Annotated in this window: 45 protein-coding genes; 21 read left to right on the top strand and 24 right to left on the bottom strand. The window is 70.6% G+C overall.

All coding sequences use genetic code 11. The annotated features are described in order from the left end of the window. Positions 1 to 57: 57 nt before the first annotated feature. From ACFUPX_RS34585 to ACFUPX_RS34570, 4 genes are all read left to right on the top strand, one after another. The gene (locus tag ACFUPX_RS34585; protein WP_383331907.1) at positions 58 to 1,284 is read left to right on the top strand and encodes a hypothetical protein; all 1,227 of its coding nucleotides are present in this window, start codon (positions 58 to 60) and stop codon (positions 1,282 to 1,284) included. 34 nt (positions 1,285 to 1,318) lie between these two features. After that, on the top strand, positions 1,319 to 1,885 hold the full coding sequence (locus tag ACFUPX_RS34580) for a hypothetical protein (protein WP_383331903.1): 567 nt from the start codon (positions 1,319 to 1,321) through the stop codon (positions 1,883 to 1,885). Beyond that, complete coding sequence (locus ACFUPX_RS34575) at positions 1,882 to 3,153, top strand: MFS transporter (protein ID WP_383331901.1); 1,272 nt, start codon at positions 1,882 to 1,884, stop codon at positions 3,151 to 3,153. The genes ACFUPX_RS34580 and ACFUPX_RS34575 overlap by 4 nt, the downstream gene beginning before the upstream one ends. Before the next feature lie 80 nt (positions 3,154 to 3,233). Further along, positions 3,234 to 4,403, top strand: a complete 1,170-nt coding sequence (locus ACFUPX_RS34570) for an acetyl-CoA carboxylase biotin carboxylase subunit family protein (protein WP_383331899.1) — start codon at positions 3,234 to 3,236, stop codon at positions 4,401 to 4,403. Between the two features lie 190 nt (positions 4,404 to 4,593). Here ACFUPX_RS34570 and ACFUPX_RS34565 read toward each other — a convergent pair whose 3' ends face one another. The 4 genes from ACFUPX_RS34565 to ACFUPX_RS34550 all read right to left on the bottom strand — a co-directional run bounded on the left by ACFUPX_RS34565 (position 4,594) and on the right by ACFUPX_RS34550 (position 9,344). Continuing rightward, entirely contained in the window at positions 4,594 to 6,660 is a 2,067-nt protein-coding gene (locus ACFUPX_RS34565; protein WP_383331897.1) for an iron ABC transporter permease, read from the bottom strand. A 6-nt stretch (positions 6,661 to 6,666) separates the two neighbouring features. Continuing rightward, positions 6,667 to 7,647: an ABC transporter substrate-binding protein gene (locus ACFUPX_RS34560; protein ID WP_383331895.1), complete on the bottom strand. Its 981-nt coding sequence runs from the start codon at positions 7,645 to 7,647 to the stop codon at positions 6,667 to 6,669. After that, positions 7,644 to 8,450 carry an ABC transporter ATP-binding protein gene (locus ACFUPX_RS34555; protein WP_383331905.1) on the bottom strand — a complete coding sequence of 269 codons (807 nt, stop codon included), beginning with the start codon at positions 8,448 to 8,450 and terminating at the stop codon, positions 7,644 to 7,646. The genes ACFUPX_RS34560 and ACFUPX_RS34555 overlap by 4 nt, the downstream gene beginning before the upstream one ends. A 300-nt stretch (positions 8,451 to 8,750) precedes the next feature. Further along, positions 8,751 to 9,344: a hypothetical protein gene (locus ACFUPX_RS34550; RefSeq protein ID WP_383331893.1), complete on the bottom strand. Its 594-nt coding sequence runs from the start codon at positions 9,342 to 9,344 to the stop codon at positions 8,751 to 8,753. Positions 9,345 to 9,689: 345 nt separating this feature from the next. On the opposite strand from ACFUPX_RS34550, the gene ACFUPX_RS34545 reads away from it, so the two are divergent. The 3 genes from ACFUPX_RS34545 (at position 9,690) to ACFUPX_RS34535 (ending at position 12,350) form a co-directional block, all read left to right on the top strand. Then, complete coding sequence (locus ACFUPX_RS34545; RefSeq protein ID WP_383331891.1) at positions 9,690 to 10,631, top strand: YihY/virulence factor BrkB family protein; 942 nt, start codon at positions 9,690 to 9,692, stop codon at positions 10,629 to 10,631. 180 nt (positions 10,632 to 10,811) lie between these two features. After that, a complete protein-coding gene (locus ACFUPX_RS34540) occupies positions 10,812 to 11,228 on the top strand; it encodes a hypothetical protein (RefSeq protein WP_383331889.1) in 417 nt (138 codons plus the stop codon). A 225-nt stretch (positions 11,229 to 11,453) separates the two neighbouring features. Further along, positions 11,454 to 12,350 (top strand): DUF2382 domain-containing protein, encoded by an 897-nt coding sequence (locus tag ACFUPX_RS34535; RefSeq protein ID WP_383331887.1) that lies wholly within the window; start codon positions 11,454 to 11,456, stop codon positions 12,348 to 12,350. Positions 12,351 to 12,463: 113 nt separating this feature from the next. Here ACFUPX_RS34535 and ACFUPX_RS34530 read toward each other — a convergent pair whose 3' ends face one another. After that, positions 12,464 to 12,910, bottom strand: a complete 447-nt coding sequence (locus ACFUPX_RS34530; protein WP_383331885.1) for a hypothetical protein — start codon at positions 12,908 to 12,910, stop codon at positions 12,464 to 12,466. A gap of 136 nt (positions 12,911 to 13,046) precedes the next feature. Between ACFUPX_RS34530 and ACFUPX_RS34525 the strand changes: the two genes are divergently transcribed. Next, positions 13,047 to 13,667, top strand: a complete 621-nt coding sequence (locus tag ACFUPX_RS34525) for a dihydrofolate reductase family protein (protein WP_383331884.1) — start codon at positions 13,047 to 13,049, stop codon at positions 13,665 to 13,667. On the opposite strand, the gene ACFUPX_RS34520 is transcribed toward ACFUPX_RS34525, so the two are convergent. The 6 genes from ACFUPX_RS34520 to ACFUPX_RS34495 form a co-directional block, all read right to left on the bottom strand. Then, on the bottom strand, positions 13,649 to 14,089 hold the full coding sequence (locus tag ACFUPX_RS34520; protein ID WP_383331882.1) for a hypothetical protein: 441 nt from the start codon (positions 14,087 to 14,089) through the stop codon (positions 13,649 to 13,651). The two genes, ACFUPX_RS34525 and ACFUPX_RS34520, sit on opposite strands and share 19 nt — an antisense overlap. A 126-nt stretch (positions 14,090 to 14,215) precedes the next feature. Beyond that, entirely contained in the window at positions 14,216 to 15,415 is a 1,200-nt protein-coding gene (locus ACFUPX_RS34515) for a sialidase family protein (protein ID WP_383331880.1), read from the bottom strand. A gap of 54 nt (positions 15,416 to 15,469) precedes the next feature. Next, on the bottom strand, positions 15,470 to 16,990 hold the full coding sequence (locus ACFUPX_RS34510; RefSeq protein WP_383331878.1) for an alpha-N-arabinofuranosidase: 1,521 nt from the start codon (positions 16,988 to 16,990) through the stop codon (positions 15,470 to 15,472). A 74-nt stretch (positions 16,991 to 17,064) separates the two neighbouring features. Beyond that, a complete protein-coding gene (locus tag ACFUPX_RS34505; RefSeq protein WP_383331876.1) occupies positions 17,065 to 17,952 on the bottom strand; it encodes a carbohydrate ABC transporter permease in 888 nt (295 codons plus the stop codon). Positions 17,953 to 17,954: 2 nt separating this feature from the next. Then, positions 17,955 to 18,863, bottom strand: coding sequence for a carbohydrate ABC transporter permease (locus ACFUPX_RS34500; RefSeq protein ID WP_383331874.1), 909 nt, complete (start codon positions 18,861 to 18,863; stop codon positions 17,955 to 17,957). Between the two features lie 94 nt (positions 18,864 to 18,957). Further along, a complete protein-coding gene (locus ACFUPX_RS34495) occupies positions 18,958 to 20,331 on the bottom strand; it encodes an extracellular solute-binding protein (protein ID WP_383331872.1) in 1,374 nt (457 codons plus the stop codon). A gap of 262 nt (positions 20,332 to 20,593) precedes the next feature. Between ACFUPX_RS34495 and ACFUPX_RS34490 the strand changes: the two genes are divergently transcribed. Together ACFUPX_RS34490 and ACFUPX_RS34485 are read left to right on the top strand one after the other, a co-directional pair. Beyond that, positions 20,594 to 21,610 (top strand): LacI family DNA-binding transcriptional regulator, encoded by a 1,017-nt coding sequence (locus ACFUPX_RS34490; protein WP_383331870.1) that lies wholly within the window; start codon positions 20,594 to 20,596, stop codon positions 21,608 to 21,610. Positions 21,611 to 21,876: 266 nt separating this feature from the next. Further along, positions 21,877 to 22,656 (top strand): NAD(P)H-dependent oxidoreductase, encoded by a 780-nt coding sequence (locus ACFUPX_RS34485; RefSeq protein WP_383331868.1) that lies wholly within the window; start codon positions 21,877 to 21,879, stop codon positions 22,654 to 22,656. Here ACFUPX_RS34485 and ACFUPX_RS34480 read toward each other — a convergent pair. Together ACFUPX_RS34480 and ACFUPX_RS34475 are read right to left on the bottom strand one after the other, a co-directional pair. Further along, positions 22,636 to 22,950: a hypothetical protein gene (locus tag ACFUPX_RS34480; protein ID WP_383331866.1), complete on the bottom strand. Its 315-nt coding sequence runs from the start codon at positions 22,948 to 22,950 to the stop codon at positions 22,636 to 22,638. The genes ACFUPX_RS34485 and ACFUPX_RS34480 overlap by 21 nt on opposite strands. Positions 22,951 to 23,023: 73 nt before the next feature. Next, a complete protein-coding gene (locus ACFUPX_RS34475; RefSeq protein ID WP_383331864.1) occupies positions 23,024 to 23,647 on the bottom strand; it encodes a TetR/AcrR family transcriptional regulator in 624 nt (207 codons plus the stop codon). Between the two features lie 94 nt (positions 23,648 to 23,741). Between ACFUPX_RS34475 and ACFUPX_RS34470 the strand changes: the two genes are divergently transcribed. Further along, positions 23,742 to 24,299: a GNAT family N-acetyltransferase gene (locus ACFUPX_RS34470; protein ID WP_383331863.1), complete on the top strand. Its 558-nt coding sequence runs from the start codon at positions 23,742 to 23,744 to the stop codon at positions 24,297 to 24,299. A gap of 36 nt (positions 24,300 to 24,335) precedes the next feature. Here ACFUPX_RS34470 and ACFUPX_RS34465 read toward each other — a convergent pair whose 3' ends face one another. Then, positions 24,336 to 24,956, bottom strand: coding sequence for a LysE family translocator (locus tag ACFUPX_RS34465; protein ID WP_383331861.1), 621 nt, complete (start codon positions 24,954 to 24,956; stop codon positions 24,336 to 24,338). Between the two features lie 111 nt (positions 24,957 to 25,067). On the opposite strand from ACFUPX_RS34465, the gene ACFUPX_RS34460 reads away from it, so the two are divergent. Continuing rightward, the gene (locus tag ACFUPX_RS34460; protein ID WP_383331859.1) at positions 25,068 to 25,520 is read left to right on the top strand and encodes an Lrp/AsnC family transcriptional regulator; all 453 of its coding nucleotides are present in this window, start codon (positions 25,068 to 25,070) and stop codon (positions 25,518 to 25,520) included. Between the two features lie 22 nt (positions 25,521 to 25,542). Here the strand turns inward: ACFUPX_RS34460 and ACFUPX_RS34455 are convergent, their stop codons facing one another. From ACFUPX_RS34455 to ACFUPX_RS34440, 4 genes are all read right to left on the bottom strand, one after another. Next, entirely contained in the window at positions 25,543 to 26,382 is an 840-nt protein-coding gene (locus tag ACFUPX_RS34455; protein WP_383331857.1) for a helix-turn-helix domain-containing protein, read from the bottom strand. A 24-nt stretch (positions 26,383 to 26,406) separates the two neighbouring features. Then, entirely contained in the window at positions 26,407 to 27,552 is a 1,146-nt protein-coding gene (gene dgoD, locus ACFUPX_RS34450; protein ID WP_383331855.1) for a galactonate dehydratase, read from the bottom strand. Between the two features lie 50 nt (positions 27,553 to 27,602). Continuing rightward, entirely contained in the window at positions 27,603 to 28,379 is a 777-nt protein-coding gene (locus tag ACFUPX_RS34445; protein ID WP_383331853.1) for an SDR family NAD(P)-dependent oxidoreductase, read from the bottom strand. A gap of 119 nt (positions 28,380 to 28,498) precedes the next feature. Continuing rightward, positions 28,499 to 29,029 carry a GNAT family N-acetyltransferase gene (locus tag ACFUPX_RS34440; RefSeq protein ID WP_383331851.1) on the bottom strand — a complete coding sequence of 177 codons (531 nt, stop codon included), beginning with the start codon at positions 29,027 to 29,029 and terminating at the stop codon, positions 28,499 to 28,501. A gap of 268 nt (positions 29,030 to 29,297) precedes the next feature. On the opposite strand from ACFUPX_RS34440, the gene ACFUPX_RS34435 reads away from it, so the two are divergent. Then, positions 29,298 to 29,981: a hypothetical protein gene (locus ACFUPX_RS34435; protein ID WP_383331849.1), complete on the top strand. Its 684-nt coding sequence runs from the start codon at positions 29,298 to 29,300 to the stop codon at positions 29,979 to 29,981. Here the strand turns inward: ACFUPX_RS34435 and ACFUPX_RS34430 are convergent. From ACFUPX_RS34430 to ACFUPX_RS34420, 3 genes are all read right to left on the bottom strand, one after another. Beyond that, positions 29,963 to 30,451, bottom strand: a complete 489-nt coding sequence (locus tag ACFUPX_RS34430; protein WP_383331847.1) for an NUDIX hydrolase — start codon at positions 30,449 to 30,451, stop codon at positions 29,963 to 29,965. The genes ACFUPX_RS34435 and ACFUPX_RS34430 overlap by 19 nt on opposite strands. Then, positions 30,444 to 31,652: an MFS transporter gene (locus ACFUPX_RS34425; protein ID WP_383331846.1), complete on the bottom strand. Its 1,209-nt coding sequence runs from the start codon at positions 31,650 to 31,652 to the stop codon at positions 30,444 to 30,446. The genes ACFUPX_RS34430 and ACFUPX_RS34425 overlap by 8 nt, the downstream gene beginning before the upstream one ends. 392 nt (positions 31,653 to 32,044) lie before the next feature. Next, positions 32,045 to 34,054, bottom strand: coding sequence for an RICIN domain-containing protein (locus ACFUPX_RS34420; protein WP_383331844.1), 2,010 nt, complete (start codon positions 34,052 to 34,054; stop codon positions 32,045 to 32,047). 534 nt (positions 34,055 to 34,588) lie between these two features. Between ACFUPX_RS34420 and ACFUPX_RS34415 the strand changes: the two genes are divergently transcribed. Beyond that, entirely contained in the window at positions 34,589 to 37,198 is a 2,610-nt protein-coding gene (locus ACFUPX_RS34415; RefSeq protein WP_383331842.1) for a tetratricopeptide repeat protein, read from the top strand. A gap of 19 nt (positions 37,199 to 37,217) precedes the next feature. On the opposite strand, the gene ACFUPX_RS34410 is transcribed toward ACFUPX_RS34415, so the two are convergent. Together ACFUPX_RS34410 and ACFUPX_RS34405 are read right to left on the bottom strand one after the other, a co-directional pair. Continuing rightward, entirely contained in the window at positions 37,218 to 37,715 is a 498-nt protein-coding gene (locus ACFUPX_RS34410; RefSeq protein WP_383331840.1) for a cupin domain-containing protein, read from the bottom strand. A 132-nt stretch (positions 37,716 to 37,847) separates the two neighbouring features. Next, a complete protein-coding gene (locus tag ACFUPX_RS34405) occupies positions 37,848 to 38,456 on the bottom strand; it encodes a sigma-70 family RNA polymerase sigma factor (RefSeq protein ID WP_383331839.1) in 609 nt (202 codons plus the stop codon). Positions 38,457 to 38,534: 78 nt separating this feature from the next. Between ACFUPX_RS34405 and ACFUPX_RS34400 the strand changes: the two genes are divergently transcribed. From ACFUPX_RS34400 to ACFUPX_RS34385, 4 genes are all read left to right on the top strand, one after another. Further along, on the top strand, positions 38,535 to 39,374 hold the full coding sequence (locus ACFUPX_RS34400; RefSeq protein WP_383331837.1) for an alpha/beta fold hydrolase: 840 nt from the start codon (positions 38,535 to 38,537) through the stop codon (positions 39,372 to 39,374). Positions 39,375 to 39,456: 82 nt separating this feature from the next. Next, positions 39,457 to 41,040: an FMN-binding glutamate synthase family protein gene (locus ACFUPX_RS34395; protein WP_383331835.1), complete on the top strand. Its 1,584-nt coding sequence runs from the start codon at positions 39,457 to 39,459 to the stop codon at positions 41,038 to 41,040. Positions 41,041 to 41,122: 82 nt separating this feature from the next. Beyond that, positions 41,123 to 42,853 (top strand): thiamine pyrophosphate-dependent enzyme, encoded by a 1,731-nt coding sequence (locus ACFUPX_RS34390; RefSeq protein ID WP_383331833.1) that lies wholly within the window; start codon positions 41,123 to 41,125, stop codon positions 42,851 to 42,853. A 255-nt stretch (positions 42,854 to 43,108) separates the two neighbouring features. Further along, a complete protein-coding gene (locus tag ACFUPX_RS34385) occupies positions 43,109 to 44,632 on the top strand; it encodes a catalase (protein ID WP_383331831.1) in 1,524 nt (507 codons plus the stop codon). A 97-nt stretch (positions 44,633 to 44,729) separates the two neighbouring features. Here the strand turns inward: ACFUPX_RS34385 and ACFUPX_RS34380 are convergent, their stop codons facing one another. Further along, positions 44,730 to 46,775 (bottom strand): SpoIIE family protein phosphatase, encoded by a 2,046-nt coding sequence (locus ACFUPX_RS34380; protein ID WP_383331829.1) that lies wholly within the window; start codon positions 46,773 to 46,775, stop codon positions 44,730 to 44,732. A 213-nt stretch (positions 46,776 to 46,988) separates the two neighbouring features. On the opposite strand from ACFUPX_RS34380, the gene ACFUPX_RS34375 reads away from it, so the two are divergent. The 3 genes from ACFUPX_RS34375 (at position 46,989) to ACFUPX_RS34365 (ending at position 49,135) form a co-directional block, all read left to right on the top strand. After that, the gene (locus ACFUPX_RS34375; protein WP_383331827.1) at positions 46,989 to 47,741 is read left to right on the top strand and encodes a hypothetical protein; all 753 of its coding nucleotides are present in this window, start codon (positions 46,989 to 46,991) and stop codon (positions 47,739 to 47,741) included. Positions 47,742 to 47,852: 111 nt separating this feature from the next. Further along, complete coding sequence (locus tag ACFUPX_RS34370) at positions 47,853 to 48,275, top strand: SRPBCC family protein (protein ID WP_383331825.1); 423 nt, start codon at positions 47,853 to 47,855, stop codon at positions 48,273 to 48,275. A 593-nt stretch (positions 48,276 to 48,868) separates the two neighbouring features. Beyond that, positions 48,869 to 49,135, top strand: a complete 267-nt coding sequence (locus ACFUPX_RS34365) for a GlsB/YeaQ/YmgE family stress response membrane protein (RefSeq protein ID WP_383331823.1) — start codon at positions 48,869 to 48,871, stop codon at positions 49,133 to 49,135. Positions 49,136 to 49,193 lie beyond the last annotated feature (58 nt).

Raw genomic sequence — 49,193 nt, 5'->3', positions numbered from 1 at the left:
CCTTCGCGGCGGCGGCCCCGCCCCGCTCCCCCACCCCCCGCCTGCACCGGAGCCGCCTTGAACCCCCATCCGAGCGCCGACGTCCTGGACCGCGTACGCGACATCCCCCTCTACCGCGCCTCCGCCGAGCGCGGCGAGTTCCCGGTCCTGGAGAAGCCGGACATCGCCCGGGGCTTCCCCGACAACTGGATGACTCCCGAGCTGGCCCGCGCCTTGGAGGCGGGTGAGGCCGAGTTCGTGCTGTCGACCGGGACCAATCACGCCCGTATGCAGATCATCCGGCCGCCGTACTTCCTGCTCCGCTCCTACTACCGCCTGTGGAGCGAGCACCCCGACCTCGGCGCCATCTGGCACTGCGGCGCCCGGCGGACCTCACTGACCACCGTCCTCGCCACCGAACACGTGGCGCGCGTCAACACCCGCACACCGGACGCGACTCCGGGCGAACGATGGCTCGACGACCGCACCCTGTACCTCAACCGGCAGCTGGACCCGGCCGATTGGGAGCGTGCGGAGGTCGAGCGGATGCTCGCCGAGATCCGGGAGGTCAGCGCCGCGCACCCGGACGGCTCATACCTCCTGGACTGCTCCGGGTACCACCTGGCACATCTGGTCCGCAAAGTCACCGAGTGGGGCCTGTGGGACGGGTTCCCGCGACCGGCCGGCATCGTGCATGCCTATGAGTACACGCCGTTGAACGTCCGGGCCTACCTGCGCGCCCACTTCGACTGCCCCGTGGTCGACCTCTTCGGCAGCACCGAACTGGGCTACCTCTTCTACAGCGATGCCGAAGGCCGCTATCAGCCCTATCTGCACGACATGAGCGTGGAGTTGATCCCGGTGGAGCCGGGCAGCGGCATCCACAGCCTCATCGTCACCAGCATCCGCAATCCCTACATGCCGCTCGTGCGCTACCGCTCCGGCGACTGCGTCCGCACCCGCGACGGCGGCACGGACCCGAAGGAGATCGTCTCCTTCTGCGGCCGCGAGAAGGAACTGCTGCCCACCCCCGGCGGCCCCGTCGCCCAGGCCGACCTGGACGCCCGCATCGCCGCCGCCTGCCCCCGCGTCTTCCTGCACCAACTGCGCCTGACCGGCGAGGACCGGTGCGGCCTGTGGTGCACGACCTTCGACGACGTGCCGCTGACGCCCGCCGAGGAGAGCGATCTCGCGGCATCCGTCGGCGTCCTGACGGGCCGCTCCTGCCACGTCGAGCACCGCACCCACGTACCGATCGGACGCTCGGGCAAGTACGCCTGGCTGGCCACGCCCGACGCCTCCTGACCACCACCCGGATCGCGCCCGACAGGACAACGCCATGCACACGACTGCCACCCCCACCGCTTCCGAATCCGGCACGGAAACAGTCCCCACCGCCCACGAGCTGCTCGGCAGCGCTCTGCACGACGAGGTGGTGGCCCACTTCGCGGCGAAGCCCGGCGCTCCCGCCGACTCCGTCGTCACCCACCAGGTCCGCGAGTGTCTGCGCCATCTCTACCTGGTCTCGCGCCATCCCGACCTGCTGGGCGGCCTCTTTCTCCCCGTCGAGCAGGACATCGACGAGATCTGGCACTACCTGATCCTGCAGACCCGCGAGTACCACGAGCTGTGCGAACAGCGGCTGCCCGGCGGCCACTTCATCCACCACCGCAGCATCTCGTACGACGCCTACCAAGCCGCCCCGGGGCGCGAGAGCGCCGCCGAGGAGGCCCTGCGGTGGATTCCCCTCTACACCGCGGCCTTCGGGCCGTTCGACGAGGACGCCCTGCCGCACTGGACGGTCGTGCGGTTCCTGCACGAGGAGCTGGACCTGTCCCTGGCGCAGATCTCCGACATCGCCGACACCGCCGTTGACGGGGAAGCGCCGGTGCGGGGCACGGCATGACCGCCACCGTCACCCGAACCGGAGAAGAGGCGGCGCCCCACGTGCTGCGGCGCGTGTTGTCCGTACTCGTCCTCTCGCAGGCACTCGGCGGCGCGGGCATGGCGGCCGGCATCACGGTCGGCGCTCTGCTCGCCGAGGATCTGCTCGGTTCCACGGGCCTAGCCGGGCTGCCGGCCGCCCTGTTCACCGGGGGCGCGGCCCTGGGAGCCGCGCTCATCGGGCGGGTCTCGCAACGCAAGGGGCGGCGCCCCGGCCTGGCGCTCGGGCACGCGATCGCCGCGCTCGGCAGCGCCGGAGTCGTGGCGGCCGCCGCGGGCCAGTGGGCGGGGCTGCTGCTCGTGTCGCTGTTCGTGTACGGAGTGGGTACGGCCACCGGGCTGCTCGCCCGGTACGCGGGCGCCGACCTCGCCCCACCCGAGCGGCGGGGTCGCGCCACGGGCACGGTCCTGCTGGCCACGACGCTGGGCGCGGTCGCGGGACCCAACCTCGTCGGCCCCACCGGCGCCTTCGCACACGCCTGGGGCATCCCGCGCCTTGCCGGGCCCTTCCTTCTTGCGGCGCTCGCCTACACGGCCGCGGGTCTTGTGCTGTGGGTGTGGCTGCGTCCCGACCCGTTGTTCCTGGCCCGCCTCCAGCAGCCGCAGGACACCCCGGACACCCGGCTGCCGGTGCCGGAGGCCGTGGCCCCCTCGACGGAGCCCCGGGCGTCGGAGCGCTTCTCCCCCGGGGTGGTCACCGGCGCCACCGTGATGATCACCGCCCAGCTGGTCATGATCGCCGTGATGACGATGACTCCCCTGCACATGACCGGGCACGGCCACAGCACGCAGGCCGCGGGGTTCGTCATCGCCCTGCACGTGGGCGCGATGTTCCTGCCCTCACCGCTGAGCGGTCTGCTCGCCGACCGGATCGGCAGACTGCCCGTGGCGGCGGCTGCCGGGGCGGTGCTGCTTGGCGCGGGTGTGCTCGCCGGTCTTGCTCCGCCGGACAGCGTGGCGCTGCTCTCCTGTGCGCTGGTCCTGCTCGGCGTGGGCTGGAACCTGGCCCTCGTCAGCGGCACCGCCCTGATCACTGACGCCGCCCCTGCCGACCGCCGGGCCTCGGTACAGGGCCTGGCCGACGTGGGCATGTCCTTGGCGGGCGCGACGGGCGGCATGGCCTCGGGTCTGGTGGTGGCGGGCGGCGGCTATCCGCTCCTCGCGGTCACCGCGGGAACCCTGGCCCTCGCGGTGATCCCCACGGTGGCCCTCCGGGCCGCGTCACGGTGAGGGTCGGTCAAGTCCCCTCGTTCTAAAGGCCGTTGTGCGACCATGCCACCGAGTTGACCTCGATACTCATGGAGACATGAATGCCGACCATGGTTGTCATTGGATACAGGCCGGATCTCGACCAGGCACTGCAACGCCGAGGCATCAGCCCCTACTACATCGTCCAGGCGCCCTCGGTCCCACCGGCGGACCGAAGATCCGCGTACGTCGCCGACATGGAGAACGCCCAGGAGCTGTGCCGCGCCGTACTGGCCGCACGCATCGACGATCTGGCGGGTGTCCTCACCGTCCATGAGATGGGCGTGTTCGGGGCGGCATACCTGCGCCAGCAATGGGACCTGCCCGGCAACAAGGATTCGAGGTCCGCGCTCCACTTCCGGGACAAGTTCCTCCAGAAGAGCCGCCTTCCGCCCCAAGTGAGGCGTGCGCGCTGCCGGTACGCGTCACACGACACCGCCTTCGCGGAACTCACCGCTGATCTGGGCGAGGTCTTCGTCGTCAAGCCGGCGACCGGGGCCGGGTCCCTTCGTACGAACATCGTCCGTTCGGCGCAGGAGTACGCGCGGGCGCTGGACCTGTTCTCCGGCCGGTCGGACGTCGAGGTCGTCGCCGAGTCCTTCGTCGATGCCCCGGAGGTCTACATGGACGGCATCTGGCAGAACGGCTCTCTTCGCTGGTCGTCCATGACCCGCTATCACCTGTCACCGCTCAGCGCCGCGCAAGGCAGCGTCCTGGCGGCGCACTTGCTGGACAGAGGGCGGCATCCTGAGCTGTTCGACCAGATGGAGACACTCGCGGGTCAGGTGCTCGGGACTCTCGCCGCACCCGATTGCGTCTTCCACATGGAGGCCTTCGTGGAAGAAGCGGGGCTGACCTTCGGCGAGTGCGCCATCCGCCTCCCCGGCGCACTGTCCCCACAGATCAACCAACTGTCCTTCGGCGTGGACCTCTTCGACGCCGAGATCAGCCTCGCGCTCGGTGAAGAGCCCACTCAGGCCGTGGGACGCGCCGCACCGGAGCGCCTCCACGGCTACATACTCCTCCGCAGATCCGCCGACGGGAACCTGACGCGAGAAGACTTCGAACGCCGCTTCCGCTTCGACGACATCGAGTACTCGTCGTCTCCCGATACGCCGCTCGGACCGTACGGCAAGGTGGGGCACGCGATCGTCTCCGACCCGGACGAGCTGGAACTGCAGAAGACGATCGAGGAAATCGTGCGCTTCAACGAGGTGGGCGCGGGGGAGTGACGCTCGCGGCATCATCGCGTCTCAGGTCGGACGCGTGACACGCGTTTTCCGGGGCACCCGCCTACCAGGCCCCGCCGCGTCCCCCCGTCGCGGCGGGGCCGCCGTATGCCTCACCGTCTTCCATCTGCCGGGCGGCAAGCCCGACGCGGGCGAGGCGCGGCGGGAGACCCTGGCCGCGGGCCGCCGCCCTCTAGCGGCGGCTGCGCACCAGCAGGTACACGAAGTAGGGCGTTCCGACGACCGCCGTCATGAGGCCCGCGCCCAGCTGGGCCGGGGCGATCACGGTTCGGCCCAGCAGGTCCGCGAGGCAGACGAGGCTCGCGCCGAGCAGCATCGCCACCGGGACGACCCGTACGTGCCGGCGGCCCACGAGGGCGCGTGCCGCGTGCGGTGCCACGAGTCCCACGAAGCCGATCGTGCCGGCGGCGGCCACCGCGGTGGCGGTGAGCAGCACGCTCACGACGAGGAAGCCGAGACGTCCGCGCGCCAGGTCGAGGCCCAGGAGCCGGGGAGTGTCCTCGTCGAGCGAGACGAGGTCGAGTTCCTTGCGGCGGGCGACGGCCACGACGGTCGCGGCCACGAGCACGGCCGCGACCGGCAGCAGGTCGGTGCCGGTCCGTCCGTAGGTGGAGCCCGAGAGCCAGATCAGCGCCTTGGTCGCGCTGAACCGGTCGGTGAGCACGATGAGGAGGCTGATGAGCGCCATCGTTCCCGAGGACACACCGATGCCGACGAGGACGAGCCGGCTGTTCTGGAAGCCGCCCTTGGCCGCGAGCCCGAAGACGACGACGGAACTGACGACGGCGCCTGCGAAGGCCGCGCCCGCGATGCCCCACGATCCGGAGCCCGGCGCCGAGGTGACGAGGACGATGGCGCCGAGCGCCGCGCCTCCGGAGACGCCGAGGACGCCGGGTTCCGCGAGCGGATTGCGGGTCACGGACTGCACGAGGGTGCCGGACAGTGCGAGCGCGGCGCCCGCGAGGAGCGCGGCGAGCACCCGTGGGACTCGGGTGTCGAGGACGAAGGTGATGGCCTGACCGGCTTGGCCGCGGGCCCAGTTGGCCACGTCGCCGAGCAGGAACGTGCTGTCGCCGACGAGCACCGCCGCGATCACGACGCCGACAAGGACGCCCGCGAGCACGACGACGGTGATGATGTAGGCGGTCCGGCTCGGGATGCGCAGCCGGTCCGGCGCCGCCGCGCCGCCGCCGTCGCGGGTGCGCATCGCCATGACGACGAGGAACACGGCGCCGACGACGCTCGTGATGACGCCGGTGGGCACGGTGACCGCGGTCTGGGAGGACGTCACGGTCCGCAGGAGGACGTCGGATCCCAGCACGAGGGCGGCGCCCACGAGACCCGCGGCGGGAATCCGGGTCCGGTGGCGCAGGAGGCCGCGGACCCGGCCGGCGAGCGGTCGCACCAGGGCCGGCGCGCACAGTCCCACGAAGGCGATCGGACCGGCCAGGGTCACGGCGCTTGCCGAGAGCAGCGAGGCGAGGACGACGGCCGTGACACGGGTGCCGCGGACCGGGATGCCCAGGCCGCGCGCGGCGTCGTCGCCCAGGGCCAGGGCGTCGACGCGGCGGGCGATGAGCAGCAGGCCCACCAGCGCGGCGAGCACGACGGGCGCCGTCTCGGCGACTCCGTCGAAGCCGTTCTGGCTGATGCTTCCCTGACCCCACTGGTAGAGGCCCTGGGTCTGTTCGGGGAAGAGCAGGAGGAGCGCCTCGGTGATGGCGTTGAGCCCGAGGGCGAGCGCACTGCCCGCGAGGACGAGGCGCACGGTGCCCGCGCCGCGTCCGGCGAGTGCGAGGACGACGGCGGCGGCGCCGAGGCCGCCGACGAAGGCCACTCCCGATGAGGCGAGCAGCGGCGCCGTCGCACCGCTGGCGACCAGGAGGGTCACCGCGAGGTACGAACCGGCGTTGACGGCGAGGGTGTCCGGTGCGGCGAGCACATTGCGGCTGACCGCCTGAAGTGCGGCGCCCGCCGCGCCGAGGGCGACCCCGACGAGTATCCCGGCGACCATGCGCGGCATGCGCGAGGCGATGACGACGGAGGAGTCGCCCTGCTCGGCCTGACCGGTGAGGGCCTTCCACACCTGGCCGGGGCCGACCGACGCGGTGCCTTGCGTGATGTCGACGACGGCGAGGACGGCGACCAGAAGAACGAGACCGGCCGTCACCGCGACCGCGCCCGAGGGGGATGCGACCGCGCGTTCGGGCGTGGCTGAGGGCGTTGCGGTGACGGCCACGGTCTCCTACTTCTTCAGGCTGTCGACGAGGGCGTCGATGTACGCCTCCATCGCCCCGGGGCCGCCGAACATCCAGAGGCCGTCGGGCAGGCGGTGGACCTCGTCGTCCTTGACGAACGGCAGCGACTTCCAGACGGAGTTGTCGGCGAGTTCGTCGGTGAAGACGTCGGAGCTGTCGTCGGACTTGTTGCCGATGTAGACGAACTTCACGTCGTCGTCGAGCGCCGTGAGGCCCTCGACGTCGGTGGTGGCGAGCCCGTAGTCCTTGTCGCCCTTGATCTTCCAGGCGTTCTTGAGGCCGAGTTCCTCGTTGACGGCGCCGAGCAGGGAGTTGCTCGTGTAGCCGCGCAGGGAGACCTGGTTGGAGGCGGCGTAGCCGTCGGCGAAGGCGACCTTCGCGCCGTCGAGCTTGGCCTCCTTCAGCGCCTTCTTGCCTTCGGCGACCTTCGCCTCGTACGACTCCTTGGCCTTCTTGGCCTCAGCGGTCGTGCCGGTGGCCTTGGCGATGACGTCCAGGGTGTCGAACATCTGGCCCACCTGGTCGGAGCCGTCGGCGGCCTTGACCTGGAGGACGGGGGCGACCTCCTTCATCTGCTTCACCGCGGAGGCCGACATGTCGGTCGTGGTGACGATGAGGTCCGGGGTGAGACCGGCGAGGCTGTCCATGCTGGGCTCGCCGCGGGTGCCGATGTCCTTGGGGGCGTTCTTGAGCGGAACGGCGGAGTCCCACGCCTTGTAGCCCTTGACGTCGGAGACGCCGACCGGGTCCACGCCGAGCGTGACCATGGACTCGACGACGTTCCACTCGGTACCGACGACCTTCTTGGCCGGGCCGTCCAGCTTCACCGTCTTGCCGTTGGCGTCGGTGAGGGTGATCGGCTCGGACTTCTTCTCGGAGCTCTTCTCGGCGGGCTCGGAGGTGCCGCAACCGGACAGGATGAGGGCCACGGCGGTGGCGGCCGTCGCGGCGATGAGGGGGCGTCTCATGAGGAGGTGTGGAGCCTTTCGCTTCTGCTGTGGTGGCGGCCTATCGCGCGGGTACGCAGCCGGCCGGTGAGGGGGTCTGTGTCGACCTCGATGCGGATGCCGTACGTCTCGGAGAGCCGATCGGGGCTCAGTACGTCCTCGGGGGCGCCGTCGGCGACGATGCGCCCGGCGTCGAGGAGGGCGATCCGGTCGGCGACGGCGGCCGCCTGGTCGAGGTCGTGCAGGACGACGCCGACGGCGATGCCGCCGTCGTCCGCGAGGTCACGCATCAGGTCGAGGAGTTCGATCTGGTAGCGCAGGTCGAGGTAGGTGGTCGGTTCGTCGAGGAGCAGTACGCCGGTCTCCTGGGCGAGGCAGCTGGCGAGCCACACCCGCTGCAACTGCCCGCCGGACAGCTGGTCGACGGCGCGGTCGGCCAGGTTGTCCACGCCGGTCAGGGTGAGTACGCGCTCCACCACGGCGGCTCCGCCGACGTCCGCCTGGCCCCAGCGGCCCCGGTAGGGGTAGCGGCCGAACTCCACGACGTCACGGACGGTCAGACCGCCGGGCGTCGGGCGTCCTTGGGTCAGCAGCGCCACGCGACGGGCGAACTGGCGGGCGGTGAGGTCGAAGCCGTCGGCCGCGTCGGCCGTGCCGGAGTCGAGGGTCAGCGTGCCGCGCCGGGCACCCTGCAAGCGGGCGACGGTACGCAGCAGCGTCGACTTGCCGCTCCCGTTGGGGCCGACAAGGGCGGTCACTTCGCCGGGCCTGAGCTGGATGGCGGCGTCGTGGACGACGTCGACGCCGTCGTACGACACGGTCATGTGCTCGGCGGACAGTTCGTGACCGCGCGGACGTGTTGCGCTACCTGCGCGTTCACCTGATCTCACGGCGTGAAGGTTAGCCTAACCTTAGCTTGGCTGGAAGTAGGGGGTCCGAACCAGGGCGAAGGCCACGAGCGACACCCCCCGGGCAGCGGCGGCGGCCGACCACCGCGCTTTCGCCCAACCAGCTTGCCCAGAGGGTCAGTTGAAACCGCAACAACGCACCGGTGCCGCCCATCGGCCGAGATGATGGGCGGCACCGGAGGCGCGCGATTCGGTCCTGGGGCTCCGCGCCCGCCGTCAGTACAGCTTCGCGACCGCCTTGATCGTCGTGGCCTTGAAGTCGGCCACCTGCGCGTGGGCGAAGTTGCCCATCTGCCCCCACTGGACGAGCGTCACCGTGTTGCCGTCCCGGCCCACCGAGAACATGTTGATGTCGGAGGCTCCCCACGTGGCCTCGGTGTGGACGCCGTAGACGTGGGCGCCCTCCTCGACGTTCAGCTTCCCGTAGTACTTCTGCGTCGCGGTGATCTCGGGATTCTGCTGCATCACCGTCTTCGCGCAGCCGTCGAGGTCCTTGCGCAGCAGGGCCGCGAAGTCCTTGGCCCGCTGCTCGCTGCGCTCCACCACCGTCACCTGGAGGGCGCCGGTGTCGTAGTCCGTGCGGTAGGCGCGGTGCACGGAGATCGACGGCAGGGCCTCCCCCACGCACATCGGCAGCGGGTCGGGCTGCCCCGAGGTCACCGGTCCCGCGGTCCACGCCGACGACGCGTGCGGCGGCAGTTCGCCCGGTGAGAGGAACCGGGGCGAGTCGGCGGCTGCCGCCGGACCCGTACCGGCGACAACACCCGCCACCGCCACCGCGGCCCCCAGTGCACACAGTCCTCGGCTCATGCGAACGCTCATGATCGTCAACTCCCCGTTTTGGAAAACTCGGCTTGCCAGTTGCCTGACTCCCACGCCACGTACGACCCGCGACACCCCGCACCCGTTGCCCCCGCGCACGTCACAGAGCTGTCCGCGATGTCACCGAACGGTAACGCCCGCGGTCCGGGGTACTAGGACGCCACGCTCCGGTATTCGGCCGCCCGTACCCAGGGCGGCTGCGGTCGGCGAACGGGGGCAAGGGAAGATTGGGTTCCGCTTGCCGCCGCGTAACGGATTCGGGCGACCGGCGTCCAAGGGTGGAGCGGGCGCCGGCGCGGCACGCCGCCGGTGACGGACAACGAGGAGTAGCCCATGGACAGTTCCGCGACGCCCGCGCGTGCGGCGTCCGCCCGCGTTTCGGACGGGTCCGACGCGCTCCCCGCCCCTGCCGGGCCGGCCGCGGCCCCTTCCCTGTGGGAACGGCGGGGCGCCGCGCTGCGCCGCACGCCGGTGGCGATGTGGAACGACGACGTGTCGGACTGGGCCGCGGCGTTGACGTACTACGCGATCCTCGCCCTGCTGCCCGCGCTCCTGGTGACCGTCAGCCTGATCAGCCTGGTCAGTCCCGACACGACGCGCACGCTCATCACCGAGGTCACCGACTGGGCGCCCGCGCAGTCGGGCAGCGCCCTGAACGGCGTGCTCACCGAGATGGCCGACGCGCGGTCCGCCGCCGTGACGGTCGTGGTCGGCGGCGGGGTCAGCGCGCTGTGGTCGGCCACGAGTTACGCGGCCGTCTTCCGGCGGGCGCTGCACGCCATGCACGGCGTGAAGGACACGCGGCCCGTGTGGCGCAAGGCACACCGTGTGCTCATGACCGCGCTCGCGCTGCTCGCGCTGCTGGCCGCGAGTGCGCTCGTGCTCGTACTGAGCGGCCCGCTCGTGCAGGGCGTCGCGCGGCGCGCCGGGGTCGGCGACGCGGGGCAGACCGTGTGGAGCGTCCTGCGGTGGCCCGCTCTGGTCTGCCTGGTGGTCCTGCTCGTCGTCGTGCTCTTCCGCAACGCGCCGCCCGCGGAACGCGGTTGGCGCCGCAGCCTGCCGGGCGGACTGCTGGCCGCGCTCCTGTGGCTCCTGTCCTCGGGCCTCTTCACCTTGTATGCCTCGGGGTTCGGCACCTACGGCAAGCTCTACGGCTCGCTGGCGGGGGTGGTGGTGTTCCTGGTGTGGCTCTGGATGTCCAACCTGGCGCTGCTCGCCGGTGCGCAGTTCACGGTGGAGATGGCCCGCGCACCGGTCGCGGCGCGCACGTCCTGACGTCCGGGTCGTGCGCCCCCGGGCGGAAATCCGGGTCCGTGTGCCCGCGTGTGCCCTTCCCTGCGCGCCGCGTGCGCTCCCCCCGCGGGGGTTCGGGTCGGGGGCACAGCGGTGATACGCCTGAAGGACAAACTACTCGTGTGCGTGTTCGCCCACGCGGCATCGAAGAGGAGTCATCCCATGGCCTCGTTCGACACGGGACGGTTGTGTGCGATCGTCAAAATCCTGGACCAGGCAAGCACCCACCTCCGGCTGGCCGCACGCGAGTGCGCCCTCGCCGGACCCGCGGCAGCCGCGCCCCGGCCGGCCGCCGCCGACCCCGCCTCATCCGGCATCACCGCGCTCCTGAGCGTCTCGGAGCAGGCGTCCGGCAGTGTCCGGCGCGCTCTCGTCCACATCCACAACGGTGAGGTCCAGCGTGCCCAGCACGAACTGGACCAGGCACGGACCCAGCCGTGCGAAGCGGCCCTCACCCCGGCCGGGCTGCCCCGCCCCCTCCCCCAGCGCGTGACCACGGCGCTGCGCCTGATGCAGGGGATCACCAACTTCTTCCCGTCCGAGACGGAACAGGTCCTGGTACGGGCGGCTCTCCCCTAGCCGTCCCGCTCTCACCCGGATGGGCTAGTCGGCGGGGCGGTGGACCAGATCGGCCCGATCGCCGCAAACAGCCCGCCGAAGCGCTCCCGGCAAGCTCTCCGCGCACGCTCAGTGACTCTCCTGGTTGCGCCGCACCCCTATGGGGCGCGCGATGGAGGGGAAGCGCGCGATGTCCGTGGCGAGATTCGAGTCTGCCCGTCGCGCGCTGCGAAGGAGTGATCACCCATGACTCAGGGCGAGGCCTTCACCAGCGCCGATGGGCTCGCGGGCCTTACGGCCTACGACCGGACCGGCGAGAAGATCGGCAGCGTTGAGCAGGTGTATCTCGACGACCGGACAGGGCGTCCCGAGTGGGTGACCGTCAAGACCGGTCTCTTCGGCATGAAGCAGAGCTTCGTGCCGCTCTCCGGAGCCCGCCGCCAGGAGGACGAGCTGCACGTGGCGGCCACGAAGGAGGCCGTCAAGGAGGCCCCGCGGGTGGACGCCGACCAGCACCTCGAGCCGGGCCAGGAGCAGGACCTCTACACGCACTACGGGCTCACCCGCCCCACCGGTTCGCAGACCCGTACCGCCCCGGCGGCCGGTGGCCGCGACCGTGCCGGGACCGCGGGCATGGCCGGAGCGGGCGCCGGTACGGGCATGGGCGCCGGCGACGGCAGCAAGGCGGGCGCGCGCGAGTTCGCCACCCGCTCCGGCGCGCGTGACGAGAGCAAGACGGACGGAATGATCCGCTCGGAGGAGCGGCTTCATGTCGGGACGGAAGAGCAGGAGGTCGGGCACGCCCGCCTGCGCAAGGTGGTCGTCACCGAAGACGTGAAGACCTCCGTCCCCATCTCCCACGAGGAGGTCCGCGTCGTGCGCGAGCCCATCCGCGAGGGTGACGGCACGCGCGCCAACATCGGCGAGGAGCAGACCGAGGTGACCCTGCACGCCGAGCGGGCGGTGGTCAGCAAGGAGTCCGTACCGGTCGAGCGTGTCCGTCTGGAGACCGAGAAGGTCACCGAGACCCAGGAGGTCTCCGACACGGTGCGCAAGGAGCAGATCGAGTTCGACGACGCCAAGGGTGAGCGCGGCGCGAAGGGCGAGGGCTGGCGTGACCGCAAGCAGGGCCCGCGGCACTGACTCCCCTGGGAGCGCCCTGATCGAGGGCGGCTGACGGTGGAGGGAGGGAGCACTCGGCGGGAGTGCTCCCTCCCTCCATGTGCGGGAGCAGCTTCTCCGTACGAAGGGCTGAGCTAGCCGCGGCCGGCGTCCGCGCACTCGCGGCAGGCGGGCTTGCCGTCGATGGTCGTCCCGTCCTCGGAGGCGGCTTCGCAGATGCCGGGAGAGCCGGGGTGGTTGGCCCGGCAGTGGCAGGTGCAGGTGGCGGTGACGGCTTCCAGGTCGGAGGCGCCTTGCGGGGCCAGGCCCATGCGGATGTCGTGGCAGTTGCGGCACAGGGGCACGCGCCGCGGGCCGGTGGTGGGTGAGTGGGCGACCACGGTGAGGCCCGGTTCCGCGTAGCCCCTGCACGTTTCGGGGAACTCGGGGTGGGTGCGGCACATGCAGTGGCAGGAGCCGGGCTCGGGCCGGTCGGCGAGGTGGTCGGCCACCCGCCGCGCGGCGGGCATCAGCACGCGTCTGAGCGCCCCGGCGAAGGCCTGGAACTGCTCTGCGTTCGGCGCGGGTGCAGTCGTGGTCATGCCTCCATTGTCGCGCCAAGTCGCTCGTCAGGGGCGGTGCCTGGGAGAAGCTCTCCACTCTTGCGCCGACCGGGCCCGCTTCTCGGCGTCGTGGCCGATGCTTGACGGGTAGCTCAACCGGAGGAGAGAGCGAGCCATGACCGAACGCAGGGGCAAGGTGATCTGCGACATCACGATCTCGGCCGACGGGTACGCGGCCGGGCTCGACCAGAGCGAGGAACGCCCGTTCGGCGACGACGGCGGCGACGGCTCGGGAGAGAAGCTGCACGCCTGGATGTTCGAGACCCCCGAGGAGAACCGGGACGAGGTGGACCAGATGGCCGCCGCCGACGCGTTCATCATGGGGCGCAACATGTTCGGCCCCGTGCGCGGCGAGTGGAATCGGCGGTGGAACGGCTGGTGGGGCGAGGATCCGCCGTTCCACGCCCCGGTCTTCGTGCTCACCCACCACGCGCGCGAACCGCAGCCGATGGACGGCGGCACCACGTACCACTTCGTCACCGACGGAATCGAGTCGGCGCTGGCACGGGCACGCGCGGCGGCGGGCGACGGCGATGTCGTGGTCCAGGGCGGCGCGACCACCATCAACCAGTACCTCGCCGCCGGCCTGGTCGACGAACTGCGGCTGCACATCGTGCCGCTCATGCTCGGCGCCGGCACGCGGCTGTTCGACGGGGTTCCTCCGCTGGAACTCGAGCAGGCGAAGTCGCGGGCGGCGCGCCTCGTCACGCACGTGACCTATCGCGTGCTGCCCTGAGCCACGGCGTGGCCTGCCTCGGTGAAGGGGACGGCGCCGGTTCGGCACGCCGCCGCAGCCGCGGTGAAGACCCTCTCGTACTGGTCGTCGTCGAGGAGGACGGCGAGGCCGCAGGCGGCTGCCCAGGCGACCTGGGCGGCTTCCGCGCCCAGGGGCTGATCCTGCTGGTGCAGCGCCCGGCCGAGGTGCTGGCCGTGCAGGTCCCTGGAGTCCTGGCCGTCCGCGCGGCGCCGGATGGCTTCGATGGCTCCCTCTGCGAACGTCTCGTAGTGAGTGTCACCGACCAGTCTGCGCAATTGCTCGAGCTGGGCGTGGGCGGCGCGGAGGTGCAACGGCCAGTCCCGGCAGGCGCCGAACTGCTCTTCCATGGCCTGCGTCAGGTCGATCCGCCGGAACATCTCGTCGAGGGGGTCGTAGGTCATGATCTCTCGGTAGCCGCTGCCGGGGTCGGAGCAGCGAAGGCTCGCTGCGGGCTCCCCCGTGTGGCTGCACACCGTGCCCCGCGTGCGTGCGATGTGAGCACCGCGCGCACGCGGGGCGCACCGCGCTCAGGCGGCGGGCACCGACCCGGTGGCGAAGTACGGCTTGCAGACCGATCCTGACCAGTCCGTGGCGATTTCCAGGAGCCTGTTGCCGTCGGCCGACGGCAGCAGGCTCGAGCTGTAGTTGGGGCAGTAGTCGACGGTCGTCGACTCGACGGAGACCGGCGCGGGGATCTCCCGCCAACTGCCCGCCCCACCCGCATCGTTGACCCAGACGGTGCGCCCGCTGCCCGCCGCCCGGCTGCCGTCGCGGTTGTACATGACCTGGCCGACGAGGAAGAGCCTGCCCTTCGGGTTGCCCGCCCGGGGCGCCCACGCCAGGTTCGGCGCGTGCTTGAAGTACTTGCCGTCGGCGGTCTCCGGGCGGATGCCCAGGGAGGTGACGGCGCCCCAGTTCCAGCCGTCGGACGAGGTCCGGTAGTGCACGACGCACTGGAACTGGCCGGCAGCCGCGCAGATCTCGAACGACATGAAGTAGGTCCCGTCGCCCATCTTGCGCACCACCGCCATGCCGGGCCGGTCCGAGGCGAGGGAGCTGGCAACGGTGTCGTGGTGACCGGTCCACGTCACGCCGTTCGCGGTGCGGGCCGCCACCAGCTTCTGGCTGTGCACGCCGTCGGTCTCGTCGGAGTAGTGCGCCACGAGCTGCCCCGAGGCGTCGACGGAGAACTCCGGCTCCCACAGCCCCTTAGTGTTCGACGCCGTGGCGATCGTGGACAGATAGCTCCAACTGCGGCCCACGTCGGTGCTCTTGAAGACCCGCAGGGCCATGCGCCGGTTCGGTTCGTCCTGCCCGACCGACGCCGCCCACAGCAGCGTCCCCGCGGGCAGGTCACCTATCCGCTGCGGGAGTTCGTACAGCGTCGAGCAGCACAGCCCCTGCCCGCCCGCGGCTTCGGGGTCCCGCACCGTGCCGACTTCACGGAACGACGCGCCGCCGTCCGTGCTCTCGTGGATGGCGCCGAGCCCGTTGTTCCCGTCGAAGGTGACCACCGAGGCGAGGATCCGGCCGTTGGCGTCACCGCTGTGGGCGAGCTTGACGGCGCGCGGGTACAGGCCGGTGCCGTCGCGCAGCAGGGTGCCGGTCGCGGCGTCGGCCGACGCTCCGGACTGCGTGACGAACAGCGCCGCCAGGAGGGCGAGCAGCAGGGGGAACGGGACGGTGGGACGGAGGAGACGTGGTCGTGCGGGGTCGTGCGCTGACATGGGCCTCTCCTGACTCTGCGGTGCGTGGACGGGAACAGCGGACTGGGCGTGTCGTCAGCCCTTTAGGGGCGCGAGCCGGATGACGTTCCAGGAGACCGGCGGCAGTTCGGCCGTCAGTACGCCCTCGGCGGTGAGGTGCGTCCCGGGCGCCCGGCGCGGCACCACCCGGTCCGGCTGCGCCTCGGTGTTGACCGCGTCCGGGTCCTGGTCGGCGAGGACCAGGTGTTCCACGACGCGGTAGCCGGCGACGCCCCCGCGCAGCGCGGCCTCCAGGCGCAGCGGCTGCTCCTGGTCACGGTTGACGGCGAGGACGGTGAGCGCGCCGCTCTCCTCGTCGTGCGTCACCACGGTGTCGAGGGCGGACACGTCGCCGTACTGAGGGGTCTCGATGCGGGGCCCGGTGACGTCGGTGCGCAGCACGCGGCCGGTGGCGAACCGGGCGGCCTGGGCGAAGGGATGGAAGATGGTCTGGCGCCAGCTGGCGCCGCCGGGTTCGGTGCGGATGGGTGCGATGACGTTGACCAGCTGGGCGAGGCAGGCGATGGCCACCCGGTCGGCGTTGCGAAGCAGCGTGATGAGCAGCGAGCCGACCACGGCGGCGTCGGTGACGCTGTACGTGTCCTCGATGAGCCGGGGCGTCTCGGCGGTCTCCAGGTTGCGCTCACCGACGAAGCGAGCGGCGTACCAGACGTTCCACTCGTCGAAGGAGAGCTTGATGTGCTTCTTGGCGCCCCGCACCGCCCGGACGTGGTCGGCGGTCGACACGACGTCGCGGATGTACTGGTCCATGTGCGCGCCCGACGCGAGGAAGCTGGCGCGGTCGCCGTCGAACTCCTCGTAGTAGGCGTGCAGGGAGAGGTAGTCGACCTCGTCGTAGGTCTGCTCGAGGACTTCGCGCTCCCAGGTGCCGAAGGTGGGCATCCGCGAGTTGGAGCTGCCGCAGGCGACGAGCTCGATGGACGGGTCGACCTGGCGCATCGCCTTGCCGGCCTCGGCGGCGAGCCTCCCGTACTCGGTGGCCGACTTGTGGCCCGTCTGCCACGGACCGTCCATCTCGTTGCCCAGGCACCACAGCTTCACGCCGTGCGGGTCGCTCACTCCGTGCTTGATGCGCAGGTCCGACCAGGCGGTGCCGCCCGGGTGGTTGCAGTACTCGACCAGGGCGCGGGCGGCGTCGATGCCGCGCGTTCCCAGATTGACGGCCATCATCGGGTCGAGGCCCAACTGACGTGCCCAGCCCAGGAATTCATTGGTTCCGACGTGGTTGGTCTCGATGGAGCGCCACGCCAGGTCGAGTCGGCGCGGGCGCTCGGCGACCGGTCCGACGCCGTCCTCCCAGTGGTAGCCGGAGACGAAGTTCCCGCCGGGGTAGCGCACGAGCCCTGTGCCCAGTTCGCGTACGAGATCGGCGACGTCGCCGCGGAATCCGTCGGCGTCGGCGGTGGGGTGCTCGGGGTCGTGGATGCCGGTGTAGACGCAGCGTCCCATGTGCTCGACGAAGGTTCCGTACAGGCGCGGGTCGACGTCGCCGACGCTGAACTCCGGGTCGATGACGAACCGTGCGGTGTGCGGCATGTTCTGGTGCCTCTCTCTATGGTGCGGTTTCCGGGTCGGCCAGAGGGTGGAGGGGGGCGGGGGCCGGGGGCGGGTTACTTCAGGCCGGTGCCTGCGATGCCCTCGACGATGCGGCGCTGGAACAGCGCGAAGACGGCGAGCAGCGGGATCGCGCCGAGCACGGCGGACGCCATGAGCTGGGCATAGGGGACGCCGAACACGTCCTGGACGGAGGTGAGTCCGACGGGCAGCGTCATCATCTCCGGGTCGGTCACCACGAGCAGGGGCCACAGGAAGTTGTTCCAGACGCCCACGAACACGAAGATCGTGACGGCGGATACGGCAGGACGGGAGATCGGCATCACGATCTGCCAGTAGATGCGCAGCCAGCCCGCGCCGTCCGCGCGGGCCGCGTCGATCAGCTCCCGCGGGATCCCGTCGAAGAACTGCTTGAAGACGAACACGGCGACCACGTTGGGCACTTGGGGCAGGACGACGCCCCAGTAGGTGTTGAGGAGCCCCGCCGACTGGAGGGCGAGGAACTGAGGGATCATCAGGACCTGCCCCGGGATCATGATCCCGGCGAGCAGCATCACGAACGCGGCCCGGCGCAGCCTGAAGCGGGTCTGCGACAGGGCGAAGGCGGCCAGGGACGCCATGATCACGGTGAGGACCGTGGTGAGGATCGACGTGATGAAGCTGTTGGCGTACCAGTAGGGCAGCTTGCCCGCGTCGAAGATCTCCCCGTACGCGTCCAGGGTCGGGTGGGCGGTGAACCAACCCGTGGGGTTGGTGACGACCTCCTGTGCGGGACGCACCGACGTGGCGAGCGCCCAGGCCAGCGGGACGATCCACAGCAGCGCGAGGGCGATGAGCGTACCGAGCGCCACCCGGTTGAAGAGGCGCTCCGAGTCACGGCCGCGCACCGGCGGGGCGCTGGTGCCGCGCTGTTCGGTCTCGGGGCGCGTGGCGATGGCGGTCATGGTCAGTTCTCCTTCTCGGCACGGCGTACGAGGGCGAACCAGACGAGGGAGACGATCAGGATCACCAGGAACAGCAGCAGTGACACGGTCGAGGCGTAGCCCACGCGGCCCTCGACAAACCCGGTGTCGTAGATGAGCTGGAGGGAAGGGCGGGTGCTGCCGTCGGGGCCGCCATTGGTCATCATGTAGATCTGGTCGAAGACCTTCAGCGAGGCGATGACCTGCAACACCGTCACCAGCGTCGTCGTACGGCCGAGCATCGGCACGACCACGTGACGGATGCGCTGCCAGGGCCCGGCCCCGTCGATGGCGGCCGCCTCGTGGACCTCGCGCGGCACGTCCTGCAGACCGGCCAGGTAGAGCACGAAGTTGAAGCCGATCGTCCACCAGACCGTGGCCGCCGCGATGGAGATCATCGCCCAGTCCGGGTCGCCGAGCCAGGACGGCGGGGTGTCGACGCCGAACCACTGCACCACCTCCTGGGCCAGGCCCAGTTGGTCGGCGTAGATGAACATGAAGAGCAGCGAGACGACGGCGGAGGGCAGTACGAACGGCGCGAAGAACGCGAACCGGAAGAACCAGCGGCCGCGCACGAACCGGTCGGCGAGCAGCGCAAGGGCCAGGCTGAGCAGCACCAGCGGCACGGTCGTCAGGACGGTGAACCACAGGGTGTTGCGCAGGGTCCGCCAGAACTCCGCGTCGCCGAGCACCGCCGTGTAGTTCGACAGGCCCGCGAAGTCTCCGAGGCCGCTCTTGAGCAGGCTCGTCTCGTAGAATCCGGCGACCACGGTGTAGATGAGCGGCCCCACCAGGAACACCAGGTAGAAGAGGGCGAAGGGCAGCAGCATCCCCGGTCCTGCCCAGCGGTCGCCTCTGCTGGACGTCGGGGAGGGAGCGGTTGTCGTGGCCACGGTTCGGCCTTTCGGTCAAGGCGTACGGGATCCAAGGGCGAGGGGGGAACAGCGGGTGCCGACACAAGAGGGCGGGGGGCCGGGTCGGGACGGGTCACAGGGGAGCGGGGCGCGCCGCCAGGGTGCGCAGGTCGCGGCGTATGCGCGCGGCGCCCGCCGTGGGGCTGGTGTCACCGGTGAACACGGAGGTCACCGCGTCGCCCACCACGTTCTGCATGGTGCTGCCCGCCCCGCCGTACCAGGCGGCCGGGTCGTAGACCGCTCCGTCGGCGGCCGTGGCGTAGTGCGACTGCGGCACCATTTCCTTGTACGCGCGCGATCGCTGCGTCGGCAGCCACGCGGGCACATGACCGCCCTCCGCCCACAGCTTGCTGGAGTGCAGCATCGAGGCGATGAACCCCAGGGAGAGATCGAGGCGTTGGGCCGTCGCGTCGGGAGCCTTCGGCAGCACCAGGGCATGTGAGTCGGCGGCGCAGGCGTAGGGAGCGTCCTTGAAGATGCGCGGCAGGGGCCTCATGTCGAACTTGACCTTCGCCGACTGGACCGCGAGAGCCTGCCAGACGCCGTCCATCAGGAATCCGGCCTTGCCGGTGGTCAGCAGCGTGATGGCGCCCTTCCCGTCGGTGTTCGCCGGGATCACCTTCTCCTGGCTGAGGCGGCGGATGTACCCGAGCGCCTCGGCCGCGGCGGCGGTGTCGACGACCACGCGCTTGCCCTGGTCGGCTACGAGATCCCGGCCGCCGACCTGCCGGTACAGCGACCAGAAGAGACGGAACTGCATCGAGGCCTCCTTCACCGAGGCGATCGAACCGCCCCAGGCTCCGGTCACCTCCTTCGCCGCACGCAGCGCGTCGATGAAGGCGTCGGGCCCGTCCACGTCCGCCAACTCGCCCTGACCGTCGAGCAGTCCGGCCTTCTCGGCGATGTCCGTGCGGAAGAAGAGCACGAAGGGGTGGGTGTCGAGCGGTACGGCGTGCGGCTCCCCGCCGAACTGGGATTTCCGCCAGGGCCGCGCGTCGAACTTGTCCTCGGTCAGGCCGTGCCGGGCCAGGTCCTCGGTGTGCAGCGCGGTCAGCAGGCCGGCCTCGGCGAGCGTGGGCAACTTCGACAGATGGACCACCGCGACCTGCGGCGGCCGGTCGCCGAGCGTGGAGAGAGTGAGCTTCGTGTAGTACGGATTGCCCCACAGGAACGTCGCCGATTTCAGTTCGGTCGAGCGGTGAGCGGCCCGGTAGGCGTCCTGCATGGCCAGCATCCGCTCGCCGTCACCGCCGGTGAACGGGTTCCAGAAGTTGAGGCGCGACGGCGAGGGCGCGCCGCCGGTGAAGCCCTGCGCGAGGGTGCTGCCACAGCCTCCGACGGTGAGCGCGGCGGCGCCGGCCGCACCGACCGCGAGGCCTCCGCGCAGCACACGGCGGCGGGACGGGGCGGGCGGCGACGGGGTCGGTATGCGGTCCCGCATGGGCATGCGTCCTCCACGGCGGACAAGGCGAGCAAGGCGAAAGGGCAGGCACTGAGTACAACGTTGGAATACGCAGCGAAGGCAACCGCACCTCGTGGCCACCCGCTGCGTTTACAACGTTGTACTCAGCTGGCAATACGGCGTCAACACCTAGGCGCGCATTACCTGTTCACGCACTCGACCAACCCGCATGGAATCCACCCGGACTCCCCCCGTTACAACGTTGGACCATGACGTACGCTGCTGCTGTCGGGGGAGGGAGAACACCGTGGCAGGCACCCGCCTGAAGGACGTCGCGGAGCGCGCCGGGGTATCGATCAAGACGGTGTCCAACGTCGTCCGTGGCGAAGCCGGAGTCGCCGACCGGACACGCGAACGCGTCCTGCGCGCCATCACGGACCTCGACTATCAACCCAACGCCTCGGCACGCCACTTGCGCACCGGACGCAGCGGCATCATCGCGCTCGCCGTCCCCGAACTCGTCGCGCCGTACTTCGCCGAGCTGGCCGCGCAGGTCATCGCCGCCGCGAAGAAGCGCGGCTGCACCGTGCTCATCGAGGACACCGGCGGCAGCGCGGACGAGGAGCTGCGCATCGCCTGCGGACTCAGCGACCCGCTCATCGACGGAGTCCTGCTCAGCCCGCTCCGCCTCGACGAGCAGGCCCTCGCCGCCCGCGACCGCCGCGTACCGCTCGTGCTCCTGGGCGAGCGGTCGTACGAGATCCCTGCCGACCACGTCCTGATCGACAACTCGGCGGCGGCACGCGAGGCCACCGACCACCTCCTCTCCCTCGGCCGCCGCCGCGTCGCCGTCATCGGACAGCCCTCGGGGCCCGCCCACGCGACGACGGTCCAGCGCATGCACGGCTACCTGACGGCCCTGCACGCGGCGGGCGTCCCGCACGACCCCCGGCTGGCCCCCGACACCCGTGCGTTCACCCGCGCCGAGGGGGCGAGCGCGATGCGCGCGCTCCTGACGCTCGACGACCCGCCGGACGCCGTCTTCTGCTTCAACGACCTGCTGGCATCCGGCGCGTTGCGGGTCGCGCACGAGCGCGGCCTGCGCGTCCCGGACGACCTGGCCGTGGCCGGCTTCGACGACGTGGAGGAGTCCCGCTACAGCGTGCCGAGCCTGACCACCGTCGCCCCCGACAAGCGGGGCATCGCGGAACTGGCCGTGGACGCGCTGCTGCGCAGGATCGACGCGGGGGCGATGGCCCCGCACACGCGGCTCACCGCCGGTTACGAGCTGGTGGTGCGGGAGAGCACGCGGGCGACCGGCTGAACGGGCCGGGCCTCCCGTCCGCCTCCCGCCTCCTGCCTCCCGCCTCCCGCCTCCCGCCTCCCACCAACCCTCACCCTGACCCTCACGTTGAGGGTGAGACGCCACTCGATGCGCCCAGCGAGAACGCGGGAGCACGAACGCGGGAGCACGAACGCGGGAAACACCCTGCACCGCCACCGCCACCGCCACCACCGTGGCCAGATCCTTGCACTCCCTGGCCATCTGGCCACTCGTTCCCCGCCGGGCCACGGCGCAGGATCGATGGCATGAAGATTCTCTGGGTGTTCGCCCATCCCGAACCGCAATCCCTCAACGGCTCCTTGCGTGACGACGGCATACAGGAGCTGCGCGGCCTCGGACACGAGGTCCGCGAGTCCGATCTCTACGCCATGGACTGGAAGCCCGTGGTGGACTCCGGCGACTTCCACCGCGAGTCGGTCGAGCGGCTCATGGTCGGCGCCGAGCAGGAGCACGCCTACAGCGCGGCCAAGCTGAGCGACGACATCACCGCCGAGCAGGAGAAGATCGCCTGGGCCGACGCGGTGGTCTTCCAGTTCCCGCTCTGGTGGTTCGGGCCGCCCGCCATCCTCAAGGGGTGGTTCGACCGGGTCCTCGTGCAGGGCTTCGCCTTCGGCCTCCAGGACCCCTCGGGGCGGACCCTGCGCTACGGGGACGGCGGCCTCGCGGGCAAGCGCGCCATGGTCATCACCACGGTCGGCGCGCGGGAGTCGGGCTTCGGGCCGCGCGGGATCCACGGCCAGCTCGACGAGGTGCTGTTCCCGCTGTTGCACGGCACCTTCTGGTACACGGGGATGGACGCGCTCCCGCCGTACGTCGTCTACGGCGCGGACCGCCTGGACCCCGCCGGCTACCGCGCCCGCGCGGCCGAACTGCGCGAGCGCCTGCGCACGCTGCCGGTCACCGAGCCGCTCGCCTACCGCCACGAACACCGCGGCGACTACGACGACGCGCTCGTCCTGCAACCGGAGATCGAGCCGGACCTCACCGGCGTGGCGGCACACCGGTCACGGCCCCCGAGGCACTGACCCCCCAGCGTCGTCACCGGCGCGGGAACGCCGCCGTTCCACCAGTTCGGTGGCCGCGCCGCCGGGGAGCGGTCGCTTGAGCAGGGTGAGCTCCTCGGTGCCGGTGACGGCGACCCAGTTGGTGACCGCGACGGCGCCGAGACTGACGGGCAGGTGGTCACCTGGGCGTGAGTGAGCGAGTTCGTCAGACCCGCCGTGGCAAGACCGGGGGCCGAGCATCATGCCCAGCGTCGAGAGGACCGCCGCCACCAGGAGGAGCACATGGTCCGGCCCACCGGCGACCGCGGCCGGCACGGCGAAGATGAGCGCGCGAGCACGACTGGCTCCAGGGGCACACGTGGGCACCGGGCCTGCTTCGGCCCGCGCGTCACTCCCCCGCCGCGCCCTCGCCGCTCAGCCGCGCCAAGTACTCGTCGACCAGCGCGATCTGCCGCTCGGCGGGGAACTCACCGGGGGCGAACAGCGCCTGGACCACCAGGCCCAGCACAAAGCTCTGGGCCGCCGCGGCGGTGTCCTCGGTCCGTGGGCCGGGCGGCAGTTCGCCGAGCCGCTCGGCTTCCGCGATGTGCCGGGCCATCCGCTCGCGGGCCCGGCGGTAGCGCTCGGCATGCTCCTTCGCCAGCTCCGGGTCGGCGAGCGCCACGTCCCAGGAGGCCACCCAGATCCGGTTGCTCGCCGCGCTCTGCGCGTCCAGCGGCAGGATGTCGAGCAGCGTCGCCCGCAGCATGACGAGCCCCGAAGCCCCATCGGCCCGCTCCGCCGCCGGGCGCGGACGGTCGGCCGAGCGGCGGTCGAGCACCTCAAGGGCGTGTTGCAGCAGGGCGCGTTTACTGGGGAAGTAGTGCGTGAGCAGGCCGGTGGTGGCGCCCATCTCCGCGGCGACCGCGCGCAGGGTCAGACCGCCGAAGCCGTGGGCTGCCAGGACGCGCCACACGGCCTGGGAGACCTCGGTCCTGCGGGCGTCATGGTCTGTACGGGCTGGCGGCGTCATAGCCGTTAGAGTACATACCCAACGTTCGTTACGTACCTGGTGCGCGGCGCCCGCCACCGCGCTCGCCCAGCCGGACAACCGCATAGGAACAGCCATGTACGCCATACAGCTGACCGAGAATGCCGAGCTCCGCACACTGGAGCCCTGGCAGGACGCCGAGTTCCTGGCCCACATCGACCGCGCCCGCGCCAACACCGACCCCTGGATCCCCTGGGCCTCCCGCTCCACCGATCTGGAGTCCGCCCGCACCACCCTCCAGAACTACGCGAACAAGCAGGCGGCCGACGCCGGGCGGATCTACGGGATCTGGCAGGACGGCGTCCTGCTCGGTGGCGTGATGTTCGTGCACTTCGACGCGGAGGCCGGCACCTGCGAGATCGGCGTCTGGGCCGAACCCGCGGGCGAGGGGCAGGGTCTGATCAGCGCCTCGGTCCGGCACTTGATCGCGTACGCCTTCGGCGAGCGCGGCATGCACCGCATCGAGTGGTGGAACAGCGCGGGGAACACCCGCAGCCGTGCCGTCGCCCAGCGCATGGGCATGCACCTGGACGGCACCCTGCGCGAGCAGTCCCTGTACAAGGGGGTCCGCCACGACATGGAGATCTGGTCCCTGCTCGCGCACGAGTGGAGCCGCGAGCCGAAGCCCGCGTGACGCACCCCGGAGCCTCGCGTCCGCTCCAGGAGCGCCTCAGGCCGCGAGGCGCTCCGCGAGCAGCAGTACGCCGATCACGATCATGGCGGCGCCCGAGACGCGGGTGACCATGCGCGCTGCCGCGGGACGTGCCCGCAAAATGGTGCGGGCCAGTACGCCCACGGACAGATAGATCGCGGCGCAGCTGAGCGTGTGGACCAGGCCGAGCGTGCCGATCTGGGCCGCCAGCGGCCAGCTGCCGTGCGGGGCGGTGAACTGCGGCAGCAGGGCGAGGAAGAGCAGCAGCGCCTTCGGGTTGAGGCCGCTGATCCCCACTCCCTTGAGGACCCGCGCCCCCGCCGCCCCGCTCTCCGCGTCCTGCGCCGCGGTTCCGGCGACGGCGGGCCTGGCCAGCGTCGTGGCGCCGAGCCACACCAGGTAGAGGGCCCCGAGGACGGTCAGGGCGGTGAGGACGGACGGCGTGCGCGCCACGATCGCCGCCACCCCGGCGGCCACCACGGCGGTCAGCGCGACGTAACCGAGCAGGAGGCCGCTGACGGCCGGCACCACGGACCGGTCGCGGAGCCCGGCGTTGATCGCATAGGCCCAGTCCGCCCCCGGCACGAGGATGAGCAGGACTGAGACCGCCCAGAAGGCGGTGATGGAGCTGACTGCCACGACGTACTTCTCCCTCTCAAACAGGTTCTGAGTAGGAGATTAGTTCTGATACGCCCAAAGGTGTTTCCAAGTATTGCCAGTGAGGGCGCCCACGGTGGCAGGATCTCCCTCATGGATGATGTGGACCGGAAGATTCTTGCGGAGCTCCAGGACGACGGCCGTCTGACGGTCACGGAACTGGCGGCCCGCGTGCGGCTCAGCCTCTCGCCCTGCCACCGTCGGCTGCGCGAGCTCGAACGCAGCGGGGCCATCCGCGGCTACCGCGCGATCCTGGACGCGCGCGCCGTGGGCCTGAGCTTCGAGGCGCTGGTCTTCGTCACCATGCGCCAGGAGGACCGCGACACCGTCTCCGCCTTCGAGCACGCGCTCACCGAGATCCCCGAGATCCTTCAGGCCGAGCGGCTGTTCGGGGATCCCGACTATCTCGTACGCATCGTCAGCAAGGACCTGCCCGCCTTCCAGCGGCTCTACGACGACAAGCTCGCCACGCTGCCGGGCGTGCAGCGCCTGAGTTCCACGCTCGTCATGAAGCACGTGGTGAACGAGCGCGCCCTGCCCCTGTGAACCAGCACCAGTGGATCGGTCGCTACGACGGACCCAGCGCGCCCGGCGTGCAGCCGGCGAAGGCCCGCACGTCGCGGTGCAGATGGGACTGGTCGACGTAACCGCAGGCCACGGCGACGTCGGCGGCGCCCCGGCCCGCCGACAGGCCCCGGACGGCGCGGTCGAACCGTACGAGCATCGCGGCGCGCTTGGGCGTCAGGCCGACCTGGGCGGTGAACCTCGACCACAGCCGCTTGCGGCTCCACCCGCACGACATCGCCAGGTCAGCGACCCGCACCTGACCCCGGCGGGAGACGATGTGCTCCCAGCTGGCGACGACCTCCGGATCCATCGGCCGCGCCGACGCGTGGCGGCGCGCCAGGAACTCGTCCAGCAGCGCGAAGCGGTCTTCCCACCCCCTGGCACAGGTCAACTGCTCGCGGAGCCGCAGCTCATGGCGCCACAGCTCGTCGAGGCCGACGACGATGCCGTCCAGATCGGCGAGCGAGACGCCGAGCAGCGAGTAGGCGCTCACCGGGGACATGCGTACCTCCACGCAGTCCACATGGTCCCCGCGGACACGCGTCTCCCCCGGCGAAAGCCCGGCGGCAAGGCTTCTCAACTCCCGGCTGCCGCTGGTGTGGTCGACCGCCAGGGCGCGGTCGCCCAGTTCGATGACGACGGTCACGATCGGCTGCGGGATGACCCGCATGTCCAGCCCGGCCGCCGCCCGGTCGCGGAACCCGGCCACCTCCACGCCGGCGAACGGCGGCGGGCGGCGCGGACAGGCGACCTCCCACCCGCGCAGGCGGTCACTCTCGTACGCCTCACGCGTCTCGCCTATCTCACGCGTCTCGTATAACTCGTTCAGGACCGGGTCCACGTCGTCCAAGTTACCGGCCCGCCCTCACCACTCGGCGAACGAACCGTCCTCGTGCCGCCACACCGGGTTGTGCCAGTCCGCCTGGCTGTCGTCGGCAGCACGCACCGCCTTCTCGTCGATCTCGATGCCGAGCCCCGGGCCGGTCGGGCGCAGCAGATGGCCCTGGTGGAAGCGGAACACTTCGGTGTCGGCGAGGTAGGACAGGACGTCGGCGCCGGTGTTGTAGTGGATGCCGATCGACTGTTCCTGGATCAGGAAGTTAGGAACGCTGACGGCGATCTGGAGGCTGGCGGCCAGCGAGACGGGCCCCAAGGGGCAGTGCGGGGCGATGAGGGCGTCGAAGGTCTCCGCCAGCGAGGCGATGCGGCGGACCTCGGAGATGCCGCCCGCGTGGGACAGGTCGGGTTGCAGGACCGCGATACCGGCCTGAAGGGCGGGCAGCACGTCCTGCCGCGAGAAGAGGCGCTCGCCGGTGGCGATCGGCACGGACGATGAGGCGACCAGGGCGGGCAGCAGGTGGCCGTACTCCGGCAGGATCGGTTCCTCGACGAACATCGGGGCGAGCGGCGCCAGGTGGGGCAGCAGCCGACGGGCGTTCGCCGCGTGGAAGCGGCCGTGGAAGTCCAGCGCGAAGTCCCTCTCCGGGCCGAGGACTTCGCGGGCCGCGGTGGCGCGGCCGACGATCTCGTCGACGTCCGCGACGGTGGCGAGGCGGTTCATACGGCCGCTCGCGTTCATCTTGACCGCGGTGAAGCCCGCCTCGACCTGGGCGGTCACCTGCTCGGTGATGTGGGCGGGCGTGTCACCGCCCACCCAGCTGTAGGCACGTACCCGCTCGCGGACCGGACCGCCGAGGAGCACGTGCACCGGTACGCCGAGCCGCTTGCCCGCGATGTCCCACAGCGCCTGGTCGAGCCCGGCCACCGCGCTGGAGAAGACCGGGCCGCCCCGGTAGAAGGACCCTTTCGTCATCACCTGCCAGTGGTCCTCGATGGCCGAGGGGTCCTTGCCGATGAGCAGTTCGGCGAGCTCACCGACGGCCGCACGGACCGTGGCCGCGCGGCCCTCGACCACCGGCTCGCCCCAGCCGACCACGCCCTCGTCGGTCTCGACGCGGCACAGCAGCCAGCGGGGCGGCACCGAGAACGTCTCGATACGGGTGATCTTCATCAGGTGAACCTCCGTGAGCGGTACGGCTGTTGGCGCTCTTCCTGGTCCTGCTAGGCGGACGTCTTGTACACGCTCCAGCCGCCGTCCACCACGAGACTGGCCCCGGTGACGAAGGACGCATCGTCGCTCAGCAGGAACGCCGCGGTCGCCGCGACCTCCTGCGGGCGGCCGAGGCGGGCCGCGGGAGTCTGCTCGATGGTGCGTGCCCGGTCGGCTTCGCCGATCTTGTCCCAGGCCCGGGTCAGGATGGGCCCCGGCAGAAGGGCGTTGACCCGTACGACGGGTGCGTACTCCACCGCCAGCTGGCGCGCCAAGCCGGTCAGGCCCGCCTTCGCCGCCGCGTAGGCGGGGCGTCCGGGCAGGCCCATGACCGCGTGCACGGACGAGACGAGGACCACCGCGCCCCGGGTGGCACGCAGGTCGTCGAGGCAGGCCCGTACGCCGAGGAAGGAGCCGGTCAGCATGACCGACAACTGCCGGTTCCAGTCCTCCGGTTCGATGACGTCGGCCGCGCCGCCGCGCACCGTGTAGGCGTTGCTCACCAGGCCGGTCACCGGGCCGAAGCGGGCGCGGGCGACCGCCACCGCCCGCGCCCACGATTCTTCCTCGGCCACGTCACACGCCTCGAAGGCCGCACGCCCGCCATCCTTGCGGATGGCGTGTGCGGTGCGCTCACCTTCCTCGGCATCCACGTCGGCGATGACCACCCCGGCCCCTTCGGCGGCGACCCGCCGGGCCGTCGCCGCACCGATCCCCTGGGCTCCCCCGCTCACCACCACACATCGGTCGACGAACCGCTGGGACGAACCCGATGACGCAGCACTCACAGGCAACTCCCGCCTCTCGCACCGGTACACGTGGCACAGATGCCACCCACGTCACACAGGGCAGCATCCGACTCTCCTCAGCCATTAACCACCACCGGGCCTACTGCCGCCAACACCCCCTACCTGTCTGCAAGGTCGATGGTGAAGGCCACGCGGTCGAGCCCGGGCCCGTCGTAGTCCGGCTTCACGGTCGAGACCGTGAAGCCGAGCCGGGTGTGGAAGGCCTGTGACGCGGTGTTCTGCGGGCTGGTGATGCAGTGCACGTACCGGCGCCCGTGCGAACGGGCGAGGGTGAAGAAGGCCTGGTACAGGGATCGCCCGATGCCCTGCCCGTGCAGTTGTGGATCGACGCCGACGAAGTGCACGTAGGCGGTGTCGGGCTCGGTCTGTGACAGGAACCCGACCAGGAAGGCCGCGACCTGTCCCTCGTCGCGTTCGATCCCGTCGCGCTCGATCCCGTCGCGCTCGATCAGAAAGCTGGTGGTGGTGAAGTGCTGGAAGTACAGCCTGGGCAGGAGCAGCGCACGCTCTTGCGCCCCTGCCCGCCCCTTCAGCCCGCCCCACCACGTGTCCAGGGCCGGGAGCACCCGCGGATGGTCCTCCTCGACGGGATGCCGTGCCGTGAGTCCTCCAGGAAGGTCTTCGATCATCGGCCCAGTCTTTCATCGGCGCCCGGCAACCGGCGCGCGGATTTCCGCTGTCGGCTAGGTTGGCGCGGCCGATGATCGCTCGGCTTCTTTGGGGGACTCGATGAACGGACCACGAGTGGTTCCGACGCTGGTGGCGGCCTTGATGATGTTCACCGCGCTCACGGGCTGCGGAAACGACACGAGCAGGACGAGGGAGGGTAAAGCGTCCCCGGCCACGTCCCCACGCCCCGCGCCTTCTCGTACGCAGCCGAACCCCACCCCCGAAATCGTGGCACCCACCGGCCCGGTGACCGCGCCCGGCCGCGACACCGTTGCACAGCCCCAACGGGTCTTCACCGAGACGGAGTTGGAGAAGACACTCCTGCCCGACTCCACGTTCGGCCGGCGTCTGAAGCGCGGCGATGAGTTCACGACGCCGTTCGAAAGCACCCACGATCAGCGGAGGGAGCACTGGCGTTACTGCCTGCGCGGGGACGAGGACCCGGCCTGGCTGGGTCCGGCCACCCACCGAGGCACGGTGTCAGTGGCCCACACCCTGCGCGTGATCGGCAACGAGGGCGAAGCGGTGGCCGTACAGCAACTCGTGTCGCTGCCCGTGGCCTCGGCCCGCGACCACCTCCGCGTCGAACAGGACATCATGCGGCACTGTCCGTCCTTCACCTCCGACATGGAGGCGGGCACGGCCGGTGAGGACTACTCCGTGGAGCCACTGGAGGGGCTCGGCGACGAGGCGTTCCTGGAGATCCATGAAACTGAGTACGAGGGCAGCGTCCGCACCGAGTACACCGCTCACGTCCGCGTCGGCGGTGTACTCGTCTCCGTCGCGGGCGTCGGCGGCATCGCGGACCGCGACGACACCGTCCGGTGGACCGCGCATCTCGCCCGGGGGGTGGGCAGCACCTTGTACGGCGCGGGCGCGGGCGCAGGCGCGGGTCAGGACAGGGCGCGGTAGCGGTCGAACGCCTCACGCGCATCCGGGACGAACGCCTCATGACGCACCAGGTCGGCCAACTCCTCCTCCGTCAACCAGTCGTGCCAGGCGATCTCCGCCGCGTCAGGTCGCACCGGCTCCTCCACGACCACCTTGTGCAGGCCGAGCCAGTAGGGACTGATCGCTCCCGCGCAGCGGAACTTGAACACGAACCGCGGGCGGCCCTGGACGCCGAGTTCTTCCGACAACTCCCGCGCGGCGGCATCCTCGTACGACTCACCCACCTCGGTGGCTCCGCCGAGCAGCCAGTTGTACGGCCCCGGAAAGCGCGACACGTCATCGGGGCGGCGGTGGACGAGGATCCGACCGGCCGTGTCACGGCACAGGATGGTCGCCACGCGGTGCAGCCATCCGTTCCGTATCGCAGCGGCCCGGTCGACGACGTCCAGTACTTCGTCCTGCTCGTCGACGCGTTCAACCAACTCACTCATGACGCACACCATGCCGCACACCATGACGTACACGAGCCATGGCCAGAACTGCCATCGCCGAAGTGGCCGCCGCGGCGAGCGCGAAGCCTCCGATCGCGCCGTACGCGTCCACCGCGTGTCCGGACATCGCCGCCGCACCGGCCGCCCCCGCGGAGCTCGCCGAGTTCAGCCAGGTGAACGCCTGGGTGAGGGCGGCCCGGTGTACGGATGCCGTGGCGAGCACCGAGGAGAGCACCAGGATCGGGGGGATCGCCAGGCCCGTGACGGCGAGCGCGAGCCCCATCCCCGGCAAGGAGTCGGCAACGAGCAGCGGCAGGCAACTGAGGGCCAACCCAGTTGATGCGAACGCCAGTTGACCATGGGGCGAGCCGCGCCACCGGCGCAGACCGTAGAGCCAGCCGGCCAGCAGGCTCGCGCAGTTCGACACCGCGTAGAGCGGCGCGGCCGTATCCGCCGTGCCATGCTCCATCGCGAAGGCGGTCACCGACACCTGCATGGCGCCGAAGTACAGGCCCAAGGTGAGGTTGACACCGACCTGCGCCGCGAAATCCGGCCGCAGCAGCGAGCGGCCCGATCGCTTGCGCTCGGCGGCACCGGCGGTCACCGGCGCGGTGCGGTGCTGCGCGGCGAAGGCCAGGCCTCCGCCCACCACCAAGGCCGTGGCCAGCACCATGCCGTGTGCCGGATCGCTGCTCGCCCCGACCGCGGTGACGAGCGCGGGCCCGGCCAAGTAGCAGAGCCCGTTGCTGAGCGATTCCAGGGCGAAGCCGGTGGGTAGCTCGGCGGCCCGCTCGCCTCGCAGCAGCGCCGACCAGCGGGCGGACGACAGCGCGCCGAGCTGCGGGATCGTGGCGCCCACCAGCGCTCCGGCCCCCACCATCAGCCAGTTCGGACTTCCGCTCTCGACCAGGGAGAGCAGCGAAACCACCGCGGTGGTGTGCGCGAGGAGGACAGGTGGCAGTACGCGGGTCTGCCCGAAGCGGTCGATCAGTCGGGCGAGTTGCGGCCCGACCAAGGCCTCGGCGACGGCGAAACCGCCGGTCACCAGGCCGGCCACGGCGTAGGAGTCAGTCCGGCCGTGTACGAGCCAGATGATGCCGAGGCTGGTCATGGCGATGCCGACGCGGCCGACGGTGGCGGTGAGGAAGAAGGCTGCGGCACCGGGGGTGCGGAGCAGGGTGCGGTAGGTCGCCGACGACACGGCGCGTCCCTTTCGCTGCCCGGCGGGGCGGACCACCCGGGGTCGTCGGCGTCCTGATGTGCCGACCCGTGGTCATCGCCTGGAACCGTCCAGTGCTGGCGTGGAGCAGGGACGCGCACCCCACGCCGACTCCGTCACCGAGCAGAGGTCTCTCAAGTGGTCTCGGGTGTACAAGCGTGCCGAGCCTAGGCTCTGCGGATGGACCACGTCCAGGCCACGTCGGTACACACCAGGACGCCGGTGCACACCGGCAGCGGATCGCCCGCGGGCCGCAGCATCGGCCCGCCCCGAAGCCTCACGCACACGTGAACGTACACACACACGGGCACGCGCACGCGCACGGGCGCACGCGTCAGGCGAAACCCCGTCCTCTCGCACTACCCCTCCCCCTCCTACGAGGCCGGCCCACCGCCGCGAGCGCGGTGGCGATCACCCCCTTCACGCAGCGTCAGATCCTCACGCGAGGGAGCCCCTTCCAGAACTTCCACTCCTCCTGCGGGAGAACGGAGGCGATCACCAGGGCGCTTCGGCGCGACCGGCTCGGATCCGCCGCAGCAGTCGACCTCGACATACCGCCTGTCGACATCGCCACGCCGGGGGCTCGAGTCCGGCTGGAACTGCCGACCGCCGTCCCTCCCTCGATCACCCTTGCCTCGATCGCCCTTACCTCGATCCCCCTTGCCTCCGTCATGCTTCTGCCGATCGCGCTTCTCCCCATCTCCCCTGGCCCCATCGCCCCTCGGCCCCTCCCCCCTCGGCCCCGACGTCCGCTCTCCGGGCGAGGACGGCTCGCACGCCGGTCCGGTGCAGACGTCGACTCCCGCGCGCGGCGCCTCGGAGCCGCTCTTCGCGGAAGGGCGGCCCTTTCCGTCGATCGACCGGGTATCCGGAGCGGGCGTCGACGCATCGAGCATCCATCGCTGCTTCTCAGATCCGTCACGGACCTTGACCAGCACATCCGCCCCCTTCCGCGAGGAGGAAGGCGCGACCGCCAGCCCTTCGTGCCACCGGGGCAGCAACTCCCCCAGTACGGTCAGGTCGTAGCGCACCTCATCGGCACGCGCGTCCGAGGGCGGCACACATCTGCCCAGGGTGATCACGCCGTCGTTCGCGTGGGAGTCGAGGCAAAGTTCGGGGTTGGCGACACTGCTCAACAGCCCGTTCTCCTCGTACGACCACTGCTGGCTCGCCTCGGCCGAGCACTTGGCCAGTTTCGTCCCGGCCCCGGGCTTCGCCTTGTCCCCCCGGATGTCCACGCACAGGTCCACCGCCGCATTGCGGAGCCTGCCCTGGTCGGACGTGTCGGGGTACCCCGCGGACGTGGGAGCGGAAGAGCCTTCGGTCGGCGCGTCGGAACCCGCGCTCGGGCCGGTTTCACGACTCCCGGCCATGCCGGTCGGCGGCACGGACCCGCCGCTGTCGTCGTCCCCCGACGAGAGAGTGACGACGAGTACGGTCGCGAGGATCGCGGCGGCCCCCAGGGCCGCCCCGGTACGCAGCGCCGCGGACTGCGTGCGCCTATCGCCGGGCGCACCGCCCGGCAGGGGGACGTGCGACGGGGGACGGTGGCGGCCGCCGCTGCCCGCGTGCCTGCCCCCACGCCCGGCGGCGACCGCGCCACGCGTCGCGGGCTCCCTGCGCGCGGGCCTCGACTCCAGGTAGCGGCGGGCGCCCCAGCCGAGTACCGCTTCGGCGAGGAGAGTGGCCAACCCGCCCTCGACAAGGGTGAGTTGGTCTGCCACGTCACGGCAGTGACCGCACTCCGACAGATGCTGTTGGACATCAGGGAGTAAGGCGCCACCGCGGCGAATCGTGGCGTCGAGGAGCCGGTTGTAGAGGGGGCATTCCTTGGTCGGCGCGAGTTCGCGGTGGGCGCGGACGATGCCCGCCCGGAATTGTTCTCGCGCCTGTTCAAGGGCGTCGACCGCGAGGTCGGTGCTCAAGCCCGACAAACCAGCGGGTATGGATATGTGCTCGGCCTCGACCGCGGTGTGCCACAGCAGGCACTGGGCAACTCCCGGAAGGGCCCAGAAGGACCGTGCGGCGAGTTGCCGCTTCGTGGGCGTCATCGCCGTTGCCGCCCGCATGCCACGACCGCCGGTCGGTTTGCGGAGTTCCGGCATGAGGGCGGATATCCGCTCGTCGACGGACCATCCCCTGACCGTCTCCCGGACGGTCACCAGGAGGTACGGACGCAGGGCTCCACCCGGCTCGCCGCTCACCATCTGTCCGAGCACCTGATGGAAGGACGCGGTGGCGACCATCGAGGCCGAACTCGTCCAGGTCGCAAGGCAGATGGCCGCATAGTCGTACGCAGACTGCCAGTGCCGCGCGAGCAGAAGGGCGACGGGCCGGTCCGCCTCACCCTCCGTCCGGCCTCGCAGTCGGGCGGCGAGGCTCATGTCGGATTCCGCGGAGCTCACACCGGGACGAGGGGGGTGGGTCGGGCGTGGGGGGTGCGGGGATTGCACAGAACTCTTTCCTTCCGGACCGAAGTACGGCACACGGGAAAAAGGCACCCACCGAAAAGCGGGCGTCTGATTGGTGCATACCTGGGACTCGCCGAGGCGGAAAAACAGATCAACAAACCGCGGACTGTCCGGATGCGGCCGACTAGGACCTTTTGGGCCGACGGACACGAAACCGCGAACAAGAAAAGCGGACTTGACCATTGCCTCAGCGCGAGGACGCTTACCTTGGCACAGCCGACTCACGGGAAACAAGAAGTTCGAGCGACATCCATTCGAGAAACGGAGGGAACACCGGCGTTACCGGCAGTACTCGCACCCGCTTTCGAAATCCGCCACGCCTCACCCTCCCACCGCGGGCTACCGACGACTGACGCCAAGCCCCTTGCCCGACCGTCTCCTTGTCGACATACAGCCACGACGGCTCCCGATCCGACATGCTGGAGGCCGGACAGGTAGGAGGCTTCAATGGCAGAGGGGCCGATGTCGCGGCAGGAGCTGATCCGGCGGCGGCGCAGCGGTGGGTTCGTCGGACGGCGGCACGAACTGGCGGTGTTCCGTGAGAACCTGGCGCGAAGGCCGGGCGCCGACACCTACCAGTTCCTCTTCCATGTGCACGGTCTCGCCGGGGTGGGCAAGTCGACGCTCGTACGGCAATGGGAGGCGACGGCACGGGAAGTGGGCGCGGTCACCGCTGTCGTGGGGGACGACGTACACAGTGCGGTCGAGGCCATGGAGGCGATCAGCGACCAACTGGGGCGCCAGGGCTGCGCCCTGAAGTCATTCGACAAACTGCTGACCGCTTACCGGCAGAAGTGTCACGAGGCCGACGCCGCTTCCGCCGAGCAACTGCTCGGCGAGGGAGGCCACAGACCGGCATCCGCCCGGCAAGCAGGCCCCTCGTCCGCCAGCTCGTTCGCCGCACAGATCGGAGTGGCCGGACTCGGCCTCGTACCCGGGATCGGCGCGTTGAGTGGTGCGGTCCGTCCGGAGCAGGTGGCTTCGGGCCTCGACCGGGCACGGACGGCCCTCAGTTCGTGGCTGCGCAGCCACGAGGACGTACAGCTGGTGCTGTCACCGCTCAAGGTGCTCACGCCACAGTTCCTGGCCGATCTGGGTGACGTGGCCGGGCGTCGGCCGTGGGTGGTGCTGTTCTTCGACACCTACGAGCGCACGGCGCCGCTGCTGGACGTCTGGCTTCGGGACATGCTCGTGAGCGAAACGTTCGGCGCGGTGCCGGTGAATGTTCAGGCGGCTCTCGCGGGGCAGGGGCCCCTGAACGCGGCATGCTGGGGCGACAGTCTCGACCTGGTCACCGGGGTCGCGCTCGAACCGTTCACCGAAAGCGAGGCCCGTGCGCTGCTCGCCGCCCGCTCCGTGACGGACGAACGGGTGGTGGAGGTGGTCCTGCGCCTGTCCGGCCGGCTGCCGGTACTGCTCGACGCACTCGCCAGGAGTCGCCCGCAGCAAGTGGACGCCGTCGGCGATCCCTCCGACACGGCCGTCGAGCGTTTCCTCAAATGGGAGACGGACCCCACCCGTCGCGACACCATCCTCGCCTGCGCCCTTCCCCTGCGCGTCGACGAGGACATCTACCGGGCCGTCGCGCCCGATTCGGCCGCCGACGGCTTCCCGTGGCTGCGCGGACTGCCCTTCCTCACCGGTCAGGCAGGACGTCACCGCTATCACGACGTCATCCGTGCCCCGATGCTGCGCGTGCAGCGCTCCCGCTCCCCCGTCCAATGGCGTCGGCGCCATGCCCACCTCGCGTCGGTCTTCGGCACATGGCGCCACGACCAAGAGCGAAGGCTGCCGCCCGACGGCCACTGGGACGACGCGGCCTGGCGGGACCATCGGCTCGACGAGACGTACCATCTGCTCTGCGCACAGGACCGTGGCGCACTGCCCGAAGCCCTGGACGACACGGTGCGGGCCTGCGGTCACAGCACCGAGTCCCTGCGCCGCTGGGCCCAGTTGCTCGTCCAGGCCGGGCAGGACAGCGACGACGCGGGCAGCTTCAGCCGGATCGGTCAGCATCTGCTGGGCTGCGCGGGGCGAGACTCCGGTGACGTGGAAGCGCTGACGTTCCTGCTGGCCATGCCCGAACTCGGCGCGCAGGGGCGAGCGTTGGCCCATACGCTCCGCGGTCGCCGGTACCGGCTCGACGGCCTGCTCGATGAGGCGCTCGCCGACTACACGGCGGCCTTGACCTTGAACCCGGACCTCGCCCGCGCATACGCGGGTCGGGGGCACGTCCACCAGAGCAGCCGCCGCCATGCGCAGGCCTTGGCGGACTACGGCCAGGCGGTCCGGATCGATCCGCGCTCCTCGTGGCACCTCATCAGCCGCGGCTCCGTCCACTTCAACCTGCGCCACTACGAGGAAGCCCTCGCGGACTTCGACCACGCCCTGAGGCTCGACCGTCACGACGCCTGGGCCATGGCGTGCCGCGGCCTGCTCCACCACCGCATGCGTCACCTTGAGGAGGCGCTGACGGACTTCACCGACGCGCTCACGGTCGATCCGGAGTACGCGTGGGCGTACGCGGCCCGCGGGGACGTCCTTCACCGCATGGGCCGCCATGAATCAGCCCTCACGGATCTCGACCGCTCCCTCGCGCTCGACCCGGACGCCGCCTGGCCCCGCTGCTGGCGCGGCGAGACGTACCGCGCCCTGGGCCGGTACGAGGAGGCCCTCGCGGACTTCGACCGTGCCATCGAACTCCGTCCCGACTGCGGCTGGTTTCCGTATCAAAGCGCTCTGGTCATGAGGCTCACCGGAGCACCCGGCGAGCCGGACCGGTGGCGGCTCGCGGTCGACATTTACCAGGCACAGGCGAGCGATGAGCCCGGCTTCCCGGACCTGGCACGCAGCAATCTCCTGGTGCTGCTGTGCGGGCTGCCCGACTGGGAACACGCCAAGGAGCAACTGCGGACGTTCCTGTCGTACGCACCTTCACCGCACCAGGTCATGGAGGCCCTGGACGACTTGGCGGACCTTCAACGAGCCGTGCCGGTCAGCCCGGAGAGGCTGGCGCCGATCCTCGACCGGCTCCGGGCTGCCGTGGGGACGGCATGAGACCCAGCCCGCAGGGCCCCTATGACCCGGCGAGCGCTTCGCGCCAGACGGGGCTGTCGACGTAGTGGTTGTCGTAGCGCTCCGAGGACTCCGCGATCTTCTTCGGGTCGGTCTCGCCACGCATCACGCTGCCCAGCAAGCGCAGGTAGTCGAAGCGGGCCATGCCCGGCGTGAAGATGAACAGGACGTCCGCCTCGCAGCCCGGGGCCGCGGCGAACGCGTGCGGGGTGTGCGGGGGCACGGCGAGGAAGTCGCCCGCGTTCAGGACGGTGATCTCGTCGCCCACCAGGACCTGGAGGGAGCCGCTGATGACGAAGAAGAGCTCCGTGGCCTTGGTGTGGAAGTGCGCGGGCGCGCCGACCGCTCCTTCGGCGAACGAGGAGCGGTACGTGGTGAACCCTCCGCCCGGCCCGTCCGTCTCCGCCAGCAGAGTCATCACGCTGCTCGGGTCGGCGGAGGTCTCCGCATCGGCGGCGCGGGAGAGGAGGGCGGCGAAGTCGGCGTTCTTGCTGTTCATGGTGGTGTCCCCTTCGGTCCGGCAGCGGCTTCGCTGTCGTTGTGATCACCACTCTATGGAGCTGAAAGACCCCTGACGGAGTGCAATTCAGGGTCAGAATGCAGGGTCAATTTCCGGGCCTCTCGGCGCGCATCACGCCTCTCCCCTCAACCGATCCCGCTGGATCTCATGGGCGAGCGCACGACGCACGGAAGCCGAGCCGGCCGTCGCGCCCGCCTTCGTGGGGACATCGAGGTGGCGGCTGATCTGGTCGTACGCGTGCCGGTGGCCGCCCGGCAGTTCTGCCTGATGCCGCCTCAGGTCCTCCTCGACCAGACGCCGCAGCTCGTCCACGTTCTGAGGCGTGAAGCGCTTCTTGCCCCGGGCGAGGGCATTGACGTAGCGAGTGCAGTGGGCACTGTCGTCCAGGGTCTCGGAGACCTCCTCGGCCAGGCCCCACAGGCGCCCTTCGAGCCAGGCGGAGTCCCGCTGGTCGAGGTGGAGTTCCATCGGCGGCGGCAGCCGGTCGTCCGGCCTGGACTTCGCCATCTGTTTGGACACGGCGGGCTGGCTCATGTCCGCGAGCGCGGCGATCTTGTCCTGGGTCCAGCCGAACCCGGCGAACAGCTGGATCATCTCCGCGCGCAGCTTGCGCATCTCCTCGCCCGCACGGATGACCTCGTTCATGCCCGCGAGCATCCGCGCGGCCTGCCCCTCGGTCAGCGCCCCGGAGTTCTGACGGGTGTCCTCGTTACCTGACATGGCTCGGTTATACAGCTCAGCGGTCCAGGCGTCATAACCGGGTTGTATAACTTGGTTATGAGTGCCAGGATCCAGCTCATGCCTACCTACCTCGCGCCTGACGGAACCCGACTCGCCTACCGCGTACACGGGAGCGGCGACGGGGACCGCCTCCCGCTCGTGTGCGTACCCGGCGGACCCGCGGACTGCAGCTATCTCGGCGACCTCGGCGGCCTGTCCGAGCACCGGCAGCTGATCATCATGGACACCCGGGGCGCCGGGCGGTCCGCCGCCCCCGAAGACCCCGCCTCCTACCGGTGCGACCGCCTCGTCGACGACGTCGAGGCCCTGCGCGACCACCTCGGACTCCCCCGGATGGACCTGCTCGGTCACTCCGGCGGCGCCAACATCGCGACGCAGTACGCGGCCCGGTACCCGCAGAGCCTGCGCAAGCTCGCCCTGATCGGCCCGGGGACCCGAGCCGTCGGCATCGCGGTCCCGGCCAGGACACGGCGTGAGCTCGCGCGCTCGCGCCGGAACGAGCCGTGGTTCCCGCCCGCGTTCGCCGCCCTGGAAGCGATCACCGAAGGCACCGGCACGGACTGGGAGGCCATCAGCCCCTTCTTCTACGGCCGGTGGGACGCCGCCGCACAGCAGCACCACGCGGCCGACCGCCCAGGCAACGAGGAAGCCGTCGCGGGCTTCGCGGCGGAGGGTGCCTTCGATCCCGACACCACGCGCGGGCGGCTCGCGCGCCACGAGGCGCCGGTCCTGCTGCTCACCGGGGAATTCGACCTGAACAGCCCGCCAGGACCGGTGGCCGAGTTCGCCGCCCTGTTCCCCGACGCGACTCTCGTGGTGCAGCCGGGAGCGGGTCACTACCCCTGGCTCGACGACCCCGAGCAGTTCGTGGCGACCACCGACGCGTTCCTGGGGTAGTCACCTCGCGCTCCCCAGGTGATCGCATCCGTCCGTCGGTCCGAGCACGTGTGCCGGGCGGAATTCGGGTCAGATGGGGATCATGAAGCGTTTCGCGACGGTGGGTCTGCTGATGGCCTGCGCGGTGGGCAGTGTGCTGCTCGCCCTCCTGGCATCCCCCTGGTGGTGGCTGGCCGCGGCTCCTCTGGTGGCCGTGGCGCTGACCGGCGTGTACGACCTCGTCCAGCGGCGCCACTCCGTACTGCGGAACTATCCCGTGCTCGGCCACCTGCGCTTCCTCATGGAAACGCTGCGCCCGGAGCTCCAGCAGTACTTCGTGGAGCGCAACTACGACGGCAGGCCCTACGACCGCGATACCCGCAGCATCGTCTACGAACGGGCCAAGGGCGTCGACGCCGAGGAACCGTTCGGCACCGAGCGCGACATGGACGCCCGCGGTTACGAGTTCCTCGTGCCGTCCATGGCGCCGTCGAAGGTGCCCGACGAGCCGCCCCGCGTCCGCATCGGCGGGCCCGACTGCACCCAGCCGTACGACATGGCCCTGCTCAATGTCTCGGCGATGAGCTTCGGCTCGCTCTCCTCGAACGCCGTCCTGGCCCTGAACACGGGCGCCGCGCGCGGCGGATTCGCCCACGACACCGGCGAGGGCGGCCTTTCCGCCTACCACCTGCGGCCCGGCGGCGACCTCGTCTGGGAGATCGGCACCGGCTACTTCGGCTGCCGCACCCGTGACGGAGAGTTCGACGAGCGGCAGTTCGCCGAGAAGGCCGCCCACCCTTCCGTGCGCTGCGTCTCGCTCAAGCTGTCGCAGGGCGCGAAACCGGGCATCGGAGGCGTCCTTCCCGGCAGCAAGGTCAACGCGGAGATCGCCTCGGTACGCGGTGTACCCCGAGGCGAGACGGTCGTCTCACCGCCGTACCACCGCGTCTTCTCGACCCCGCGCGAGCTCGTCCACTTCCTCGCCCGGATGCGGGAACTGACGGACGGCAAACCGGTGGGCTTCAAGCTGTGCCCCGGCTCCCGGACGCAGTTCCTCGCCGTGTGCAAAGCCATGGTGGAGGAGCAGCTCACCCCGGACTTCATCGTGGTGGACGGCGCGGAGGGCGGCACGGGCGCGGCGCCGCTGGAGTTCGCCGACAACCTCGGCATGCCGCTCACCGAAGGCCTCTTCACCGTGCAGAGCGCCCTGACGGGCACGGGCCTGCGCGGCCGCATTCACATCGGGGCCAGCGGCAAGGTCGCGACGGGCGCCGACATCGTCAAGCGCCTCGTCATGGGCGCCGACTACACCAACGCGGCCCGCGCGATGATGTTCGCCGTCGGCTGCATCCAGGCCCAGCGCTGTCACACCAACCGCTGCCCGACCGGCGTCACCACCCAGGACCCCCGCCGTGCCCGCGCCCTCGACGTCGCGGACAAGTCCGCGCGCGTCACGCGCTACCAGCAGGCCACGGTCCAGAGCGCGCTGCAGATCATGGCCGCGATGGGCGTGCGCGAGGCCGCGGACCTGGGTCCGCATCTGCTGCGGCGCCGCGAGGACCACGGCCGCTTCAGGTCCTATGCCGAGTTGTACGAGTGGCTGTCCCCCGGCGAACTGCTCGCCGCGCCGCCCGAGAGCTGGGCCGCCGACTGGCAGGCGGCACATCCGGACACCTTCGCCTCCTGACGGCCGCTCCCCCTGCCCCGCTCCCCTGCGCCACACCCCCGCCCCAGATCTGACCCTCGTTCATCGTTCGGAGGAACACCTGATGGCCCGCACCGTTGCCCGCGTCGTGACCGACGCCCTGGAAGAACTCGGAGTACGCCATGTCTTCGGCGTGGTGGGGGACGCCCTGAACCCCTTCACCGACGCCATCCGCGAGAGCGGGTCCCTGGAATGGGTGGGCTGCCGGCACGAGGAGGCCGCGGCGTTCGCCGCGGGCGCCCAGTCCCAGCTCACCGACACCCTCGGGGTCTGCATGGGCACGGTCGGGCCGGGCTCCGTGCACCTGCTCAACGGGCTGTACGACGCCGCCAAGAGCGGCACCCCCGTGCTCGCCATCGCGGGCCAGGTGCCGCTCGCCGAGGTGGGCACCGACTACTTCCAGGAGGTCGACAACGACCTCCTCTTCCGGGACGTCGCCGTCTTCCGCGCCACCGTCACCTCCCCCGAGCAGCTGCCGGGGCTCCTCGAGATCGCCGTACGCAGCGCGATCGGGAAGCGCGGCGTGGCCGTCCTGACGGTCCCCGGCGACGTCGGCGACCAGGAGCTGCCCAAGGACCGGCCGACCCGGCTGTCCGTCGCACAGTCCGCCAACCGGCCCGACGATCCGGTCCTCGACGACGCTGCCGCCGCCCTTGCCGACGGCGGCAAGGTCACCATGCTGGTCGGCCGCGGGGCGCGCGGCGCCCGCGAGGACGTCCTCGCCCTCGCGGAGCGCCTTGCCGCCCCCATGGTGCTCACGCTCAAGGCCAAGGAAGGCTTCGAAGGCGACAACCCCTATCAGGCCGGCCAGACGGGCCTGATCGGCAACCCGGCCGCAGCGCACGCCATGGACCACGCCGACACACTGCTGCTGCTCGGCACCGACTTCCCCTACCGGGAGTGGTATCCGCAAGGCAAGAAGGTCGTCCAGGTCGACCGGGTCGCCGAGCACATCGGCCGGCGTGTCCCGGTCGACGTGGCGCTCGCGGCCGACGTCGGCCCCACGGTGCGGGGACTCCTGGAGCGTCTCGAGCGGCGCACGGAGCGCGCGCACCTCGACGACGCGCGGGAGAAGTTCGTCAAGTGGCAGGAAGGCCAGCAGCGGCTCGCCGCCCCCGGCCACGACCGCGGGCTCATCGGCAAGGTGCGCTCCGCCTTCGACAACCGGGACCACCTGGTACGCCCGGAGGCGCTGGCCGCAGCGGTGGACGCCATCGCGGCCGACGACGCCGTCTTCACCTCGGACACCGGCATGGCCACCGTATGGCTCTCGCGCTTCGTCGAGATGCGCGGCTCCCGGCGTCTGCTGGGCTCGTACAACCTGGGCTCGATGGCGAACGCGATGCCGCAGGCCATCGGCGCGCAGCTCCTGGACCCCGACCGGCAGGTCGTCGCGTTCTGCGGCGACGGCGGTCTGGGGATGCTCCTGGGCGACCTCATGACCATCCGCAGCCGGCGCCTGCCGGTGAAGCTCGTCGTCTTCGACAACCAGCGCCTCGGGATGGTGAAGCTGGAGCAGGAGCAGGCCGGGCTTCCGGAGTTCGGCACCGAACTCGACAACCCGGATTTCGCGGCGGTCGCCGAGGCCCTCGGCATCACCGGCATCCGGGTGACCCGGGCCGAGGACCTCGCCGAGGGTGTCGGGCGGGCCTTCGCCACGCCCGGCCCCGTCCTCCTGGACGTCCTGACCAACCCCGAGGAGATCGCGGTGCCGGGCAAGCCGACCGTCCAGCAGGGCTGGGGCTTCGCCATCGCCAAGATCCGCGAGAACCTCACCAGCCCCGGCGGGCGCTGAGCGGGCTGAAAACGGCAGGGCCCGTTACGTATCGGCGGCGCCGAGCCGGGCACTCGGAGACTGTCCGGAGAAAGATCCACACACAACGGCAAGGTCAGGCCCAAGACGAGCGAACAAATGGCCACACCGATAGAAAAGCCGCAAGATGGACTCGACTCCAGCAGACCGCCGGACTCGCCGAGCCAGGGACGGATCCTTCCCGCACAGCCCTTTGCGGCGCAGAGAACACCACCCACCGAAAGGCACTCGTCACCCATGAACGACGTCACAGGTAAGGCGACCACCACCGACGCCGGCGTTCCGGTCGAGAGCGACGAGCACTCGCTCACCGTCGGAGCCGGTGGGCCGATCCTCCTGCAGGACTCCTATCTGATCGAACAGATGGCGCAGTTCAACCGGGAGCGGATCCCTGAGCGGCAGCCGCACGCCAAGGGCAGCGGCGCCTTCGGCCACTTCGAAGTCACCCAGGACGTCAGTGCCTACACGAAGGCCGCCCTCTTCCAGCCCGGCACCCGCACCGACCTGGTGGCGCGGTTCTCCACCGTCGCCGGCGAGCGCGGGAGCCCGGACACGTGGCGTGACCCGCGCGGATTCGCGGTGAAGTTCTACACCACCGAGGGCAACTACGACATGGTCGGGAACAACACCCCGGTCTTCTTCGTGAAGGACCCGATGAAGTTCCAGCACTTCATCCGGTCGCAGAAACGCAGGGCGGACAACAACCTCCGCGACCACGACATGCAGTGGGACTTCTGGACCCTCTCCCCGGAGTCCGCCCACCAGGTCACCTGGCTGATGGGCGACCGAGGCATCCCGCGTTCGTGGCGCCACATGAACGGCTACACCTCGCACACGTACATGTGGATCAACGCGCAGGGCGAGCGGTTCTGGGTGAAGTACCACTTCAAGACCGACCAGGGCGTGGAGCACTTCACCCAGCACGAGGGTGACCAGATGGCCGCGGCCGACACGGACTATCACACCCGTGATCTCTTCGAGCACATCCGCGACGGGGAGTACCCCAGCTGGACGCTGCACGTGCAGATCATGCCGTACGAGGACGCGGCGACCTACCGCTTCAACCCGTTCGACCTGACCAAGGTGTGGCCGCATGCCGACTACCCGTTGATCGAGGTCGGCAAGATGACGCTGGACCGCAACCCCACGGACAACCACGCCGAGATCGAGCAGGCGGCCTTCCAGCCGAACAACCTGGTCCCGGGCATCGGCCCGAGCCCCGACCGCATGCTCCTGGCAAGGCTGTTCTCCTACGCCGACGCGCACCGCCACCGCATCGGCGGCAACTACCAGCAGCTGCCGGTCAACGCCCCCGTCGCCCCCTTGCGTACGTACTCCAAGGACGGGGCCATGGCCTACCGCAAGACGGAGGACCCGGTCTACGCGCCGAACTCCAAGGGCGGCCCGGCAGCCGACACGGACCGCTACGGCACCCCGCCCAGCTGGTACGCGGACGGTGACATCACCCGCGCCGCCTACGTCGACCACGCCGAGGACGACGACTGGGGCCAGGCGGGCACCATGGTCCGCGAGGTCCTCGACGACGCCGCACGCGACCGCCTGGTGGACAACGTCGTCGGACACCTGCTCAACGACGTGAGCGAGCCCGTGCTCGCCAGGGCCTTCGAGTACTGGTCGAACATCGACAAGTCCATCGGTGAGCGCATCGCGCAGGGAGTGCGCTCCAAGGCGGGCGAGAAGGACCCCAAGGCCGCGGAGCAGGCCAACCCGGCCCGCAGCAGCATGCAGGACAAGGCCTGACCCGACCTGACCTGACCCGACCGTGGACAACGGCCGCCGCCCGAGGGGCGGCGGCCGTTTCCGTGTCCTTTCCCGTCTCCTTGGAGAGCGGGGCCTCTCAGGCCTCCGGCGCCGCGAAGTCGCACCACACGGCCTTGCCCTCGCCGCGCGGCTCGATGCCCCAGCGCGAGGCGACCGCCTCCACCAGGAGCAGTCCTCGCCCGGAGGTGGCCGTCTCCACCGGGGACCTCTTGCGGGGGCGGGTGCTCGAGCGGTCCTTCACCCACAGGCGGACGTGGCGGGGCGGGCCGGTGAGCACCTCCAGGGTGAGGATGGCGCCCCCGTCGGTGTGGACCAGGGCGTTGACGAGGAGTTCGCCCGCCGCCACCTCGACGTCGTCGGCGACCGCCCCGAGCCCCCACGACGCGAGGTGCTCACGCAGCGCCGCGCGCGCGTCGGCGAGCCCTTCCGGGTCGGCCTGGTGGACGTACCGGTGGATGCGTGGCTCCTGGAGCGTGCCGGGGTCGGGGAGCCGGCGCAGGACCAGGAGCGCCACGTCGTCACTGCTGCCCCATCTCTCCCACAGTGCGCGCGAGAGGTGGTCCGCCAGGTCCTCGGCCGTCTCGGGGCCGTTGGACAACACATCGGCCAGGTTCTGGATCCCGGTGTCGAGGTCGAGGGCGGCGTCCTCCACGAGCCCGTCCGTGCAGAGCACCAGGGTCTCGCCCGGCACGAGGTCGAGCCGCACCTCGGGGTAGTCCTCCATGTCGAATTCGGTGGCGAGGCCCAGCGGCAGCCCGCCACGGACCCGCGGCACGCCCACCCGGCCGTCCACATGCCGCACGAGAGGCGGCAGATGCCCGGCCCGCACGGCCCGCACGATGCCGGTGGCGGGGTCGAACTGGGCGTAGGTGCAGGTGGCGAACCGCTCGGTGTCCAGCTCGGCCAGGAAGCGCGAGGTGCGCGAGAGCACCGTCGCGGGCGGGTGGCCCTCGCCGGCGAAGGCCCGCAGCGCGATCCGCAGCTGCCCCATGATGGCGGCGGCGTGGGTGTCGTGTCCCTGTACGTCGCCCACGACCACGCCGATGCGCCCGCGGGGCAGAGTGATGACGTCGTAGAAGTCGCCTCCGACGTCACGGCCGCCCCAGGCCGCGTGATAGCGCACGGCCACCTCGGAGTCCGGGACGTCGGGGATCCCGCGCGGCAACATCGTGGCCTGCAGACTCTTGGCCAGGTCCCGTTCCTCGTCGAAGAGCATGGCGCGTTGCAGCGACTGGGCGACGATGCCGGAGAGACCGATGCAGAGGTTGCGGTCCGCGTCGCTGAAGTCCTTGCGGCCCCGGTAGAAGAGCGCGAGGCCGCCGATGGCGCGGTCCTGGGCGACCAGCGGCAGGAACGCCGCCGAGTCGAGCTCCATCTGCTTGATGTAGGGGCCCAGACGGGTGAAGCGCCGCCCTAGGTCGGGCAGTGAGCCCACGAAGCGGGGCTGGCGGGTCATGACGGCTTCGGCGAGCGGCAGCGATTCGTCGACCTTGTGCAGCTTGAGTTCGTCGAGGGCCTCCATCGTCTGGCCCACCAGGGCGATCAGCTTCAGGTTCTCCCCCTCGACCAGGCCCAGGACCAGACCGTCGGCGGCGAACCGGTCGAGGCCGCTCGCGCCGGACAGGACGGCCACCACGTCGTCGACGGTGACGGCCCGGGAGAGGGCTTCGGTGGTGCCCTGCACCATCAGGGCGATGCCCTGGCGGCGCTCCTCCCTGGGATCGGTGGCCGCGAGTTCCTTCCCGTCGTTCGGGGCCGTGCGGATGATGCCGACGGTGCGTACGGGCCTGCCCCCGTCGTCGCGCAGGACACGTCCACGGGCGTGGCTGAGGTGCCGCGTGCCGTCGCGGTGCCGGACACGGAAGTAGACGCCGTAGAGGTCGACGCCGGTGGTGACCGCCTCCGTGACGGCGAAGCTGATGCGCACGGCCTCCTCGGGAGGCACGCGTCCCTGCAAAGAGGTGACCAGCCCGTGGAACTCACCGGGCAGCAGGTCGAGCACGTTGAGGGCACTGGCGTCGAGGCCGAGTTCGCCGCTGTCCAGGTCCCAGTCGAAGCTGCCCATGCCGGTCAGGAGCAGGCACTGTTCCAGGTCGATGTGTGACTTCTTGGCTGACGTCATGGATGTCTCCGTATGCCGCTCGGTCACCATAAGCGCCAGGCGTCCCGGGCGCGCGGCCGTCACGGCCTGTGACACCCCTGCTGGATCCGCCCGGAAAGTGGACATCGCCCTTCCGGTGATCTCTCGCAGCAGTGGGGTATCCGGGTGTTTCGCGGCCCCGACGGCCGCAGGAACACCCGGAGGGCGCAGGTGCGCCCCCAGTAAGGAGCAGACGTGCGCAGGGGCAGCAGAACCATGGCGGCAGCGGCGGCCGGAGCGGCACTGGTGGCTCTGGCAGGGTGCGGTGGCGACGACTCGGACGGCAAGAGCAAGCCGTTCGCGGGCAAGAGCGCCGATCAGATCGCGGCTGACGCGGTCGAGGCCACCCAGCAGGCCGACTCCATGCACATGAAGGGCACCACCCAGCAGTCATCGGGTTCCGCGATGACCATCGACCTGTCGGTGGACAAGAGCAAGAACTGTGACGGCACCATCGAGATGGAGGGTACGACCGCGGATGTGCGCAACGCGGAGGGGACGTTCTATCTGCGGGGCGACGAGAAGTACTGGGACACCGCCCTCAAGGGGCAGCCCGGCGGCGACAAGATCGTGCCCAAGGTGGCGGACAAGTGGGTGAAGGCGCCCGCGGACGACGCGACGGCGAAGAACGTGTGCGACAAGAAGGCGCTCACGACCGCCATGGACGAGAACAAGTCCGAGCGCAAGGGCATGAAGAAGGGCAGGACGACGACCGTCGACGGCACCGAGGCGATCCAGCTGACGAAGAAGGCCTCCGGCGGAGAGACCCTCACGCTGTACGTGGCCACCGAGGGCAAGCCGTACATCCTGCGCACGAAGACGACCGGCGGCGAGAAGCCCAACACCGCCACCTTCAGCGACTACGGCAAGTCGGTCAGCCCCGAGAAGCCCGCGGCCGGTGAGGTCGTCGACCTGCAGAAGCTCGCCGCGTCCGGCCAGAAGGCCTGACGCCCGCGCGGCTGACGTCCCGCATGGTCCGCCCCGCGAGGGGTACCGGAGCCACATGCTCCACCGGCCCGGAGAATCCGTGGCCGCTCCCCCGTCCAGAAAGAGGTGCGTATGTCCGCGTCCCTGCTCGAGTCCGTCGACCTCAAGGCGCCGGTTTCCGTCGCCTGGGAGCTGTGGAGCGACGTGACGCGCTGGCCCTCCTTCCTCAGCCATGTACGCCTGGTCGAGCCGATGGACGGGCGCCGCTTCGCATGGCAGCTGGAACTGCCCGGCGTGGAGAAGAACTTCGTCGCCGAGCTCACTGAAGTGGTGCCCGAGAACCGGATCGCCTGGCGCACCGTCGAGGGAGTGACCCATGCCGGCGTGGTGACCTTCCACCGCCTCAGCGACACCACGAGCCGGGTGACACTGCAGATCGAGTACGACCCCAAGGGCTTCGTGGAGCACCTCGGCGCCCTCACGAACCTGGACTCCACCCTGGCCAACTACGACCTGGGTGAGTTCCAGAAGCTCGCCGAGAAGACGGCACACTAGCCCCCTGGCGACGGGCCACCGACGCGACGGTGCCGCGCCCGCTCCTGCAGAACGCAGCAGCGGGCGCGGCGCCGTTTTCTCGTACGTCGGAGTTTTCTCGTACGCGGAAGAGTGTCAGGCCGCGTCGCTGCGGTGCTCGGCGGCGGGCTGGCGATGGTGCCCCGTGTGCCCTTCCCCGTGGACGAGACGAAGGTGACGCGCACGCCGATCGGTTCTCGGCCACGCTTCCCCGTTCATCAGGTCCTCGATGCGGTCCATGGCGACCATCAGGAGCCCCATGACCGGCAAGAGCAAAAGAGCGACAACTAGCATCGGCAGCGTCCTCCTCGCGGCTTCTCCTCTCGCCTGCCCGTGACTGACATGACCACGGCACCGAAGACATGGAGAGCCTGCAACGCTCTCTTCACATCTGCCGTTCTGCCGCATGGAGCGCGCATGAGCCGTGCCGTCACCCGGTCGGCTGGCAGAAGCATGACCTTTGTCCCGCTGCCGATGACCTTGGTCCCGCGTGAGGCGTCATCGGCTGGACAGTTGTCCCAGTGTCGGACGGCAGATCAAGCGCCGACACGTACACAAGGGAAAGGAACACGCTCGTGGGCATCATCGCCTGGATCCTGATCGGTCTCATCGCGGGGGCCATCGCCAAGGCACTCACTCCCGGCAAGGACCCGGGGGGCTGCCTGGTGACGATGCTGATCGGCATCGTGGGCGGGCTGCTCGGCGGCTGGCTGGGCAAGTTGATCTTCGGCGTCCACTCGATCAACGGGTTCTTCCACCTGTCGACGTGGATCGCCGCCATCATCGGCTCCGTGATCGTCCTGTTCATCTATCGACTGCTCTCGGGGCAGCGCTCGCGCTGACCCGGTTCGCCGACGGGCGAGCGCCGGACGGGGTGGGTGTCCGGGCCTGAGTCAGGCC

This window comes from Streptomyces sp. NPDC057302, from assembly GCF_042667685.1.
Taxonomy (GTDB): domain Bacteria; phylum Actinomycetota; class Actinomycetes; order Streptomycetales; family Streptomycetaceae; genus Streptomyces.
Note: the sequence above shows the minus strand (reverse complement) of the source record. Positions and strands in the feature narration are given on the sequence as shown.

Excerpts from the sequence above, each read along its gene's own strand:
- ACFUPX_RS34580 (WP_383331903.1), top strand. The coding sequence starts at position 1,319 with ATGCACACGACTGCCACCCCCACCGCTTCCGAATCCGGCACGGAAACA.
- ACFUPX_RS34575 (WP_383331901.1), top strand. The coding sequence starts at position 1,882 with ATGACCGCCACCGTCACCCGAACCGGAGAAGAGGCGGCGCCCCACGTG.
- ACFUPX_RS34570 (WP_383331899.1), top strand. The coding sequence starts at position 3,234 with ATGCCGACCATGGTTGTCATTGGATACAGGCCGGATCTCGACCAGGCA.
- ACFUPX_RS34560 (WP_383331895.1), bottom strand. The coding sequence starts at position 7,647 with ATGAGACGCCCCCTCATCGCCGCGACGGCCGCCACCGCCGTGGCCCTC.
- ACFUPX_RS34555 (WP_383331905.1), bottom strand. The coding sequence starts at position 8,450 with ATGACCGTGTCGTACGACGGCGTCGACGTCGTCCACGACGCCGCCATC.
- ACFUPX_RS34550 (WP_383331893.1), bottom strand. The coding sequence starts at position 9,344 with ATGAGCCGAGGACTGTGTGCACTGGGGGCCGCGGTGGCGGTGGCGGGT.
- ACFUPX_RS34545 (WP_383331891.1), top strand. The coding sequence starts at position 9,690 with ATGGACAGTTCCGCGACGCCCGCGCGTGCGGCGTCCGCCCGCGTTTCG.
- ACFUPX_RS34540 (WP_383331889.1), top strand. The coding sequence starts at position 10,812 with ATGGCCTCGTTCGACACGGGACGGTTGTGTGCGATCGTCAAAATCCTG.
- ACFUPX_RS34535 (WP_383331887.1), top strand. The coding sequence starts at position 11,454 with ATGACTCAGGGCGAGGCCTTCACCAGCGCCGATGGGCTCGCGGGCCTT.
- ACFUPX_RS34530 (WP_383331885.1), bottom strand. The coding sequence starts at position 12,910 with ATGACCACGACTGCACCCGCGCCGAACGCAGAGCAGTTCCAGGCCTTC.
- ACFUPX_RS34525 (WP_383331884.1), top strand. The coding sequence starts at position 13,047 with ATGACCGAACGCAGGGGCAAGGTGATCTGCGACATCACGATCTCGGCC.
- ACFUPX_RS34520 (WP_383331882.1), bottom strand. The coding sequence starts at position 14,089 with ATGACCTACGACCCCCTCGACGAGATGTTCCGGCGGATCGACCTGACG.
- ACFUPX_RS34515 (WP_383331880.1), bottom strand. The coding sequence starts at position 15,415 with ATGTCAGCGCACGACCCCGCACGACCACGTCTCCTCCGTCCCACCGTC.
- ACFUPX_RS34510 (WP_383331878.1), bottom strand. The coding sequence starts at position 16,990 with ATGCCGCACACCGCACGGTTCGTCATCGACCCGGAGTTCAGCGTCGGC.
- ACFUPX_RS34505 (WP_383331876.1), bottom strand. The coding sequence starts at position 17,952 with ATGACCGCCATCGCCACGCGCCCCGAGACCGAACAGCGCGGCACCAGC.
- ACFUPX_RS34495 (WP_383331872.1), bottom strand. The coding sequence starts at position 20,331 with ATGCCCATGCGGGACCGCATACCGACCCCGTCGCCGCCCGCCCCGTCC.
- ACFUPX_RS34485 (WP_383331868.1), top strand. The coding sequence starts at position 21,877 with ATGAAGATTCTCTGGGTGTTCGCCCATCCCGAACCGCAATCCCTCAAC.
- ACFUPX_RS34475 (WP_383331864.1), bottom strand. The coding sequence starts at position 23,647 with ATGACGCCGCCAGCCCGTACAGACCATGACGCCCGCAGGACCGAGGTC.
- ACFUPX_RS34470 (WP_383331863.1), top strand. The coding sequence starts at position 23,742 with ATGTACGCCATACAGCTGACCGAGAATGCCGAGCTCCGCACACTGGAG.
- ACFUPX_RS34460 (WP_383331859.1), top strand. The coding sequence starts at position 25,068 with ATGGATGATGTGGACCGGAAGATTCTTGCGGAGCTCCAGGACGACGGC.
- dgoD (WP_383331855.1), bottom strand. The coding sequence starts at position 27,552 with ATGAAGATCACCCGTATCGAGACGTTCTCGGTGCCGCCCCGCTGGCTG.
- ACFUPX_RS34440 (WP_383331851.1), bottom strand. The coding sequence starts at position 29,029 with ATGATCGAAGACCTTCCTGGAGGACTCACGGCACGGCATCCCGTCGAG.
- ACFUPX_RS34430 (WP_383331847.1), bottom strand. The coding sequence starts at position 30,451 with ATGAGTGAGTTGGTTGAACGCGTCGACGAGCAGGACGAAGTACTGGAC.
- ACFUPX_RS34420 (WP_383331844.1), bottom strand. The coding sequence starts at position 34,054 with ATGAGCCTCGCCGCCCGACTGCGAGGCCGGACGGAGGGTGAGGCGGAC.
- ACFUPX_RS34415 (WP_383331842.1), top strand. The coding sequence starts at position 34,589 with ATGGCAGAGGGGCCGATGTCGCGGCAGGAGCTGATCCGGCGGCGGCGC.
- ACFUPX_RS34410 (WP_383331840.1), bottom strand. The coding sequence starts at position 37,715 with ATGAACAGCAAGAACGCCGACTTCGCCGCCCTCCTCTCCCGCGCCGCC.
- ACFUPX_RS34405 (WP_383331839.1), bottom strand. The coding sequence starts at position 38,456 with ATGTCAGGTAACGAGGACACCCGTCAGAACTCCGGGGCGCTGACCGAG.
- ACFUPX_RS34400 (WP_383331837.1), top strand. The coding sequence starts at position 38,535 with ATGCCTACCTACCTCGCGCCTGACGGAACCCGACTCGCCTACCGCGTA.
- ACFUPX_RS34395 (WP_383331835.1), top strand. The coding sequence starts at position 39,457 with ATGAAGCGTTTCGCGACGGTGGGTCTGCTGATGGCCTGCGCGGTGGGC.
- ACFUPX_RS34390 (WP_383331833.1), top strand. The coding sequence starts at position 41,123 with ATGGCCCGCACCGTTGCCCGCGTCGTGACCGACGCCCTGGAAGAACTC.
- ACFUPX_RS34385 (WP_383331831.1), top strand. The coding sequence starts at position 43,109 with ATGAACGACGTCACAGGTAAGGCGACCACCACCGACGCCGGCGTTCCG.
- ACFUPX_RS34380 (WP_383331829.1), bottom strand. The coding sequence starts at position 46,775 with ATGACGTCAGCCAAGAAGTCACACATCGACCTGGAACAGTGCCTGCTC.
- ACFUPX_RS34370 (WP_383331825.1), top strand. The coding sequence starts at position 47,853 with ATGTCCGCGTCCCTGCTCGAGTCCGTCGACCTCAAGGCGCCGGTTTCC.